This window comes from Sphingobacterium sp. UBA7253 (assembly GCF_002472745.1).
Taxonomy (GTDB): Bacteria; Bacteroidota; Bacteroidia; order Sphingobacteriales; family Sphingobacteriaceae; genus Sphingobacterium; species Sphingobacterium siyangense.
This window is the reverse complement of record NZ_DKSP01000056.1, coordinates 1-41,399: the sequence shown is the minus strand read 5'-3', so window position 1 is coordinate 41,399 and position 41,399 is coordinate 1. Positions and strand designations below refer to the sequence as shown.

Genomic DNA, 41,399 nt, shown 5'->3' with positions numbered 1-41,399 from the left:
GAAGATTTCACAGGCACTGTAGAAGTTAATGGCATCAATATTCAAGAAGATCCACTTGCAGTAAAAGCACTATTGGGATATGTTCCTGAGAACGCAGAATTATATGACGTCCTGACTCCCATGGAATACTTGGATTTTATAGGTAAACTCTATGGAATGGAAGATAATTTGATTTTAGAACGTTCCTTAAAACTGCTAACAGCCTTCGGTCTTGAATCTAATGCAAATAATAGGATGGATACCTTCTCCAAAGGAATGCGTCAAAAAGTACTTTTAATTTCAGGAATTATTCATAACCCACAAATCATCGTACTGGATGAACCATTGTCTGGACTCGATGCCAATGCTGTTATCTTTGTCAAAGAACTTATCTCATTACTTGCAAAAGAAGGGAAAACAATTTTCTATTGTTCACATATGATGGACGTTGTTGAAAAAGTATCTGATCGGATTTTACTGATAAATCAGGGCAGCATCATTGCGGATGGTACGATTGAGGAACTAAAAACAGATCCTAACGAATCATTGGAGCATATATTTGCTAAATTAACCAATACAGGCAACAGTGCATTAGACGCTTCCAATATCATTACAGCAATTCAATAACATGGAAAAATTTATCTTAAAATTTATCCTTCTTTTTCGTGGGGTTTGGAAAGGCTTGGGCATCAATTATGAACAGTTTAAGATCATCTTAGAAACCAAAGTAATCTTAGAGAACAGAAAGCCGATTAGCTTTAGGAAACGTAGCTCAGGGAAATCCTCTTCTTCGTCATCGATTTTACAATTCTTATTGTATCTCATCTTTGGCCTGATATTCATGGTAATTATTTTTTCGATTCCAGATAGGTACTTAGCCGTTTCGATTATGCTACTCAGTTTCATTAGCATGTTAAGCATTACGTTAGTATCCGATTTTTCACCCATATTATTAGATACCCGGGATCAGTATATCATTATGCCTAGACCAGTTAATGACAAGACTTTAGCTATTTCCCGAATAACTTTTATTGCAATCAAGCTTTTTAATCAAGTAATTGCGTTGACCTTACCTGTGCTTATTTATGTATTATTCAATTGGGATATCGTCTCCGTCTTTCTTTTATGCCTGCAGCTTATACTAAGCACTTTAATCGCGCTGATATTTGTCAATGGATTTTATCTGATTAGCATCAAATATCTCCCCATCCAAAAGTTTAAAGATGTAATTACTTATATACAGATCGGTCTCTCACTGGTTCTTTTTCTATCCTATTATGTTGGCCCAAATTTGATCCAATCTATTGTGGAATCTCATTTAACGATGGAACAGCTCAGATTTCTTTGGATATTCCCAAGTACCTGGATTGCATCATTCCAACCATTACTCTTTGGTAACCACAATGTACATTTAGTCATCTTATCAACACTGGGAATACTAACTCCCTTTGCTGGTATCTACGCTTGTACTAAGCTGTTTTCACGTGGATTTAATGCAAAAATAGCGGCACTAGCAAGTGCCGACAACCTCCCTAGTGAAACTTCACAATTAACCCGAGATAATCCCTCCAAATTACCGCTATATAAAAGGATCTCTTCGAGCGTTTGCTCATCCCCTGTTGAAGAGGCTGGATTTGGCATTGTATGGCTGATAAGTTCTAAAACGAGAGAATTTAAGCAACAGCTATACCCTTCGTTGGCTTATCTACCTATTTATTTTGTCTTTTTATTTCTACGTACAGGAGATGATCTCCCAATAGCTGGCAAAATCGCGAAACTTCGGGATTCAGGCTTGTATATCATTATGTTTTATCTTTCGTTATTGACCATATTAACCGTTTTCCAGCTTATCACGCAAAGTAATAAATATAAAGCGGCCTGGGTCTACCATGTGACGCCGATACAAAAACCGGGACAACTGATGACTGGAGTTCTCAAAGCATGTCTTATTAAATATGTTTTACCGTTCAACATACTGTTTCTTTCTATCTGTGTACCGCTATTTGGTCTCAGTTCTATTAATGATCTGCTATTATCTTCCGCAGTCGGCGGTATCGAAAGTATTCTGATTATGCTTTTTATTGTCAAAAACTATCCGTTTTCTAAGGCTAGTCAATCCAATTCAAAAGCTATAACTAATCTACTGATATTAGGTCTATTGGGAATTTTGGGATACTTACATAAAACAATTTTCCACTATGAAACTCTAATTTGGATCTTAGCCGGACTTGCATGGGTCGTATTCTTTTTTATGCTGAAGTACCTACAGAGAGAAGACTGGAAAGGCTTAGCTTACGACGACAATTGATTAAACAGATAAAAAAAGCTTCATTAAAGGAGCTTTTTTTATCTAATTCGTCAAAATCTAAGCACAAAATATCTTTGTGCTTTTCTTTTATTCGGTTATCTTTTATTTATCCGTCCTTTAAATCGGCTCATACCATCCATCAGAACTTCAACGATTATTCTTCCTGGAGGTAGATGGCTCAGATCATAGCTCAGGACAGCTTGTTGAATGGATTTGTATTCATGTTTTTGCCACAAAACGCCATCAACCATAAAAAGCACTGTCATCTCACTCTGTTTATTGGACAATACGCTCAGTTGCGTCTTATCCACAACCGACCTTGGATAAAGTGAGAAGGCATATTGCGTTGAAATTGTGTTCATCTCAAATCCACGTTTGGCATTGAAACTAAACATTTCGCCATTTCCACAATCGCTTTCAAAAGCATGAATAAGGTTTCCTTTCAGATCGAAAATCCGTAAATGACCATCACCATTTTCAGGTTGTGCCCAAAACTGCAGTCCGTTACCTGCTGTATCAACCAAAGAGAGTGAGTGATTTCCCTCATTAAGATGTAAAGTATCTCTATACATCGTTGCCGCAGCCAGTTGAGAGCCTGTCTTAAAAAAGACCGTATCCTGCCTTGCATTCATTAGAAATATACGATTATCCGCTGGTTTATTATTGGTCGTAAACTCCAAAATAAAATCAGTTGGAAATTTCTGCAGAGCTGTAAAGACGCTTTCCGCCTCATTGTCTGTGGGCCATGCATCCGGCTTTCCATTAGGCTTAAGAAGTGACACCGTGAATACATTCTCCCGATCTTTTTCCTGTATTTCTCCGGGTAGTATAACTTCTGCAACTTGATTAAAAGAAAGATTACCTTTCCAATGGAAAGTTTTGACAGGAAATCCTTTCGTGCCATAAACAATTTCTAGGGATCGAATCGGGTCAGCACCTAAATTTCTGAAAGAGATCCTTGGGCCAGCACTCGCCGGATTTAATCTAGAGAAACGCTGTTCATCACTTGGAACCATTATTGACTCGACTGCAACATCTACCTTTTGTTTAGGGACTGAATATTGAAACAAGTAAGCCGATATATTTTCGACAGCCTGTACATTGTCTGTCGCTGTATAGGGTTCCATCTGTAAGGCAACTTGATGAGTGCCAACTTTGGTAAATACATCAATAAAATCAGGCTGCTGTAAATCTCCAGGACACCAATATGCGCGGTCATGTACCCAGGTACCGCCTTGTGGATAAAGTGGATTACCTCCACATTTCTTCCACATATCACGTCTGTCTACAGTCTTTCCATCGAAGGTGAGTTCGCGCCATCGGCTACAGAATTCACTACAGCCACGCGGTTTATCCATACCATGCCCTGTATGCTGAATACGTATTCGGCTCAATGCAGATCCCGGACTCGAGGTATATGTTATTGGTCGTAGATTTTCTGCTATCTTTTCGTTGACATCCCCATATTTATATGCTTTATTCCACAGCACTGTTATTCCCAATGGGGTAACGACTGGTGGACCTGATAAAATTTCAAAATCTACAGTAAGTGCCCACCCTACAGTCTTGTCCTCAAAACCAGAATGAGTATAGACAATTTCCACGCTATCCCTTAAGAAAGGAGCAAAATCAGTTACATCGACCTGCCATTTCCAACTCCATCCTTTATTATAGATACTACCATATGGCGTAAGCATTCTTCCTAATTCATAATTTAGCACAGCTCCATTTTTTCCTCCTTTACGACGTAATACGATGTGATCCAAATAATCCCAATGCGCTGTGCGCAAACTATCTGGGCTCCCAAGGGTAACAAACATAGTAACCTTTCTTACAGGATCGTTTTCTTTCGGAAATACCCCCCAAGCTGGATAGGAATTCTCGCCTTTCTGTGCATCACATAGAATGGTTTTCCGTTGATGTGTAACGACATGGCCTATTGTGCCTTCTTGTGCAAAAACGTGATAGCAGATAAAAAAGTAGAATAGGGTTAGTATAGGTCTTATATTCATTATTTAAATATTATCCATGAAACAATACAAAGATAGATGTACTCTTGTCGGCGGTAAAAAAAGGTAATGCGATAAAAAGGAAATACATACAATCATAAAAAAAGCATCAATCTTAACAGACTGATGCTTTTGGTAGCGGGGAGCAGAATCGAACTGCCGACCTTTGGGTTATGAATCCAACGCTCTAACCATCTGAGCTACCCCGCCGTTTCGGTATGCAAATATACCACTTCGTATGTCAATTCAAAAGATTTTTTTATTTTTTTACCAATTCTGACCTATTTAAAACTCGCATTAAACGCAACAAACTCATTTTTAACTCAATAAATTTATCATTAAAAAATAGAAACAGTAGTTGAAAAAATTGATAGTCCTAAAAACAACATGTTTATCAAAAAACAGGGGCAACTTTTTACAAAAAAACTTGCAATAACAAAATAAATATGTATTATTACAAATAATAAGTTGATGCAGTAAAAAGCAATTTTGGAAGAGATTTGTAGCGGGGAGCAGAATCGAACTGCCGACCTTTGGGTTATGAATCCAACGCTCTAACCATCTGAGCTACCCCGCCATTTTGGGAATGCAAATATAGCTTATTTTTGATTTAAACAAACTAAAATTTAAAAAAACATTTTTATGGCAGATAAAATAAAATTCCAACTAGAATATATCATCAACTCTTCACCTAGAATTTTATTTCCGTATTTGCAAGAACCAAACGAATTGGCACAATGGTTTGCAGATGATGTAAACTATAAAGACACCGTTTATACTTTCATTTGGGATGATGAACCTCACCGAGCAAAAATTGTAGCATCGAGAGAAAATAAATCTGTACGCTTTAAATGGCTCGATGATGATCCCTATTATTTCGATCTGGAGATCGATCAAGACGAGCTAACAAATGATGTTGCTCTTAAAATAACAGATTACGCTAAAGAAGAAGACCTTGAAAATAGAAAGTTAATTTGGAAAAATTCAATAGTCTATCTTCAAAGTGTTATAGGTGCATAAAAAAGCCTATCTTTGCAATATATTTCCACTAAGAGCTCCAGCTGGAGCTCCTTAGTTGGAAGATGCCTTAATGTAAAGGCATCAATTTGCTTTGCGTCACGGATGAAAAAGGTTCATTTACTTATTCTTCAAGCTTTCATAAAACCATTTATTGTCACATTCTTTATTGTGATGTTTGTCTTATTGATGCTTTTCCTATTCAAGTACATTGATGATTTGATTGGAAAAGGATTTGAATGGTATACGATCATGGAGCTAATTGGATATCAATGCGTTGTTCAAATCCAAATGGCAATGCCTTTATCCATGCTCCTTTCCTCCATTATGACTTTCGGAAATCTGGGTGAAAGCTATGAATTAGTTGCGATCAAAGCTGCGGGCGTATCTTTACGTAAAGCGATGACCCCACTATTTATACTCGTTGCAATTTTCGCAACAAGTTCTTTTCTGTTCTCCGACTATATTCTCCCCGTAGTGAATCTAAAAATGGGTACGCTACTTACTGATGTACGTAATAAAAAGGCAGATTTCCTCATCAAACCCGGAATCTTTAACAACACCATCCCAGGTTACTCGATCCGCGCTAAAGGAAAAAATAAAGCGGGAACAATTCTCTATGACTTGATGATTTATGATCATCGTGGCGGTAACACAGCCAATAATGTACTTATGGCGAAAGAAGGGTATATCTATAACTCTCCTGACAACAATTATATGATCCTAAAACTTAAGGATGGTATCCGCTATGAGGAAGCACGGACTAAAAACTCCAAAACCTACGATCCACGTCAGCAATTTACGCGATTTAAGTTCAAGGAAACAGAGCAAAAGTTTGATATGGGAAGTTTTCAACAAGGTAAAACGGATGAAAATCTCTTCAAGAGCCACCACGCCATGTTAAACCTGAAACAGTTAGACATGTACATCGATTCCAACCATATTAAGATAGACAGTATGGGAAAAGCGATCGTCCGTACATTAGACACCCGATATAATATCTATTCGAAATATTTTAGTGCGAATCAACCTGGACAGCCAAAGGTCAAAGAAACTAAGATCAAACCTTTTAAAAATTTGCTTACCGATCTGGTTCCCCAAGAACAACGGGCACAGATCACCATGAATGCATTAAACCAATTGAATTATTTAAAGGAAGATCTGAATGGACGTACACTTGAGTTTAAAGATTACAAATCGAAAGATATACGCTATCGGATTGAATGGCATCGCAAGTTTACCCTAGCTGTCTCCTGTCTTTTACTATTTGCAATCGGAGCTCCACTAGGAGCCATTATCAGAAAAGGTGGACTTGGTCTTCCGGTCGTGATGGCCATCATTTTCTTTCTGATCTATCACATTATCTCCACAGTAGCAGAAAAAACAGCGAAAGATGGTGCCATATCATCAGCCGTAGGCATGTGGATGGCCATTATTGTCTTAACACCATTAGCCGCTTTTCTAACGTACAAGTCGACAACTGATTCTGCCTTATTTGATATTGATCAATATAAATTAAAAGTAGAAGCCGCTTGGAAGTGGATTAAGGAAAAGCTTGCAAAAAAGAATAAATTAAAAGAATCACATTAGATTGTGACAACGCTATTATAAATAAATTTAGATTCTACACTAACTTTGTACCAATTACAATATATCAATAAATGGATTTCAAATTAAACACGATCGAAGAAGCGATCGCTGATATACAGGCAGGAAAAGTAGTAATCGTCGTGGATGACGAAGATCGCGAAAATGAAGGAGACTTTGTCACTGCTGCCCGCAATGCAACTCCCGAAATCATCAACTTTATGGCGACTCACGGTCGTGGACTAGTATGTGCCCCAATTACTAAAGAAAGAGCAGATGCATTACACCTTGACTTAATGGTGGGACAGAATACAGCGGTATATGAAACGAACTTTACAGTTTCCATTGACTTACAGGGATATGGTTGTACAACCGGTATTTCTGCATCGGACCGTTCGAAAACAATTAAAGCAATGATCGATCCTAATATCCATTATGAAGAATTAGGTAGACCAGGACATATTTTCCCGCTCATAGCGAAAGATGGTGGTGTATTACGTCGTACAGGACACACTGAAGCTACAGTTGACCTCGCTCGATTAGCAGGATTTGAACCAGCAGGTGTATTGGTTGAGATTTTAAAAGAAGATGGTGAAATGGCCAGACTTCCGGAACTAATGGAAGTTGCTAAAAAATTTGATTTAAAGATCATTAGTATTGAAGATCTAATTGAATACCGTCTTAAGCACGACTCTTTAATCAATGAAGAAGTCACTGTTAATATGCCAACGCAATATGGTGATTTTAAAATGAAAGCCTTTACACAAAAAGACACTGGCGAACAACATTTAGCGCTTTACAAAGGCGAGTGGAATGAAGATGAACCTATTTTAGTACGGGTGCACAGCTCTTGTGTTACGGGTGATATTTTTGGTTCTTGCCGTTGTGACTGTGGCCCTCAATTGCACAAAGCAATGGAAATGATCCAGCAAGAGGGTAAAGGTGTTATTGTCTATATGAATCAAGAAGGTCGCGGTATTGGACTGATCAATAAGCTACATGCTTACAAATTACAAGAAAATGGTTTGGATACGGTAGACGCCAATGTACAGTTAGGGTTCAAGGCAGATTTAAGAGACTACGGTGTAGGAGCCCAGATTCTTAGAAACCTTGGTGTCACAAAAATGCGTCTTATGTCAAATAATCCGACAAAACGTGCTGGCCTAGTAGGTTATGGTCTTGAAATCATAGAAAATGTACCTATTGAAATAACGGCAAATCCCTTTAATGAAGAGTACTTAAAAACTAAAAGAGATCGTATGGGACATACAATCATGAAAAATCTATAAAAAGGAAGTAAAAAAGGCGGTGTTTCTATTGGAAACACCGCCTTTTTTAACATAGAGAATTAAACCCCAATGATGATAAAATCGCTTCCATTTATGATCTTGTTATGGCAGTACTTTCAATAAATAGAAGTAACTTTATAATATGGAACAACAAGGGAGATATATCATCTTTTTCGATGGTGATTGCTTGATCTGTAATCACTTTGTTCAACTATTATTAAGGATCGATCGCAGAAAGAAATTCTTATTTAGTTCCTTGCAGTCTGAATTTGCCCGGACGGCGCTAACAAATATTCCCAAAAATACTGATTCCATCGTTTTCCTATCTCCAGCTGGTACCTATCTCAAAAGTGAAGCTATTTTAAAGATTTGTAAGCAATTGGGCTTCCCTTACATTACATGTTATTTACTAAAGATTTTACCACTTTCGTGGAGAGATGCGCTTTATGATTATTTTGCTAAAAACCGCTATCGATGGTTTGGAAAAAATGAATTTTGTACGATACCTTCAAAATCTGAGCGAGAAAGATTCATTTGAACAAACAGTAATCTTATTGAAGTGAAGTTTAGTTCAGAAATCTTCTAATTATACTTGTGACAATTAAATTTACATCGATGAAAAATACACTTTTAATTGACAGTGCCTATATCAATGGGAAATTTATCAAGTCAAAACACACATTTGATGTGGTAAATCCTGCAACAGGAAAAGTTATTGCTTCGTTGCCAGATTTAAAAGTAGTTGACTGTACTAAAGCCATAATTGATGCTGACAAGGCATGGAAAAGCTGGAAAAACACAACGGTACTGGAACGTTGCAACATTGTCCGCAAATGGTACGATCTTATTCAACACTATAAAGACGATCTTGCGGAAATCATGACCCTAGAAAGCGGCAAACCGCTAAGCGAATCGAGGGTAGAGGTTGACTACGGTAGTTCTTTCGTAGAATGGTTTTCAGAAGAAGGAAAAAGAGCCTATGGTGAAACCATACCTACCCATAAAAAAGGAAGTAGAATGATAACGATTAGGCAAGGTGTAGGTGTCGTAGCCGCAATTACACCCTGGAATTTTCCTTTAGCGATGATCACCCGAAAGGTTGCTCCAGCTTTGGTGGCTGGTTGTACCGTTGTGCTAAAACCGGCCTCCCAAACCCCATTTTCTGCTATAGCATTGGCTAAACTGGCTGAAGATGCAGGGATTCCGAAGGGTGTTTTTAACGTAATTACAGGAAAAGATAGTGTTGGTATCGGCAAAGAACTAGCTACAAACGACCTGATAAGAAAACTATCTTTCACAGGCTCTACCGAAGTCGGAAAAACACTCATAGAACAATCAGCCTCTAACATTAAAAAAGTATCTATGGAGCTCGGTGGTAATGCTCCCTTTTTGGTTTTTAACGATGCGGATATTGATGCTGCTGTCGAAGGAGCGCTTGCCGGAAAATTTAGAAACTCAGGGCAAACTTGCGTTTCCATCAATAGATTTCTAATACAAGAAGATGTCTATGATGAGTTTTCATTGAAACTTAGCCATGCTGTCAGCAAATTGAAAGTTGGTAATGGACTTGACAAAGGCGTCCAGGTAGGTCCTTTAATCAATGCAAAAGGGCTAGAAAAAGTACAGCATCATGTACAAGACGCATTAAATCATGGTGCCGAATTGGCTACTGGAGGAAAGGTCATCAAAGATCTATTTTTCCAGCCAACTGTGCTGACCAACGTCCCGAAAGAAGCGCTTATATTCCGCGAGGAGACTTTTGGTCCAATTTGCGCCCTTTTCAGTTTCAAGACAGAAGAAGAAGGAATAGCAATGGCCAATACGACTGAATTTGGGCTAGCCTCCTATTTTTATAGTACAAATATAAATCGCTGTTTTCGTGTTGCTGAACAGCTAGAAGCTGGCATGGTAGGTATCAATACAGGCCTTATTTCAAATGCAGCAGCTCCTTTTGGTGGAGTAAAACAATCTGGTGTAGGTCGTGAAGGATCTAAATACGGTTTGGATGAATATATGGAATTAAAATATATCTGCTTTGGCGGTGAATAAAAAAGGAGCAAAATGCTCCTTTTATTTTTTCAAAAAATCCACTAGCTTTTCCCTTGTTGAACTGAACGATAAGGCGTCCCCTACTTTCTCATAATTCTGTTTATCCACACAGGTTGGATAAGCATATTTGGCAAAGGCCAGTTTATTATCATCTCGTATAAAAAGTTCCATTAAATCAACAATTTCACTAACACTTAGATGCATACTTTTTAATTCCTGAGCAGCTACAGCAAGTCTATCCTGATCGTTTTCCTTCTGATTTAATAGATCGTTCAATCGATTGGAATTCGTCTTATTCATTACTCCGGCATCAGACAGATCATTATCTTCATTTTCAGCATATCCTCCTTGATTCGCTACACCGTTACGATAAACCTTAGCGTCTTCTGACTGCCTATATTGATCATTATTATATCCCCCACGATTATTGTTTGGCAAATCATCACGATCTTCCGATTGTCTGTATCGCTCATTACCTTGTTCATTACTATATCCATCCCGGTTATTATACGGTAAATCCTCACGATAATTACCGTTGTTATACCGATCTACAGGATTCATGGATTCCAGGATAATCCCCCTATTTCCGCCTCTGCTACTGACAGAAAATACCACATTCATATACTGTCCATTTCTATTGACAAGTTGCACACCACTGCCATTCAATGTGCGTTGCTGTCTGTCAGCAAATACAATACGCAAATCATAACGACGACTCGTCAAATTGGATACCCTAATATCCGTGGAAGCCCTATTATTATACAAAACGTTGTTGATATAAAGAAAAAATGGGACATCTGTAGAATAGATGTTTAATGCCCCTCCAAAAGGTCTGTATCGCTGCGCAAACCCAGCCGTTGCGACAATAAGCAACGAGACCATAACCAAAATTTTCCTGTACATAATCCGATTCAATTTATAATCCTTCGACTACACAGAATAAAAAAGGATTAAGAAACCAAAGAATTTAACATTTTGTTATGCTTTCTTGTTCCGGTACTTCTTATAAAGTTTTACGGCCATCATTAAAGCAATGGATAAAATTAAGAGTCCCAAAACGCCAAATATCCAGTTCAGTGCCGATTTTAAGACAACAGTAAAAACAATAGCGAATAATAAAACTGTTGCGACTTCATTAAACAAACGGAGATTTGTTGAAGTTAATTTGGATTCTTGACGACTCAATTTGAACATAATCTTCTGGCAGGTAAAATGATAGATAATCATTCCCAGAACGAATGTCAGTTTTACATGCATCCACCCCATGGATAATAAACCAGGAGAATAGCATAACATAACTAGTGCAGAAAAGACAGTGATGTACATCGCAGGAGTAGTAATAACCCACCACAGTAATTTTTCCATCTTACTGAATTCTTTATGCAAAACATCAAACGCTTCTTGACTCTTGTCCTTAGCTTCTGTATGATATATAAAGAGTCGAGGCATATAAAACAGACCTGACATCCAACAAATCACAAAGATAATATGAACTGCTTTTGCATATAAATAGACCATAGTTACAAAAATAAGAAAAGTTAATAGCATTCAATACGTCCAAACATCAATTGCGCAAATCTTACATCCAATATACAAAAGTGCTATATCAACCGAAATAGATTAAATATAGGGCAAACAAAAACGACCTGCGAAAGGCAAGTCGTTTTTGTTTTTGAAGTAGATAGCAAACTAATAGCTAAATTCCTTTACAACCTCAATGGCATATTTTACATTATCAAAAGGAATATCTGGCATGATACCATGTCCCAAGTTAAAGATAAAACCATTTTCACCTCTCATGCGCTCAAATAATTCGATAATCTTCTTCTTGATAACAGGTTTATCTGCATACAAAACAAATGGATCCAAATTTCCTTGAACAGCAATACCCTGTGGCAGAGATTGTTTAATATTTTTTAAATCTGCATTCCAATCGATAGAAACAACATCAGGTTGCGCTTCGACCATCATTGGTGCAAAAACAGAAGATCCTTTACAAAAGGAAATGACAGGAATATCCTTACGGTTCAACTTAGCGATAATCTGCTTATTATAATAATGCGAAAAATCACGGTAATCATTCCAGGATAAAGCCAGGGCCCAGCTATCAAATAATTGAATTGCATTTACTCCAGCTGCGATCTGCATGTTAAGATATTCAACCGTTACATCTGCGATCTTTTGAAGGATCATATGTGCCAACTCAGGCTGATTATTCAACATCAACTTCGTTAACTTAAAATCTTTTGAAGATCCACCTTCAACCAAATAACTTAAAATTGTAAATGGTGCTCCCGCGAAACCAATCAAAGGGATACGGCTGTCAAGACGTTGTTGAATGACCTTGATTGCATCAGCAACATACTGTAATTTATCCAAACAGTTGGTAGACAAATCTTCAGCATCCTTTACAGAACGAACAGGATTAGAAAAACGAGGCCCTACACCTTGTTCAAAGGACAAATCCCCTCCCATGGCTTCAGCTGTAACTAAAATATCAGAAAATAAAATAGCTGCATCAATGCCTAACAAATCTACCGGAAGCATAGTGACATCCGCAGCAATTTCTGGTGTTTTGCACATCTCCAAAAAGGAATATTTATTCTTGATATCCCAATATTCCTTCATAAAGCGTCCAGCTTGACGCATCATCCACACAGGAGGTCTTTCCGTTTGCTGCGAAAATGCAGCTTTAATCAATAAGTCGTTTTGTAAAGTAGTACTCACTATAAATGTTTTGAAATTTCGTTTTCTATTTTTGTAATAATGCTGTTCTGTCTAGCCGTCAGATGTAACTTATTGGCAACATCTGTATAAGCTCTCGCTCTTTCATAATCCAACTTTCGCAGCGCTATATTTGCCAGATTAATCATCACCATACCCTTTTCATTATCTTTTTTCCAAGGCAGACGTGAAGCTAGCTGAAAATGATATTCGGCCTCATCGACACGTTCCTCTTTAAGCGCAATATTTCCCATCATAAATTCATAGAAATTACGTCTGCCTTTACGAAGTGCGTCCGGATTCTTTATCTCAGCTAGCAAATTTTTTGTCTTTTCATAATCTTGCCTATGAAAAGCCTGCGTTGCCAAAAAAACGGACCCTTCTCTAAAATGACTCCAAATCAAGTAGCCTATTCCGCCTGCTATCAGTACAGCAGTTTGATAATGCCCTTGGTATAAGCCATAGCCCAAAAATAATGCAGCAATAAAAATAACGGCTATTCTAGCCCTGATTGTCATCATCTCTTTCTACCTATGCGTTATTGTCGGTAAACTTATAACCAACACCTCTGATAGAATGGAAATAAATCGGATGCTTTTGATCTGGTTCGAAATATTTCCGGAAGGTTAAGATAAAATTGTCGATGGTACGTGTAGATGGGTAAACATCGTAATTCCATACGGTCTCCAATATTTGTTCCCGGGATACGGCCTCATTCCGTCGTTCAATCAACAGTTTCAACAGCATGGTTTCCTTCTTTGTCAACGAAGTGATCGTGCCATCTGCATGATGTAGCTCATACGAATTAAAATAGATCGTTTTATCACCAATTTGATAAGAATTTAGTTCTTTCAAATCGTCTGGTTTCATGCCACGACGCACCAAATTTCCAACACGAAGAATCAATTCTTCTAAGTTGAAAGGTTTTACCAGATAATCATCCGCCCCTTTCTTAAGACCCGTAATTCGATCCTCACTGCTATTTTTCGCAGTTAAAAACATGATAGGAACCTCAGTGTTTTGCAGTCGAATAGTTTCAGCCACTTGGAATCCATCAATTTCGGGAATCATCACATCCAAAACCACCAAGTTGAAACGTTCCTCCTTGAAGACTTTTAGTGCTTTTTTTCCATCAGTAGCCGTAGTAACACGGTAGCCTTCCATTTCGAGATTCAACTTGATAGCTTCTAACAAGTGTTCTTCATCTTCGACAAGTAATATTCTTTGTTTACTTTGCATTTCTTTCAAATGTTACTTCAAAAATACTCCCTTTAGGAGTGTTATCTTTAACTTTTATGGTCGCGTCGTGCTTCTGCAATACGGTTTTCACGATATATAACCCCAAACCTGTGCCTTTGGTTTTTCGTGTTGCCTCACTTCCCACGCGATAAAACTTATTAAAGATAAGTTTTTTCTCTTCATCACTGATACCGATACCATGGTCAGCAACAGAAAAAATTATTTTATTATTCTCCGTATATAATTTCACATCCACCATAGCACATGCCGGCGAATACTTAATTGCATTTTCTATCAGATTAGTAACCACATTACTAATCGCAAACTTATCTGCATGAATAATGATATCCGCTTCCAAATAAGGTTTCAAAACTTGTGAACTACAGGAATTCTTCTGAAGCCTATCTACAACCTGTTCTACCAAAGCAGTAAAATTAAAATCCTCCTTCGGCATACTGTAATTTCGGCTGTCCAACTTGGTTGTCATCAATACATTTTCCACCAGATCATCCAAACGCTCGATATCCTTCAGCGAGTTTCTCAAGAACGTTTGTTGTTGCTCTTTGTCAAGATCACGCCTCAAAATAGTTTGAATATACAATTTGACGGAAGCCAATGGCGATTTAAGTTCATGCGTAATAGCCAAAAGAAAGTTCTGCTGTTGTTGAAGCAGTTTCTGCTCCCTCTCAACCAGCCGCTTCAACCGCCATGCACCCCACAAGAAAATAATCAAGAAGAATATTCCCTCTCCTATGATCATGTTCTTTTTACTCGGATCAAAACGGATAAACATCACCCCCCACCATATCAGTTGCATAACCGCATAGAACAATAGAAAATAAAAGAGTAACAGCGCTTTCTTCATGTGACAAAAATAGGTATTCACCCATGTATTCGGAAATATCCGAAGGATTATGACACAAAGAAGAAAATTAACCGATTCGCAATAAGACTAAAATCACCAAACAGTCATATAAACCATCGGAGACCCGATATCGATAAAAGTGACTTTTAATTTCATCACTAGATAACCTAACTGACTTGGAATTTCAGGTTAATTTGTTTTAATTTTGCATATGTTTAATCACGAGAAAAAAGACATTTTCTTCGACCTAGATCATACCATATGGGATTTTGATAAAAATGCCGAAGAAAGTCTGCACGAGCTATATTTTAAATACAAGTTTGATCACTTGTTTAATCAAGAGTCATCCACTCGTTTTATAGAAACTTATACAGTTAACAATCATCGACTTTGGGGACTCTATCATCACGGAAAGATTTCAAAACCAGAACTCAGGAAAGCTCGCTTTGCAGATACCTTTACCGAGCTCGGTGTGGATCCAGAGTTGTTTCCTGAAGAATTCGAACTGGAGTATCTCGCTATCTGTCCAAAAAAAACAAACCTGTTTCCCCATGCACATGAAACCTTGGCTTATTTGGGTGACAGATACAATCTTCACCTGATATCTAATGGTTTTAAAGAGGCCTGTGAGACCAAACTGGAAAAGAGCAACCTAAACAAATACTTCAAACATATTTTTATTTCAGAAGTCATCGGTGTGAATAAACCGGATCCCCGAATATTTGAGTTTGCTATGACGACTGCTCAAGCGCAAGCCCAGCAATCACTGATGATCGGAGATAACCTTGACGCCGACATCCGTGGAGCCGTAAATGTAGGCATGGACGCCATTTTCTTTAACCCAAATGTTATTGAAAAACCAGACGATGTATCACATATGATTATCGACTTGAAAGAATTACAATCGATACTATAGAAAATAGAAAAAGCAGCTTAAAGCTACTTTTTCTATTTTAGAACCTTAACGGTAATATTCTTAAACCATACATCATTTCCATGATCCTGAAGACCGATAAGCCCCGATTTGCTATCGCCACCAACATGGCTCAACAATTCAAAAGCCAAAGGCCATTTTTCCTCACTGAATTTACTTTTTTGCAATAAATCAATCCAGGACTTATCCCATAATGTATATTCAACAACCTTTACACCATTTTGAAAATGCTCTACCTTGCCATTGTTTACTCTGATCTTAACTTTATTCCACTCGCCATACGGTTTACCATTCTGAGGCTTAGCAGGGATCATATCGTACAATGATGTCGATTTACGGTTTCCATCTACACCCATTTTAGCATCAGGATGGTTCTCATTGTCCAAAACCTGACATTCTGGAGACGAGATATAAATCGGTTGTCCTTCCACTTCCTTCGCTAAAAAGAAGATACCTGAATTTGCTCCTTTAGCAACTTTCCATTCCATCTCCAATTCGAAATTCTTGAAATCATGAGCAAAGACCAAGTCACCACCTTCTTCTTTACCAACATTGGCTTGACTATCAAATTTGATCGCTCCCTCATTAATTACCCATCTTTTTGGCACTACTGTCTTATCATATCCTCTCCAGCCTTCCATGGAAGTACCATCAAAAATAACATAGGCCCCAGCTTTATTCTTTTTAAATTTCTTGATATCTACACGGGGTAAATCTAAGATTTTGTAAGCAGGAACCTCTTTTTTTGCTTGCGCTACGGCAGTATTAAGATGTGCTGAAAAAGCAATCACCGATACCGCAAGAACTGTTTTTAATAACTTCATTCTTTTTAGTTTTAGGTTTGTTTTAAAATTAAATTTAAGCATTTGAGTGTATAAAGAGGAATATTTTTTAATATTCCTCTCCGCCACCCATTTCATTTGTATTCGACACTTTTTTCTTTGATTTGTTTAAATCTTGGCTACCAAACCGATAGGAAAGTGATAAGGTTACCATCCTCTTCATCCAACGGTGCTCAAAATCTGATATAAGTTGAGCAGTCTCCGTCACACCATTCATTTTTCGCGAATTAAATACATCTCTCACATTCAACATAATTGAAGCTTTCTTCTTGAACACATCTTTTTTTAAGGCTAGATCCATACCTTTCATGGCATTCATCTGCCCCTGAGCCATTACACGCGAAGAATTATACTCGCCTCTCATTTGAGCAGAAAACGTTGGTGTAAAACGATAATTAGCGGTCAGATTAGCATTATAAGCGAAATCCTTTCGTTCTTTAATATCGTAGTCCGGGTTTGCATTATACTGAATGTGGATCAAATTGAGATTAAATGTAAAGTCAAAATCCTTCGTTGCGTTGACTTTTGAAATAAACTCAAAACCCGAAAGATTACGACTGGTCATATTCTCCCATCTACTGTATGTTCTTCCATCCTCTATCTTGTAAACAAATGGCTGAATAACCTCACTTGCGTGATTGAAATAGGCAGAAGATATGAGGTTTACTTTACCAAAGGTTTTGGCAAAGCTCATTTCCAAACTGTGTACATCTTCCGGTTTCAGATTCGGATTTCCCTGACGATAATTCAAATCATCGGATACGTTTAAAAATGGGTTAACTTGCCAACCACGAGCCCGTTGAACACGGCGCGAGTAGCTAAATTGAACTTTATCCCCATTTTCACCAACATCGTAGGTTAAAAACAGTGTTGGATATAACCTGAAAAATTTCTGTTTAGCATTGGATTCCGTTTCCACTGCAGCTGGATCCTTGGAGAAATAGGTGGACTTGAGTTCAAATTGCTCTCCCCGGAGTCCAATTTGATAGCCAATTTTATCTGTTAATTTATTTTGATAATTCGCATAAATCGCATGGACAGTACTCGTAAAATCAAAATCGTTGCTGATTCTATAATCCGGCACATAATTACCTAAAGAATCGAGTGATCTGGAAAATTGTGTATCAAATGACTTTCTGATTTGAGACCTGTAGCCTGCCTCGAATTTGCTTACCTCGGAGAAAGGTAAAACATAATCCAATTGAAGATTGATATTCTTACCATCCTCAGACGTAACATTCTTCCGTGAGGTGGCCTTCCGCCCATCGGTGTAATTTTGAGAAAAATCATTTGTACCATCTTCCTTATCTCTCCCATAACTTGCATTCCCCGTCAACTCCTCTCCTTCTCGCTTAAATTGATGTCTAAAATCGGCGTTTAATTCATAACCAAGATCATCTTCAAATTGTGTTGAATTTCGAACACTCGTTCCTGTCATCTGCGATTGCTTAAAGAACTCGTAATTCAAGTCTTCTATTCGCTTGTTATCACGTATACTTAAATTACCCGAAAAACTCAATGAAGTACGGTCTGTCATATTATAATCAAACCCAGCTTTTACCGTATGGCTATTGCCCTTTCTTGACGATTCGGATTCGCTATAATTACGCGTGCTATCCCCAAAAAACCTGTTGTCCGTTTTCCCACTTCCCAACATGTTTCGTTTATTGAAGTTATAGGATCCGAAGTAATTGAATTTCCGATCACGATAATTCAATGTTATACCAGCCATATAATTATCATAAGAACCAGCGGATGTATTTATCGATCCGTTCAGCCCTGTTCGAATATTTTTCTTTAAAACGATATTGATAATCCCAGTTTGGCCCTCTGCATCATATTTAGAGGATGGATTTGTGATGACTTCAACTTTTTCAATTGAATTGGCAGGTAGACTCTGAAGCAAAGAAGTTACATCATTTCCTGCTAAGGCAGACTCCCGTCCGTCGATTAAAATCTTCACACTACTTGATCCACGCAAACTGACCGATCCATCCTGATCAACTTGCAAAGTGGGGACATTCGCAAGCACATCGGTCGCTGTTCCACCCGCGCTGACCAAACTCTCGCCAACATTGAAGGTTTTACGGTCTATACCAATTTGCATGGCAGGAGCTCTTCCTTCAATAACAACTTCGTTCAACATATTACCTGTAGATTTCAAAGCAATTCGACCTAAGTCCTTGCTTTTACTTCCTAAGACCTCTATACTATCAATGGTTTGTGTCTCGTAGCCAACATAAGTAATACGGACATTATATTTACCAGGTTTAATATCAGACAACAAAAGGAATCCTTGGGATACAGACTGTCCCCCCTTAACAAAGACGTTACTATAGGCGTCCAAGAGCGCGACACTAGCCGATGAAATAGGTTTAGAAGTTTCGCTATCGACTAAAATAGCTTTGATTTGACCTGTTTGAGCAAAAAGAACAACAGGTAAAAAGAATACAAATAAGAAAGATTTAAACGATTTAGCGTAAAAAAACATGCTTCAGCTTAGTTTATAAGTTATAGTGCAAAGAAAACTAAAACTTACAGACAAAATTGAAGCGTAACCATATTATTACGGTAACAAAAGAATAGCAAATTACTCCACAGAAACAGTCAATCCCTCGGCTTTCAGAATTTTACGATAGATCTCCATCTCCGTATAAGTACCCTCCAGTACAGCACATTTCCCCTCAGTATGTACTTTCCAGGCAATCTTCTCAGCTTGCTTCTCGGTATATTGTAAATGATAGATGAGACAATGAATCACATGTTCAAACGTATTGGTTTCATCATTCCACAAAATGAGGCGATTAGACTCTTTCACAGAGGCTAATATCTCTTCTAACGTAAAGGTTTCTTCAGCAGTTTGGGTACCCATGCTGCAAAAATAGAATATTTTTTTCTAAATTAACGATAATATAAAAGGGAAGAATACAATCAATTAGAGGAATTTATTATGTTACAGTCAAAAATTGCAGGAATTGGCTATTACGTCCCAAAAAACGTATATACCAATAATGACCTAACACGCTTTATGGATACCAGTGACGAATGGATTCAAGAACGAACTGGCATTAAAGAACGTAGATATGCAGACCGAATAGGCGAAACCACCACCACTATGGGGGTCGAAGCAGCTAAAATTGCCATCGAACGAGCCCATATTACACCTGAAGATGTCGACTTCATCATCTTTGCCACCTTATCGCCAGATTATTATTTCCCGGGCTGCGCCGTTCTACTGCAACGGGAAATGAAGATGAAGGAGATCGGGGCACTGGATATTAGAAACCAATGTTCTGGTTTTATATATGCGCTTTCTATTGCCGATCAATTTGTCAAAACAGGGATGTACAAAAATGTGCTAGTGGTTGGTTCGGAGAAACACTCTTTTGCGCTTGACTTTTCTACGAGAGGACGAGCCGTTTCCGTGATTTTCGGAGATGGTGCCGGAGCAGTAGTTGTGCAGCCTACAACCGAAAATGGCAAAGGAATCCTGAGCACGCACTTACATTCAGATGGAGCCGAAGCCGAAAAGCTAGCGATGTATTACCCCGGAGCTTCCAGTGGAATTTGGTTAGATAAAATGCCCAATTGGCCGGATCAGGAATTGGGCGGATTATTAATGACCAAAGAGATGCTCGAAGATGGAACTGCGTTTCCAAATATGGATGGCCAGGCCGTCTTCAAAAAAGCTGTTGTCAAATTTCCTGAGGTCATTCATGAAGCGCTGGCAAAAAATAATTTAAAAACCAGTGATATCGATTTATTGATTCCACACCAGGCCAATCTTCGCATTTCGCAATTTGTACAGAAAACTCTTGGATTAAGGGAAGATCAGGTATTCAACAATATTCAGAAATATGGGAATACCACTGCGGCTTCTGTACCGATAGCACTATGCGAGGCTTGGGAAGAAGGAAAGATTAAAGACGGTGATCTCGTATGTTTGGCAGCTTTTGGAGCAGGATTTACCTGGGGTTCAGCCTTAATTCGATGGTAGATAATAGCGTATATAGAAAAAGGGCTGATCATGTGTGATTAGCCCTTTTTCTATATATTTCGGAATAAAAAAATTATCCGTTTGATAATGCTGCTGCACCAGATACGATCTCCGTCAATTCTGTTGTAATTGCAGCTTGACGTGCCTGGTTGTAAGATAGCTTAAGTGATTTGATTAAGTCACCAGCATTCTCTGTAGCTTTATCCATTGCCGTCATACGTGCTCCATGTTCAGAGGCATTCGAATCTAAAACAGCTTTGTATAATTGAATCTTGATTGCTTTAGGAATCAACTCCTCGATAATCTTCTCTTTGGAAGGCTCGATGATATAATCCACCTCAGCTTCTATTTTTGCTTTATGCGTATGTTGCTTGTTTTCCTCCGCAGGTAATAATGGTAAAATCTGCTCTGCAGTCAACTCTTGAACTGCTGCATTTTTGAACTGATTATAGACCACTTCAACACGATCAAAATTACCTTCTTTGAATTGTTCCATGATAAATTCAGTCACCACAGATACAGAACCAAAATTTAAATCAGAAAACAAATCAGAGTGATTAGCTACCATATTGAAGTTACGTTTCGAGTAGAAGTCATAACCCTTTTTACCAATACCAATGATACTCAAATTACCCTTTGCATGTTGCTCGGCATATTTGTTAAAGATCAAGTTATTAGTCGCTTTGATAACATTTGCGTTGAATGCTCCAGCCAAACCTCTATTAGAAGAAACAACAACGATCAACACCTTATTTGGCTCGCGGTCTACTGTAAAAGGAGAGTTACTTCCCTCAACACTCGCAGAAACATCCGCCAAAATATCTCTTAGTTTATTCGCATATGGGCGCAATTGTAAGATAGCGTTAGTAGCGCGCTTCAATTTAGCAGCCGAAACCATTTTCATAGCTTTCGTGATCTGCTGTGTTGATGATACCGAGGTAATCCGGTTTCTTACTTCTTTTAAATTTGCCATATTTGTTTTAAGTATTAAGTACCTAGTATTGAGTATCGAGCCTTGTCGATAGACTCAATACCAAATACTCATTACTATTAATATTTTGATGCTAAATCCTTAGCTACTGTTTCTAATACTGCAGTTAATTCATCGGAGAACTTATTCGCTTTAAAAGCTGACAATACTTCTGGATGACGTTGTTCCAATTGAGTCAAGAATTCTTCTTCAAATTCTCTCACTTTATTTACAGGAACATTACGCAATAAACCTTTAGTTCCGATATAAATGATCGCCACTTGCTTCTCAACAGAAACCGGAGAGTATTGACCTTGTTTCAAGATCTCAACGTTACGAACACCTTTATCCAAGACAGATTTAGTAGCAGCATCTAGATCAGAACCGAATTTCGCAAAAGCTTCCAATTCACGGTACTGAGCTTGATCCAACTTTAATGTACCGGATACCTTTTTCATCGGTTTGATCTGCGCATTACCACCTACACGAGATACAGAGATACCTACGTTGATCGCTGGACGGATACCTGCGTTAAACAAGTTAGACTCCAAGAAGATCTGACCATCTGTAATTGAAATTACGTTGGTTGGGATATACGCTGAAACGTCACCAGCTTGGGTTTCAATGATCGGAAGCGCAGTTAATGAACCACCACCTTTCACCAAGTGTTTGATCGATTCAGGTAGATCATTCATATTGCGTGCGATATCATCTGAAGAGTTGATTTTCGCTGCACGCTCCAACAAACGGCTGTGTAGATAAAATACGTCACCTGGGTATGCTTCGCGGCCCGGTGGACGACGTAACAATAACGAAACCTCACGGTAAGCTACCGCTTGTTTAGACAAATCATCATAAACGATCAATGCTGGACGGCCTGTATCACGGAAAAACTCTCCGATAGCAGCACCTGCCATTGGCGCATAGAACTGAAGTGGAGCAGGATCAGCAGCAGATGCAGCAACAACTACTGTATAAGCCATAGCACCTCTTTCCTCCAATGTACGCACGATATTCGCAACTGTAGAATTTTTTTGACCTACGGCAACGTAGATACAAAATACAGGTTCTCCTGCATCATAGAATTCTTTTTGGTTCAAGATTGTATCGATACAAACAGCTGTTTTACCTGTTTGACGGTCACCAATAACCAACTCACGTTGACCACGACCAACTGGAATCATCGCATCGATCGCTTTGATACCTGTTTGTAATGGCTCAGTTACCGGTTGACGGTAGATAACACCTGGAGCTTTACGCTCGATAGGCATTTCATACAAATCTCCTTGAATAGGTCCTTTACCATCGATTGGTTGACCTAAAGTATTTACAACACGTCCCAACAAGCCTTCACCAACTTTGATGGATGCAATACGGTTGGTACGTTTAATAGTATCTCCTTCTTTGATCTCATCAGAAGGACCTAAAAGTACAACACCAACGTTGTCTTCTTCTAAGTTTAATACAATACCTTGTAATCCGTTATCAAATTCAACCAACTCACCGGACTGAACTTTAGTTAAGCCGTAAATACGAGCAATACCGTCACCCACAGCAAGTACGGTACCCACTTCCTCTAGTTCGGCTTCTGATTTAAAGCCCGACAATTGCTCTCTTAGAATTGCCGAAACTTCATCTGGTCTTACCTCTATCATTTTAATTATTATAAGGGGTTTTTTGATTTATTTTACTTCAAGTATCAGAACAAATTAATTATTCTGATTCAAATATCTTTCCAATTTATTCAACTTACCAGCAATACTTGCATCAATTTGGCGATCGCCGATATTGACTACAAATCCACCGATCAAACTATGATCAACTTTATTGATCAATATCACTTGAGCGTTGGTTTCTTTCGCAAGTACATCTTTCATCGCTGCCAAATTAGCTTCAGAAAGCGGCGCTGCAGATGTAACTGTAGCTTTCACAATTCCTTTTACCTCGTTGTACTCACGAATAAATTCTTGAGCAGTGGCATAAACAATCTCGCCACGACCTTTATTGATCATGATCTTAAAGAATGCCAAGATATTTGGATTGATCTTATCTTTAAATAGCGCATCCAATATGTTTTTCTTCTTGTCCAAAGGAACAATAGGATTGGCAAAAACAGCTTGCAATTCTGTACTGGATTTTAAAACAGCAATGAATGAATCCATATCCGCCTTGATTGTTTCCAGTGAGCCTTGCTCGCTAGCCAAGTCGATTAATGACTTAGCGTATCTTGATGCTACTTTAAATACTGACATAATTCTATTTCGTAATTTGAGTGACCGGATTAGTTCAATTTAACGTCATTAAGCAAATCTGCTACTAAAGCTTCTTGCTTTCCTTGGTCCTCAAATTCTTTGTTTAACACTTTACGAGCAATATCCAAAGACAAAGAAGAAACCTGAGACTTAACCTCTGCCAAAGCTTTGTTCTTTTGTTCGTTGATCTCGATTTTTGCTTGTGCAATCAATTTTGCACCTTCAGCCTGTGCCTGAGTTTTTGCCTCGGCTACAATCTTATCTTTAAGTTCTTTTGCTTCCTTAAGGATAACATCGCGTTCTGCGCGAGCTTCTTTTAGTAATTGTTCGTTCTCATTTGTTAAACGAGCCATTTCTAATTTAGCTTTTTCAGCAGCCTCCAAAGCACTTGCAATACCTTTTTCACGTTCGTCTAGGGCATCAACAATTGGTTTCCATGCGAATTTACCTAATAAAAAGATAATAACCACAAGGACGATGACCATCCAAAAAAACAAACCGTACGAAAACGAATGTATTAATTTATCCATTGTTATACTATATAATGATAATTCTTATTTTTTAAGATTCAGGAATAATATAACCTGCAACCAACCGTTGCAGGTTATACCATAAAACCGTTGTGACTATTTACCTAATAATAAAGCACCGAATGCTAAACCTTCAAGTAAGGCACCAATGATAATCATTGCAGTTTGGATTTTAGATGCTGCTTCTGGTTGACGAGCGATAGCTTCCATTGCAGAACCACCAATTTTACCTAAACCTAAACCTGCACCGATAACGATTAAACCGGCTCCAATTAAATTGTACATAATGTATGATTTGAATAATTAAAAAATTTACTAATTAATGATCGTGATGTTCTTCAACAGCCATACCGATAAATAAGGATGACAACATCGTAAAAATAAATGCTTGTAAGAATGCTACCAATAATTCGATAACCATCAAGAAGATTGTCAAGAACATGGAAACACCGATACTACCCACTACTGTCAATTGGTGTTGCAATAAATAAACAATTGCAATCAGTCCCATTACGACCGTGTGACCAGCTGTAATATTTGCAAACAAACGTACCATCAAAGAGAATGGTTTTGTAAACAATCCCAATACCTCAATTGGCGCTAAAACAAATTTAAATGGAACCGGAACTCCTGGCATCCAAAAAATATGCTTCCAGTAGTTTGCGTTTGCTTTGATATTCACAATTAAGAATGTAAAAAGAGCCAAACATAAAGTTACTGTAATGTTTCCTGTAACGTTAAACCCTAGTGGTGTCAAACCAACCAAGTTTAAAATCCAGATCAAAAAGAATACAGACAATAAATAAGGCATGAATTCCTTGTAACGATGACCAATGTTTGGAATAGCCATCTCATCACGTACATAGATAACCAAAGGCTCCAATACACGTCCAACACCTTTAGGTAAATTGTTAGCACCTTTTTTATATGTTTTAGCCAAACTAATAAATGCCCAAAACATTAAAAATGCAGCCAAAAACAAACCAACAACACTTTTAGTGATCGAAAAATCTAAAGGCATCGCTACAGATGGATGAAAATCGACAGCATCATGAATTTCATGAGAACCAATCACATAGGAAGTTTCAAATTCCTTTTTCTCTTCTTTTCCATCTTCATTTATAGTCATAACATAGCTACCATCAGCATTTTTACGATACTCATGACCAGTCAAATTACCAGTAGCATCAGTCTTATAAATTTTCCCGTGATACAATGCATAATATTGACCGCCAACCTCAGCAACTTTATTACCGTGATCGAATGCCGAAGCCATAAAAACTTTCAAGCCATTATCGATCAAAATTACCGGCAATGAAAAACCATAATGTTTACCTGTCTCTTCATCCGAAAAGAAGCTAAAATAATAATCATCTTGTAAGTGATGCTCAATATGGCTATTGATTTCCTCAGCCTGCGATTTTTCTCCGTGTGCATCCTCATTCGCCTTTGTTAAAAATGGCGCAACTGCAAACAGAATAACTGCTAAAAATTGAAGTGTTCTTTTAAGACTCACGATACTACTATTATGTTATTTAAAATTTTTTGCGAAAATACTATATATAAAGCACAAAAGCTACTTTAATATTACATTTTTTTGAAAAAACTATCGTTTTCTCCCTTAGGATTTGTTTAAAGCCTTGTAAGCAAATATAACATCGTAAAAAAGGAATAAAACGACAACGATCAAATAGTTATATTTTAAAATATCAGCCTGCGGTTTTGCCAACCCATTATGGATATAAACATAATTTAGGACAAACTTTAAAGTCAATAATCCCAAGAAAACAAAACCAACATATTGCGGAAATTTCTGCGAACAGTAACTTATCCCCACCATGATGATCACGGATAATATCAGTTGAAAAATATAAATTTCATACAATGGAAAATGTAGATCTTCCAGGGAATGTATACCATCAAAAGACTTTAACAAAAAGAAATGAACGGCAAAAATTAATACCGCAACAAAAAATAAAATAAGGGCCTGCTTTATATATACTATCATCTATCGTTTAATCGATTCACTTGTCTAATGACTTGATATAGAGAAATTCCAATCCCTCCAAGAGTACAGATCTTCATCCATAGTTGGTTCTCAGCATGAAACTTACCGTCCAGCCAATCCCCTAATAAATAAAATGCGTAAATGGTAAAAACCATCTGGGTTGAAATAGTCGTCAGCACAAGCCACTTGTTAGGATCTTTCTTGTTTTCCATAAGCAATCTTAAGGTTATCAATGGGCTTTCAACAAACTATATCACACAATTTGTTACAAATATACGCTATAAATTTTTATTGCCTACAATCCCAAAACTTTTTGTCCAATTTTAATATCCGGATAATCAATATCTGCCCCCAAAAGCATTTTAAGTTCCGAAGAAGACTTATCCGGATTTGCACGAATAACACCAAGAATACGATCCAACTTATCCTGCTCGATCAACTCTGTTGCTTCCACTTCCGTACCAACAAAGTTAATTAAATGTCCATATATCGTACCAGCGACCATCCCGCGCTTAACAGCTATATCAGCAATACTCATCCCATCCATTTCTAAGGAAATCTCCTTTGTATCCAACTTCTTAGGTCCTTCTTCATCTGCACTTTGTGCAGCCAATTCGTCTTTTTCTTTGGTCTTCACACTGGCAGCAACATCGAGCATCGCTGTTTGAAAATCTTCCCGTTTTGAAAGCGTTTCAGCAATAAGCAGACAATGCTGCAACTGCTCGCGTTTTCGCTTGTAATCAAGCAATAGTGCTTTTAACTCATCAATATATTTCTTCGTACGTTTTCGTATCTGATACTCTTCAATATGTTTGGTTAAGGCCTCAATCAGATCTACATCCATTTTCGGTAAAAACCAATTGACCGCAGCAGTAGAACGTTCACAAATTACATCATAGTCGATCGCGTTTTTATCCCGCAACAAATCATACAATACAACAATAAACTTATGTGCAACTTTCTCCTGGGTCTGAAGGTGCTTGACCAATTGTTGAAAGAATAGTACTGCTTGTTCCTTTCCATCAATATTACGCTCTTCAAGTGATTTCAGCAGCTCCGAAGTCTCGGCCAATAGACCGTCCCAACGGAAACCATGCATTAAAATCTGGCCAAGATAATTCCGCTGGCATTGCTCCAAAATCTCATTTACATCAACCTGTCCCTGAGCACGCTGCGCAAATTCGACAACTTGGTAATCTGTACGGATAGCATAAGAAGGGATGATCGATTTTAATACAAGCCCATCTAAACTCGTTAAACGGCTCAATGCAACGTACACCTGTCCCGCGGCAAAAGAGGTCCCTGCGTCGATGATTGCTTTTTGAAAAGTTAAGCCCTGGCTTTTATGAATGGTGATAGCCCAGGCCAGTCGAAGTGGAAATTGCGAAAATGTACCCAATATCTCCTCCTTAATCTGATCTTGCCCCTTGTCGTAATTATACCGAATATTCTCCCAAGTCTCTCTTTTTACCGTTACAGATTCCGACCCATCAGGAAATGTAACTGTTACTGTGCCCTGTACCGTATCGATGTCCTTTACCGTACCGATCTTTCCATTGTAATATTTACGTTCATCTCCCGAATCGTTTCGAATAAACATCACCTGCGCCCCTATTTTTAAAGACAACGTTTCTTCAGCAGGGTAGGACCCCTGCGCAAAATCATCTTTGACAACAGCCTTAAGATTTAACATTTTACCTGATAATGAGGCCAACTTGGCTCCGTTTATTTCATCAGCATTTCGATTATGGGAGGTCAATGTAATATACTGCTCCTCTTCATTTGGAACAAAGTCCTGCTGATAGTAACCATTTAAGGTCGTGAGCATGTCACTGGTACATTGATTGTTTCGTATGGCATTTAATATGGAAATAAAACCCTCATCTTGCTGACGATAGATTTTATTAAGCTCTAACATCACCAACGGATTATCCCTTAAAATTTTAGCGTTAAAGAAGAAAACAGAAGAATAATGATCCCGTAAAACATTCCATTCGGCGTCTTTCACTACTGGTGGCAACTGATACAAATCTCCGATAAACAATACTTGTAAACCACCAAAAGGCCGCATATCGCGACGAACAGATTGCAGGATCACATTAATCGCATCCAATGTATCTGCCCGGACCATTGAAACCTCATCAATCACCAAAAGCTCAAGTTCCTGCAAGATAGCCCTGCGCTGCTTGGTCAATTTAATCGTACTGAATAAACGTGATTTATTGTAAATATGACTATCCTGCTCGTCCCAACGTAATTCATAATCTTCTATAAAGGTTCCAAATGGAAGCCAAAATAAAGAATGTAAAGTGGTTCCGCCCGCATTCATCGCTGCGACGCCCGTGGGTGCCGTAATAGCCATCTTCTTGTAGCTATGCTCACGAATATACTTCAAGAACGTCGTTTTTCCTGTACCAGCCTTTCCTGTTATAAATATGTTTTGGTTCGTTTGGTTAACAAAAGCAACAGCCTGCATAAATGCAGTATTTTCCCGATCGACTTGAAAGTTTGACATATCCTGAAATTAGATTGATCACAAAATTAGCAATTTCATTTTTAACTTCACGCGACATATTATAGCTAGGGATATCCAAAACAGCTCCATTATAACGTATTTAGATAAAGCTAAAACGGTTAACTTAAAATATTAATGGATTTTTTTTATATTTAGCAACTGAATTAACGAATAACAAATTTTTAGAATTTTTAATATGGCTATAGATAAAATCGCATTGTTTGAAAAAGTACAGGAAATGCTGACATCCAAAGGTTTTCGTATTGATAAATCAGATGCTGCACGCCCTTGGGGAGGATTTTTCGTTATCGACGAATCCCAAGCACAAGAATTTGCCGATGAGTACTTCGGCGGAATGGATGTACAAGAATTAAGAATCTCAGGGAAATTAAGTCCAAAAATTTTAATTGTTGCACCAGAGAAAAGACTTTCATGGCAATATCACCACCGTCGTGCCGAAATCTGGCGTGTTATCCAAGGTAACGTAGGCGTTATGGTTTCTGACACAGATGAAGAATCGGTTGTTTCAACATTGAAAGAAGGCGAAACGATTAGATTGCGTCAAGGGCAACGTCACCGTTTAATTGGATTGGATGGCTTCGGTATTTTAGCCGAGATCTGGCAGCACACAGATGCCAACAATCCTTCTGATGAAGACGATATTGTTCGCGTACAAGATGATTTTGGCAGATAATAGTCCCACAAGACCGTTACCGCCCAAACAAAGATTCCCAATCAACAATTGGGAATCTTTGTTTTTACCCCAAACATAAAGCGCCATAGCAGCCGATTCACTCTCCCTAATTTGCATTTCATCGCTTTTATCCAAGCTCCTCCACCCCATGTCCATTTCAGGTGTTCCATAACGCAATTCATTAGAAGAGAATATTAATTTTTATTATTTTAGTAGAGATATAATCAACTATGACATGATGAGCAACGACGATACTAAAAGAGGATCCAGTATATTAAACAGTCTGAAGAAATTAATTTTTGAGGACGATCAGCCGCAGCAAACTCCGCCGGCACAAGCCCCACCGGCTCCGACCACTAATGCCGCTCCTGAAAGACCGCAGGTACCACCGGCATATTCATCGCCGACGGTCCAGGCTCCAACTGGAAAAACACCGCCCCCAATCCCTATAACAGCCAATGACGGAACAACCGACCTCAAAGAAATGAAATTAAAGGTCTATGCCATTCTTGAAAAACTCAACGAACAGGGTGTAGATTTTTTCGAAGTATGGAATGCTGCTGCCGCAATGGGAAAAGTAGAGGAAAACACATTAAAAGCAGCCTATACTTCACTGAAATTTGTAGACAGGTCGTTAACCAAGGATAAACTGGTAGCAACTGGCACAAATTATGCTAATAAACTGAAAGAAACCATTGCCAAAGAATCGGAACAAAAACAGGCTGAAAAGAAAAAGACTGAACAAGACCGAACCATGGAGATTGCAAATCTGAACACTGAAATCAAAACAATAACGGATAATATCGCCAAATTGCAAGATGACCTACAGAAAAAACAACTCGCTTTGGGTCAAATTAATGAAAAGTACGAACCAAGAATTAAAGATATCGAACAAAAAATAAACATCGGCAACGCGGCCGTTGATGAAGTGGTCACCGAAATCAACACTGCATTGCATATGATTAATCAATCAATAACATAAAAATAAATCAATGGAAAGAAAAGATCAGTATGTTAATATTCCCGCTGAGATAAAAACGCAACTTCCGATATTTCAAGTACTGGGCGATCATCTGCCTGCACAATTAAAATCACCAGAAGCGAAGAAGACAGCTTCGTCGATCTTCTTTTGGGCACTTTTACTTGGTGGAGCCTTTGCTTTTTTCAAGTACTTACCGATTATGCTGGAATATGCCGGAAAAAGTATACTTTTTGTGATATTCAGTATAATCCTGATTACCTTATTATTGCTAGCCCCAAAGATCATTGCACTATTGCACCGATTGGGAACCGTCCTACTTTTTAAAGGTGAAAAATCCATCATTAGAAATAACCCTATCGAAACCTTACAACTGTTATCAAGAGATGCAAAAGACACCCTGAAACGCGTGAAGGAAAAAATCAGCAATGTAGACGGTGTCCGCATCGACATGATTCAAAGCGGTGAAACTGCTCAAAAAACAGCCGAAGAGAAGTACACCTATGCGAAACGTTTCACCGCTGAAGCGGCTAATCTCGACGAGAAATCAAAGGAGGAAACGAGCAAAAATAATGCAGAGAAGGCAAATGCTTATGCAAGAGATGCCAAAGAAACACGTACCAAAGCATTTCTATTGGGAAAAGAAGGTGAATCTGAAGAGCAAAATGCGCGCAGTTATGTCCAATATGCCAATCAATTTGCAAAAGTATTGGAAGTCCTAAAAGATAATGAAAGCGCAGCGCGTATCTATGTCAGCACCTTGGATAGCAGCATTTCCATTATTTCCAAGAAGCTAGAAGCCACTCAAAAGATGAAAAATGCCACCGATGGCCTAGCCGATGTGTTCAATATCAAAGATGGTTGGGCATTTCAAGAGGCCATGAATGCAGCAACAGGTGCCATCAGTCAAAATATTGCCTCTATCCGATCGAATCTTGATTTCTTGGATCAAAACAACAACATCACCGTGGGTGGCACGCCTACTCAAGGTGAACTGGAAGAGTTTATCCGCAAAGTTGACGAACGTAATCTAAATGTATTAAACGTAACGCAAATGGCCGATGCCAGCTATGAACTCAAACCCGAAGAAAAAGTAGATAAAGGATTTACATTACTCGATTAATATTAACTAAAATCAAACTTATTATACGAACATTATGGAAGAAAAATCAACATGGGCAAGATTAAGATGGCCAATCAAAGCAATTATCATCGCCTTACCTATTCTCGCAATCGGTTATTGGGCCATTCAATCGGGCAAATTTGATGCTAATTCGACAGTCCAAACAACAGATTCAACAAGCAATAATGGTCATGCGGCCGCACCTTCATCAGGCTCAGAAACGACTCGTTCATTCAACTATCAACCCGAAAAACCAGTCGACGGCGAATACAAGGGTGTCGTTGAAGTGGGCGCTTCGGGTTTCAATTCCTTTGTCGTCAATATGGACAAAGAAAATCGCTGGGAGATCATTTCCAAAGACTTTGGAAAGTCATTTGCCTACGAAGGATTGGCAAATACGGAAGACATCCGTAAAGGATTAAAAGATTATATAGGCATGATGCTCGACAAAGGCGTCAAATCCAAAAACATACATTTCGTCATTAGCTCCGGAGCTCAAAAAGAACCTAAAACTTCAGTTATCAGTGCTGAACTAAGAAAAATGGGCTTTGTGGTCAACTTGGTTACAGCGGAGCAAGAAGGAAAATTAGCGTTAAAATCTGTCCTACCGAAAGCTTACGAAGATAATTCATTTGTTGTTGACATTGGCTCCGGTAACACCAAAATTTCCTGGATTGACGGTGACACAAAATCGGTAGAAGCACCCGGTGCAAAATATTATGAAAAAGACCTTAAAGATGACGCTGTCTATACAGAAGTAAAAAAATTAGGCGAGAAAATTCCTTCAAATAAAAGAGAGGTTTGTTTTATTATAGGCGGGGTTCCTTTTGAACTAGCATCACAGACACGCCAAGGTGAAGAGCGTTTTACGGTTTTGAACGATCCAGCATCTTACAAAACAGATAAAGTAAAAACAAAGAGCGGTGTCAACATCTATAAAGCAATTAAAGATGCAACCAATTGCGACACCTTCGTATTTGATTGGGATGCCAATTTCACGATCGGATTCCTACTTTCACTAAACAAATAGTCAAGACGATTAGCATAAAAAAAGCGCTTTTCTCAATAAAAGAGAACAGCGCTTTTTTTTTGCAACCTTTTTTGTTATCCCATAAAACTCAAGAGATATAAAACAATAATGATCGCCAATACTAAAAAAGCGATTTTCCAAAAGCTATAAGGTCGTTGTCCATAAACTTTACCGTTAAATGCATTGACCATGATCTGATAACTCTTTCCTTTATACTGATATGCAGATAACCATACAGGTAAAAGAATATACTTCAATTTAATGGATTTAAAATCGCTATCAATAGAATCAATATCCTGTGTATCACCACCGATGTCATCCTCAACCTGACGTTCGATTTCCCGATCCATAATAGCCCGGGCAGTTTCCGCCGCTTTTACATGATCCACACTAAAAGTTTCAGCGATAAAGCCACTTAAATATTGCTCATTGAAAGGTTTTAGATAGCCCAAATTCCAAGGTCCGATTTTATCAGAGAACTTTTCGGGAAGAGATGTTGATCCCGAAATGACAATATCCTTAAATTGACTATAGATACTACCTGAAGCTGGATACCAATTTGTTCGTCTTTCTTCGTATTCTTCCGTCTCACCATCCGAATTGCGTCTTGTACGCGTCAAATAATAATACTCTCCACGTGACCCGACGTAATCAGAATGTACATCTGCATCATAGGACCAAAATGGTATATACACTCCTTTTAAACGATCATTTCTTGAATTAAAAATTCGCTTAAAGTCATTCGGAGCGAACCATATCTTACCGGCCCATTGTGTCAATAGCCCAAAAGCATTTTTGTAATCAACGGAAAAGGGAACAAGACCATGTGGCTTCACAATACGCTTTTGCTGATGGTCAATTACCAAAGGTGAAGCACAAAAAGCACATAAATCTGCCGTAACATGAGGATTCAAACGCGAGTTTGCGCCACAGTTACTACAATGCACAACTTCAGCCAAATAGCTATAGCGCTCATCAGCGACCCCTTCCATTGCTTGTCCAAAGACTTTATAATCTGTTGATTCAATATGGCCATTTTCCGCTATCGGGTCCGCTATTTCATTTCTAGTTCCACAATAAGAACATTCTAAATAGGAAGTACCAGGCTGATAAGTCAAGATAGCACCACAGCCCTGGCATTTTAACCCCTGCTCTATTTCGGAGGTTTTTTCTTCAAAACTCATAAAACTCGGTCGTGCGTTTTATCCTAAATTCCTGGTATAGGTGGCGGATTCTGCGAGAACAAGTCCTTTAATTCGCCTACCTTTTCAGCCTCAATCCAGTTTTCAAGGCCCTCTTTCCAAACCAAGGTGGCAAGTGTCATCGTCCCGTCTTTTATCAGACCGCGCAGCTGTTCCGGATCAAATGGCCCTTCCTGTTTACCTTTAATGGCCAGGTAATAAGCTACCGTTTTGGGCAATGGAGGCGGTCCTACAGGCCCTGAAGATGCAGCAGCAGATCCCGTACCAGTAGGATTATTCCCATCAAAGCTGTTTTGCTGAAATACATTGCCCATTTGACCAACCATTCCTGCTCCCAGTCCGGCACCAAATCCAGCACCTACGATCCCCCCACTATTGGGATTCTCAGCAGCTTTCTCCATGGAATTAGCGGCTTGAAACTGGGCATATGCCCCTAGATTACCAACGACTCCCATACTGCTTCGCTTATCAAGGGCTTTTTCCACCTCTTCTGGGAATGAAATATTTTCGATTAAGAATTTCGTTAAGCTCAAACCCAACTCATCAAAATCAACCCCAATTTTTTGTTGTATCAAAGCCGAAACTTCATCATAATTGGATGCGAGGTCTAAGGCTGGTATCTTCGACTCAGCAATAGCATCCATCCCACGCGATACCGCAATATTTCGAAGCTGCTCTGTGATATCTTCAACAGTAAAAACAGGCGTCGTCGCAACCAGCTGTTTCATAAAAACAGTAACGTCCTTCACCTGAAAAGAGAAATTACCGAAAGCCCGAAGTCGAATTGGTCCAAATTCAGGATCCCGCAGCATAATAGGATTTTTGGTTCCCCATTTCTGATTGACAAATTGTCGAAGGTTGACAAAATAGACATCGGCTTTGAATGGGCTATTGAACCCATATTTCCAGCCTCTGATGGTTGTCATGATCGGCATATTCTGTGTTGTCAATTCATAGCGACCAGGCTGAAAGACATCCGCAACCACGCCTTCATTCAAAAATACCGCAGCCTGTCCTTCCCGCACAGTCAACTGCGCACCCATTTTTATTTCATTCTGATACCGTGGAAACTTCCACACAATCGTATCTGTGCTATTATCGACCCATTCGATAATATCGACAAACTCATTCCTGATTTTATCAAATAATCCCATAAATTATTCTCGTTACAATTACTTACACTAAATGTAAACATTTCCCATCAAACCAGCAATTTTCTCCGGCGGCACGCAAACTATCGATATCTAAAAAATTTAGCCTTTTAAACTACTTATCGTAGTTTATTTTTTTTACTTTTGTTAGCTAAGTTCTACATTAATTTATGAGTACATATAACGAAGACAGCATTAGGTCCCTGGATTGGAAAGAGCATATTCGCCTTCGTCCGGGAATGTACATTGGAAAATTAGGGGACGGTTCGGCCTATGATGATGGTATCTATGTTTTATTGAAAGAGGTCGTTGACAACTCGATTGATGAGTTTGTTATGGGCGCTGGTAAAATTATTGATATCACGGTAAACGAAAATAAAGTTTCCGTACGCGATTATGGACGTGGTATTCCAATTGGTTCTGTGGTTGATGTTGTTTCTAAAATCAATACAGGTGGTAAATATGATAGTAAGGCTTTCCAAAAGTCAGTTGGTTTAAATGGTGTCGGTACAAAAGCCGTAAATGCTTTGTCCAGTCAGTTTACCGTACAGTCTTATCGTCAAAATATAACACGCATCGCCCAATTCTCCAAAGGGGAATTAGTCAACGATGAACAAAAAGATACCACGCAACGAAATGGTACAGCCGTAACATTTTACCCCGACGATTCTATTTTCCGGAATTATAAATATAGGCCTGAATTTGTTGAAAACATGATCTGGAACTATGTTTTTCTAAACTCAGGTCTTACGATCAACTTTAATGGGCAAAAGTTTATTTCTGAGCACGGACTAAAAGATCTATTGGAACGGAATATTGATGCTGAATCCATGCGCTATCCGATTATTCACTTACGGGGGGATGATATTGAAATCGCGATGACTCACGGCCAGCAGTACGGAGAAGAATATTATTCTTTTGTCAACGGTCAGCATACCACGCAAGGTGGAACACACCAGGCTGCCTTCCGTGAAGCGCTTGTCAAAACAATCCGAGAGTTCTACAAAAAAGAATTTGACGCATCGGATATTCGTTCATCAATCATCGGCGCCATCGCGATCAAAGTCCAGGAACCTGTTTTTGAATCACAGACGAAAACAAAGCTAGGATCTCAAAGTGTAGGCCCGGAAGGTCCTACTGTAAGAGGATTTATCAATGACTTTGTCAAAAAAGCATTGGATGATTACCTACATAAAAATCCGGCTACGGCAGATGCTCTTCAAAAACGTATTCTACAGTCTGAACGTGAACGTAAGGATATCGCCGGGATCAAAAAACTCGCCAACGAAAGAGCGAAGAAAGCCTCTTTGCACAATCGTAAACTACGTGACTGTAAAGTGCACTTCAGCGATAAAAATGAACGTAACCAAGAAACAACTTTGTTTATCACTGAAGGAGATTCGGCATCTGGTTCAATTACCAAATCGCGCGATGTGCAGACTCAAGCAGTTTTCAGTCTAAAAGGAAAACCGTTAAATTCCTACGGTATGTCCAAAAAGATTGTTTATGAAAACGAGGAATTTAACCTCTTACAACATGCACTTAATATTGAAGACGGTCTCGACGGGTTACGCTACAACAATATCGTAATCGCTACCGATGCCGACGTCGATGGAATGCACATCCGTCTGTTATTATTGACATTTTTCTTGCAGTTTTTTCCAGACCTTGTCAAGGCTGGCCACGTTTCCATCTTACAGACACCACTTTTCCGTGTCCGCAACAAGAAGGAAACGATCTATTGCTATTCCGATGAAGAACGACAAAAAGCAATCGCAAAATTAGGCGCTAAACCTGAAATTACCCGATTCAAAGGTTTAGGTGAGATATCACCTTCCGAATTTGGATTATTTATCGGAAAAGATATCCGACTTGACCCGGTTATCTTGTCCAAAGACAATAAAATTCAACAGTTATTAGAATATTACATGGGCAAAAACACACCAGACCGACAAAAGCATATTGTCGAAAATCTACGTGTTGAAGTTGACCTTGAAGAAGAACTAACAAAAAAAGCGGGTTAAAATAACCCGCTTTTTTAGCAACCTACAACCACCTTTCATGCACAACCAAACTTTAATTCTGATCCAATGTCAAGATGCCGTTGGATTAGTCGCCAACATTTCAAATACGCTAGCAAAATATCAACTCAATATTGTCACCATGCGTGAATATGTGGATGAAGAAGCCAACAAATTTTTCGTGCGTGTCGTGTGTAACGGTATCGTACCTGAGCAGAAACAGCTTTCCGACTCTCTTGCCGAAGTACTTCCCCCATCCGCTCAGATACAGATAAACCCCAATAACCGCAAAAAAATCGTCGTCCTCGTGACCAAGGAGCATCACTGCCTCGCCGATATCTTGGTACGACAACACTTCGAAACATGGGGAGCGGAGGTGCAGGCAGTAATTGGCAACTATGAATCACTACGCTCCTTTACGGAAAAGTTCGATATTCCATTTCATTGTATCTCACATGAAAACCTGACAAAGGAAACATTCGAAAAACAACTGATCGCACAAATCCAAAACTATAATTTCGATTATATTATTTTAGCGAAGTTCATGCGGATCTTGTCCCCTCAGTTTGTCAATACCTTTGAAAATAAACTGGTCAACATACACCATTCATTTCTCCCCGCTTTTATTGGTGCCAACCCGTACAAGCAGGCTCATGCAAGAGGAGTTAAGATCATCGGCGCCACAGCGCATTTCGTTACCGACCAACTCGATGAGGGCCCCATCATCGTACAGGATATACGACATGTCAACCACACCTATACTGTAAAAGATATGGTAACTGCCGGAAAAGAAATAGAAAAGGCTGTTTTGAGCCGAGCAATTCGTCTCCTTAGCGAAGATCGTGTGATGCGCAACGACTACAAGACAATTGTATTTGAATAGTGATTACAATCATTTCCCGATAAAACAATCGTTACTTTTTTTCAGCGTTATTCTCCATTATTTCGTAAAAGAAATATTTAAGAATGACGCATACTTTTCATATCCCCGTATTAGGCTTAGCTTTCTCCATCGACTCCGCACTTAAGGTCGCACAATACGGCATCTCCTCCGTAATGTCTATTGTTGACGATGAACTAATTGAGCGCATGCGCCGCTATTACTGCGGACAATATCAAATCTCCTATCATCCGATCGCTAAAACAGAAGAAGATTACCGAGCAAAAAGAATTACGGCCTATCTCAATCTTGTACAGTTTGTGGTCAATAGGCAAATCGAGGCCTTAAAGCGTCAACCTTTTACCGAAAATTCCGAACTTACCAAATATTTTCAGCTTCTACCCGATTCACACCCTTCAAAACCAATTTATCATGCGATGGAAATTGAAAGCAATCGCGCGATTAAAACCGAGCTGCAAGATCTATTGATCAATTACCTCAAAGCGGGAGACATCGATGTTAATATTATGTCCAAAGTCGATAAAATGAATTACCAGGATGGTAACCTATTGAATCAACGTTATTCGGATGCTTCAGCAGCCTTACGTGGTTTTGCAAATTCCACACTGCATTCCTCTCTTATTCTTTCCGCAGGGATGAATCCACACCTATACGCTTACCTCGCTAAATTACCGGCTTTCTTCCCAAATAGTGAAGGTCTATTTGACAAAAAAGTCGTTTTGAAAGTAAGTGACTTTCGATCGGCGCTCATCCAGGCAAAATATCTCGCTAAGCGTGGTGTATGGGTATCTGAATTCAGAATAGAATCCGGTTTGAACTGCGGTGGTCATGCCTTCGCAACCGATGGTTTTCTTCTGGGGCCAATCCTTCAAGAGTTTAAAGAGAAAAAAGAAAGTCTGAAAACCGAACTTTTCGAGATATACCACGAATATTGGACTTCCCAAAAGCGCTCATTAACAACTCCCCCCATCATCAAATATACAGTTCAAGGAGGTGTGGGAACTGCTTCAGAACATCAGTTCTTGTTAAATTATTATGAATTCGATGCCGTAGGATGGGGATCCCCATTTCTGATGGTTCCCGAAGCAACCACGGTAGATCAAGAAACCTTAAAAGCATTGGAAACGGCCAAGCAAGAAGACTTCTACTGTAGTGGGGCATCTCCCTTGGGAATTCCCTTTAACAATTTCAGAAAAAGTGGCGCGGAGTACCTACGATTGGAACGTATAAAAAAAGGGCGCCCCGGTAGCCCTTGTAAAAAAGAATACCTTATTTCGAACACAGAGTTTAGTGATAAACCGATCTGCACCGCATCACGCGTCTATCAACATCAAAAGATCCAGGAACTCCAAAAACAAAACCTGTCCGCTGCAGAATACGATAAAGCCTTCGACGCCATTACAGAGAAAACCTGTCTTTGTGAAGGGCTCGCAGCACCCGCCTATCTCAAGTACAATATCCAGAAGAGCAAAGAACAGACCGCTGTATCCATCTGCCCAGGCCCAAATCTTGTCTGGTTCAAAAAACAATATTCTTTGCGGGAAATGATCGACCACATCTATGGCCGTATTTCGGTTTTTGAAAATGACAACAGACCTTTTATTTTAATTAACGAACTCAATCTTTATATCGATCATATTCAAAAATATGTCGCAGACAATAAAAATATCATGAACGATAAAAAGATAAAATATGTAGCCAAATTCAAAGCACAATTACAAGCTGGAATAACCTATTACAACGAACTTACCCAACACTTATCGCTCATTCCACAAAACATCAGCGCAGCGATCCCAAGACAGCTTGAACTTGCATCACTACGTTTAAAAGACATACATATTTAACTCCCTGATATAGCTTAAAAACAAACACGGGGCGCTTAAATAAGCACCCCGTGTTGTTATCAAAGAATCTTTTGACAAGTCTTACTCCGCTATTTTGCGAAATTTACCAAATACGCCAAGTGGAAGTTTTGGTCCTGCAGTTGCTTGTAAAAACAACTCCCCTATTTCTAAGTTTTCCACTTTTGGAAAAGCCGTCTTAATTAAATTTTCAACAATAACAGAAGAAAAGCCTAATGAATACGTATTTAAAATCAAGAAATGTTCTTTAGGATCCAATAGTTGAACGACCTCAGTCATCATTTCCATAATGTGATCTTCCAATTTCCATTTCTCTCCCTTCGGCCCATGTCCGTATGCCGGTGGGTCCAAAATAATCCCATTATACGTATTACCTCTTTTCAGCTCACGTTTTACAAACTTCAAAGCATCTTCAACCACCCAACGAATGTTATCCAAATTGGAAATTTCCATATTTTCATTAGCCCAGGTAACAACCTGTTTAATCGAATCTACGTGCGTTGTATCCGCGCCGGCAGCCTTTGCTATTAAAGAAGCTCCACCAGTGTATGCAAAAAGATTTAGAACCTTCGGTTTCTCCGTCTTAAATGAACGAACAGATTCCGAAATATAATCCCAATTTACAGCCTGCTCCGGAAATATCCCGACGTGTTTAAAAGATGTCAAGCCCAATCTAAATTTGATTGCCACGTCGTTATTTTTATATTCGATGTGCCAACGGTCCTGAACCTTCGGATTTTTCTTCAACCATTCTCCAGAAGTAGCCGAACGACCTTTGAATTTGATATGGTAACGCTTGTTCCACTCCGCATCACTTAATGCCTTAGGCCATACAGCCTGAGGTTCTGGTCTGATTAAAATTAAATCACCGAAACGTTCCAGTTTTTCAAAATCACCACAGTCAATGAGTTCATAGTCCTTCCAATGCTGTGGGGTCAATAGTTGTATATTTGTTGCTGCCAAAATCAAAATTTTCCGACAAAACTAAGCTAAATTTCAATATAAAAGAAATCTGCACGATGCTAACGCAGATCAAACACCTAAAATTAAGCGCAATAAAACCCTCTTCTCACATGTTATTGCCCCATTGAAGCTTTAGCACTTTTCATTAATGGACTTGCAAAAACAAAGTTGTTCAATTCTTCCACATCCGATCGCATCATATCCTTATTGGAACCTTCCCAGAATTTTTGTCCCTTATAGAGAAACAAAATATACTCACCGATTCCCATCACAGAATTCATATCATGTGTAACAACGACTGTCGTACATTTCAATTCTTGCGTAATTTTTAGCACCAATTCGTCAATAACAATCGAAGT

38 protein-coding genes, 2 tRNA genes and 1 pseudogene are annotated in these 41,399 nt (G+C 38.8%); 16 read left to right on the top strand and 25 right to left on the bottom strand.

The features are described from left to right. Both B2X72_RS05220 and B2X72_RS05215 read left to right on the top strand, forming a co-directional pair. Nucleotides 1-606, top strand: a 606-nt coding sequence (locus B2X72_RS05220; protein ID WP_286848471.1) for an ABC transporter ATP-binding protein, incomplete at its 5' end; no start/stop codon positions are given. 1 nt (nucleotide 607) lies between these two features. After that, nucleotides 608-2,287, top strand: coding sequence for a hypothetical protein (locus B2X72_RS05215; protein WP_286848470.1), 1,680 nt, complete (start codon nucleotides 608-610; stop codon nucleotides 2,285-2,287). 95 nt (nucleotides 2,288-2,382) lie between these two features. Here B2X72_RS05215 and B2X72_RS05210 read toward each other — a convergent pair whose 3' ends face one another. From B2X72_RS05210 to B2X72_RS05200, 3 genes are all read right to left on the bottom strand, one after another. Further along, nucleotides 2,383-4,299, bottom strand: coding sequence for a peptide-N-glycosidase F-related protein (locus B2X72_RS05210; RefSeq protein WP_286848469.1), 1,917 nt, complete (start codon nucleotides 4,297-4,299; stop codon nucleotides 2,383-2,385). 130 nt (nucleotides 4,300-4,429) lie between these two features. Next, nucleotides 4,430-4,506: transfer RNA gene (locus B2X72_RS05205), tRNA-Met, on the bottom strand. A gap of 293 nt (nucleotides 4,507-4,799) precedes the next feature. Next, nucleotides 4,800-4,873, bottom strand: a tRNA-Met gene (locus tag B2X72_RS05200). A 65-nt stretch (nucleotides 4,874-4,938) separates the two neighbouring features. On the opposite strand from B2X72_RS05200, the gene B2X72_RS05195 reads away from it, so the two are divergent. The 5 genes from B2X72_RS05195 (at nucleotide 4,939) to B2X72_RS05180 (ending at nucleotide 10,238) form a co-directional block, all read left to right on the top strand. Next, nucleotides 4,939-5,316 carry an START-like domain-containing protein gene (locus tag B2X72_RS05195; protein ID WP_046671984.1) on the top strand — a complete coding sequence of 126 codons (378 nt, stop codon included), beginning with the start codon at nucleotides 4,939-4,941 and terminating at the stop codon, nucleotides 5,314-5,316. A 102-nt stretch (nucleotides 5,317-5,418) separates the two neighbouring features. Then, nucleotides 5,419-6,903, top strand: a complete 1,485-nt coding sequence (locus B2X72_RS05190; RefSeq protein WP_145327958.1) for an LptF/LptG family permease — start codon at nucleotides 5,419-5,421, stop codon at nucleotides 6,901-6,903. Between the two features lie 71 nt (nucleotides 6,904-6,974). Beyond that, entirely contained in the window at nucleotides 6,975-8,189 is a 1,215-nt protein-coding gene (locus B2X72_RS05185; protein WP_145327957.1) for a bifunctional 3,4-dihydroxy-2-butanone-4-phosphate synthase/GTP cyclohydrolase II, read from the top strand. A gap of 142 nt (nucleotides 8,190-8,331) precedes the next feature. Next, entirely contained in the window at nucleotides 8,332-8,727 is a 396-nt protein-coding gene (locus tag B2X72_RS26605; RefSeq protein WP_075994159.1) for a thiol-disulfide oxidoreductase DCC family protein, read from the top strand. Nucleotides 8,728-8,804: 77 nt separating this feature from the next. Then, the gene (locus B2X72_RS05180) at nucleotides 8,805-10,238 is read left to right on the top strand and encodes an NAD-dependent succinate-semialdehyde dehydrogenase (RefSeq protein ID WP_145327956.1); all 1,434 of its coding nucleotides are present in this window, start codon (nucleotides 8,805-8,807) and stop codon (nucleotides 10,236-10,238) included. A 21-nt stretch (nucleotides 10,239-10,259) separates the two neighbouring features. Here the strand turns inward: B2X72_RS05180 and B2X72_RS05175 are convergent, their stop codons facing one another. From B2X72_RS05175 to B2X72_RS05150, 6 genes are all read right to left on the bottom strand, one after another. Then, complete coding sequence (locus tag B2X72_RS05175; protein ID WP_145327955.1) at nucleotides 10,260-11,141, bottom strand: DUF4476 domain-containing protein; 882 nt, start codon at nucleotides 11,139-11,141, stop codon at nucleotides 10,260-10,262. Between the two features lie 75 nt (nucleotides 11,142-11,216). Continuing rightward, the gene (locus B2X72_RS05170) at nucleotides 11,217-11,756 is read right to left on the bottom strand and encodes a CopD family protein (protein WP_075994977.1); all 540 of its coding nucleotides are present in this window, start codon (nucleotides 11,754-11,756) and stop codon (nucleotides 11,217-11,219) included. A gap of 171 nt (nucleotides 11,757-11,927) precedes the next feature. Further along, nucleotides 11,928-12,965: a uroporphyrinogen decarboxylase gene (hemE, locus tag B2X72_RS05165; RefSeq protein ID WP_088162929.1), complete on the bottom strand. Its 1,038-nt coding sequence runs from the start codon at nucleotides 12,963-12,965 to the stop codon at nucleotides 11,928-11,930. Then, the gene (locus B2X72_RS05160) at nucleotides 12,965-13,483 is read right to left on the bottom strand and encodes a hypothetical protein (RefSeq protein WP_231585185.1); all 519 of its coding nucleotides are present in this window, start codon (nucleotides 13,481-13,483) and stop codon (nucleotides 12,965-12,967) included. The genes hemE and B2X72_RS05160 overlap by 1 nt, the downstream gene beginning before the upstream one ends. A gap of 10 nt (nucleotides 13,484-13,493) precedes the next feature. Then, nucleotides 13,494-14,201, bottom strand: a complete 708-nt coding sequence (locus B2X72_RS05155) for a response regulator transcription factor (RefSeq protein ID WP_070563139.1) — start codon at nucleotides 14,199-14,201, stop codon at nucleotides 13,494-13,496. After that, nucleotides 14,191-15,066 carry a sensor histidine kinase gene (locus B2X72_RS05150; RefSeq protein WP_088162930.1) on the bottom strand — a complete coding sequence of 292 codons (876 nt, stop codon included), beginning with the start codon at nucleotides 15,064-15,066 and terminating at the stop codon, nucleotides 14,191-14,193. Before B2X72_RS05150 ends, B2X72_RS05155 begins: the two co-directional genes overlap by 11 nt. 211 nt (nucleotides 15,067-15,277) lie before the next feature. On the opposite strand from B2X72_RS05150, the gene B2X72_RS05145 reads away from it, so the two are divergent. Then, nucleotides 15,278-15,982: a YjjG family noncanonical pyrimidine nucleotidase gene (locus B2X72_RS05145; protein WP_075994164.1), complete on the top strand. Its 705-nt coding sequence runs from the start codon at nucleotides 15,278-15,280 to the stop codon at nucleotides 15,980-15,982. A 32-nt stretch (nucleotides 15,983-16,014) separates the two neighbouring features. Here the strand turns inward: B2X72_RS05145 and B2X72_RS05140 are convergent, their stop codons facing one another. The 3 genes from B2X72_RS05140 to B2X72_RS05130 all read right to left on the bottom strand — a co-directional run bounded on the left by B2X72_RS05140 (nucleotide 16,015) and on the right by B2X72_RS05130 (nucleotide 19,714). Further along, complete coding sequence (locus B2X72_RS05140; protein ID WP_083663849.1) at nucleotides 16,015-16,824, bottom strand: 3-keto-disaccharide hydrolase; 810 nt, start codon at nucleotides 16,822-16,824, stop codon at nucleotides 16,015-16,017. Between the two features lie 67 nt (nucleotides 16,825-16,891). Next, entirely contained in the window at nucleotides 16,892-19,333 is a 2,442-nt protein-coding gene (locus B2X72_RS05135) for a TonB-dependent receptor domain-containing protein (RefSeq protein WP_286848467.1), read from the bottom strand. Between the two features lie 99 nt (nucleotides 19,334-19,432). Then, nucleotides 19,433-19,714: an ATP-dependent Clp protease adaptor ClpS gene (locus B2X72_RS05130; RefSeq protein WP_046671971.1), complete on the bottom strand. Its 282-nt coding sequence runs from the start codon at nucleotides 19,712-19,714 to the stop codon at nucleotides 19,433-19,435. A 78-nt stretch (nucleotides 19,715-19,792) separates the two neighbouring features. On the opposite strand from B2X72_RS05130, the gene B2X72_RS05125 reads away from it, so the two are divergent. Continuing rightward, nucleotides 19,793-20,839 carry a 3-oxoacyl-ACP synthase III family protein gene (locus B2X72_RS05125; RefSeq protein WP_088162933.1) on the top strand — a complete coding sequence of 349 codons (1,047 nt, stop codon included), beginning with the start codon at nucleotides 19,793-19,795 and terminating at the stop codon, nucleotides 20,837-20,839. A 73-nt stretch (nucleotides 20,840-20,912) separates the two neighbouring features. Here B2X72_RS05125 and atpG read toward each other — a convergent pair whose 3' ends face one another. From atpG to B2X72_RS05085, 9 genes are all read right to left on the bottom strand, one after another. Beyond that, a complete protein-coding gene (gene atpG, locus B2X72_RS05120; RefSeq protein ID WP_120333225.1) occupies nucleotides 20,913-21,812 on the bottom strand; it encodes an ATP synthase F1 subunit gamma in 900 nt (299 codons plus the stop codon). A gap of 77 nt (nucleotides 21,813-21,889) precedes the next feature. Beyond that, the gene (gene atpA, locus B2X72_RS05115) at nucleotides 21,890-23,464 is read right to left on the bottom strand and encodes a F0F1 ATP synthase subunit alpha (protein ID WP_075994168.1); all 1,575 of its coding nucleotides are present in this window, start codon (nucleotides 23,462-23,464) and stop codon (nucleotides 21,890-21,892) included. A gap of 54 nt (nucleotides 23,465-23,518) precedes the next feature. Then, nucleotides 23,519-24,061: an ATP synthase F1 subunit delta gene (gene atpH / locus B2X72_RS05110; RefSeq protein ID WP_075994169.1), complete on the bottom strand. Its 543-nt coding sequence runs from the start codon at nucleotides 24,059-24,061 to the stop codon at nucleotides 23,519-23,521. Nucleotides 24,062-24,090: 29 nt separating this feature from the next. After that, the gene (locus B2X72_RS05105; protein WP_046671966.1) at nucleotides 24,091-24,591 is read right to left on the bottom strand and encodes a F0F1 ATP synthase subunit B; all 501 of its coding nucleotides are present in this window, start codon (nucleotides 24,589-24,591) and stop codon (nucleotides 24,091-24,093) included. Nucleotides 24,592-24,687: 96 nt separating this feature from the next. Further along, nucleotides 24,688-24,876, bottom strand: a complete 189-nt coding sequence (atpE, locus tag B2X72_RS05100; protein WP_021188666.1) for an ATP synthase F0 subunit C — start codon at nucleotides 24,874-24,876, stop codon at nucleotides 24,688-24,690. 34 nt (nucleotides 24,877-24,910) lie between these two features. Next, on the bottom strand, nucleotides 24,911-26,107 hold the full coding sequence (gene atpB, locus B2X72_RS05095) for a F0F1 ATP synthase subunit A (RefSeq protein WP_248932536.1): 1,197 nt from the start codon (nucleotides 26,105-26,107) through the stop codon (nucleotides 24,911-24,913). Nucleotides 26,108-26,212: 105 nt separating this feature from the next. Further along, nucleotides 26,213-26,599, bottom strand: coding sequence for a hypothetical protein (locus tag B2X72_RS05090; protein ID WP_075994171.1), 387 nt, complete (start codon nucleotides 26,597-26,599; stop codon nucleotides 26,213-26,215). Further along, nucleotides 26,596-26,811, bottom strand: a complete 216-nt coding sequence (locus B2X72_RS26600; protein ID WP_075994172.1) for an AtpZ/AtpI family protein — start codon at nucleotides 26,809-26,811, stop codon at nucleotides 26,596-26,598. The genes B2X72_RS05090 and B2X72_RS26600 overlap by 4 nt, the downstream gene beginning before the upstream one ends. Before the next feature lie 83 nt (nucleotides 26,812-26,894). Further along, complete coding sequence (locus tag B2X72_RS05085; RefSeq protein WP_286848464.1) at nucleotides 26,895-29,114, bottom strand: helix-turn-helix domain-containing protein; 2,220 nt, start codon at nucleotides 29,112-29,114, stop codon at nucleotides 26,895-26,897. 196 nt (nucleotides 29,115-29,310) lie between these two features. Here B2X72_RS05085 and B2X72_RS05080 point away from each other — a divergent pair, with 196 nt between their 5' ends. From B2X72_RS05080 to B2X72_RS05065, 4 genes are all read left to right on the top strand, one after another. Beyond that, nucleotides 29,311-29,808, top strand: coding sequence for a cupin domain-containing protein (locus B2X72_RS05080; RefSeq protein ID WP_046671961.1), 498 nt, complete (start codon nucleotides 29,311-29,313; stop codon nucleotides 29,806-29,808). 235 nt (nucleotides 29,809-30,043) lie between these two features. Continuing rightward, nucleotides 30,044-30,790, top strand: coding sequence for a hypothetical protein (locus B2X72_RS05075; protein WP_145327950.1), 747 nt, complete (start codon nucleotides 30,044-30,046; stop codon nucleotides 30,788-30,790). 10 nt (nucleotides 30,791-30,800) lie between these two features. Beyond that, nucleotides 30,801-31,910: a hypothetical protein gene (locus B2X72_RS05070; RefSeq protein WP_088162938.1), complete on the top strand. Its 1,110-nt coding sequence runs from the start codon at nucleotides 30,801-30,803 to the stop codon at nucleotides 31,908-31,910. Between the two features lie 34 nt (nucleotides 31,911-31,944). After that, nucleotides 31,945-32,940 (top strand): hypothetical protein, encoded by a 996-nt coding sequence (locus B2X72_RS05065; RefSeq protein WP_145327949.1) that lies wholly within the window; start codon nucleotides 31,945-31,947, stop codon nucleotides 32,938-32,940. A 74-nt stretch (nucleotides 32,941-33,014) separates the two neighbouring features. On the opposite strand, the gene B2X72_RS05060 is transcribed toward B2X72_RS05065, so the two are convergent. Beyond that, nucleotides 33,015-34,124, bottom strand: a complete 1,110-nt coding sequence (locus tag B2X72_RS05060; RefSeq protein WP_145327948.1) for a zinc finger domain-containing protein — start codon at nucleotides 34,122-34,124, stop codon at nucleotides 33,015-33,017. 23 nt (nucleotides 34,125-34,147) lie between these two features. Further along, entirely contained in the window at nucleotides 34,148-35,296 is a 1,149-nt protein-coding gene (locus B2X72_RS05055; RefSeq protein WP_286848462.1) for an SPFH domain-containing protein, read from the bottom strand. A 167-nt stretch (nucleotides 35,297-35,463) separates the two neighbouring features. Between B2X72_RS05055 and B2X72_RS05050 the strand changes: the two genes are divergently transcribed. The 3 genes from B2X72_RS05050 (at nucleotide 35,464) to B2X72_RS05040 (ending at nucleotide 40,059) form a co-directional block, all read left to right on the top strand. After that, nucleotides 35,464-37,317 carry a DNA topoisomerase IV subunit B gene (locus B2X72_RS05050; RefSeq protein WP_075994179.1) on the top strand — a complete coding sequence of 618 codons (1,854 nt, stop codon included), beginning with the start codon at nucleotides 35,464-35,466 and terminating at the stop codon, nucleotides 37,315-37,317. Between the two features lie 37 nt (nucleotides 37,318-37,354). Beyond that, nucleotides 37,355-38,197, top strand: a complete 843-nt coding sequence (purU, locus tag B2X72_RS05045; protein WP_145327945.1) for a formyltetrahydrofolate deformylase — start codon at nucleotides 37,355-37,357, stop codon at nucleotides 38,195-38,197. An 83-nt stretch (nucleotides 38,198-38,280) separates the two neighbouring features. After that, nucleotides 38,281-40,059 (top strand): hypothetical protein, encoded by a 1,779-nt coding sequence (locus tag B2X72_RS05040; RefSeq protein WP_145327944.1) that lies wholly within the window; start codon nucleotides 38,281-38,283, stop codon nucleotides 40,057-40,059. Nucleotides 40,060-40,140: 81 nt separating this feature from the next. Here B2X72_RS05040 and B2X72_RS05035 read toward each other — a convergent pair whose 3' ends face one another. Together B2X72_RS05035 and B2X72_RS05030 are read right to left on the bottom strand one after the other, a co-directional pair. Beyond that, nucleotides 40,141-41,046, bottom strand: a complete 906-nt coding sequence (locus tag B2X72_RS05035; protein WP_145327943.1) for a class I SAM-dependent methyltransferase — start codon at nucleotides 41,044-41,046, stop codon at nucleotides 40,141-40,143. 107 nt (nucleotides 41,047-41,153) lie between these two features. Beyond that, nucleotides 41,154-41,399, bottom strand: a pseudogene (locus tag B2X72_RS05030) (ABC transporter ATP-binding protein); the annotation flags it as partial.

Coding starts and splice junctions, on each gene's coding strand:
- B2X72_RS05215 (WP_286848470.1), top strand. CDS start 608: ATGGAAAAATTTATCTTAAAATTTATCCTTCTTTTTCGTGGGGTTTGG.
- B2X72_RS05210 (WP_286848469.1), bottom strand. CDS start 4,299: ATGAATATAAGACCTATACTAACCCTATTCTACTTTTTTATCTGCTAT.
- B2X72_RS05195 (WP_046671984.1), top strand. CDS start 4,939: ATGGCAGATAAAATAAAATTCCAACTAGAATATATCATCAACTCTTCA.
- B2X72_RS05190 (WP_145327958.1), top strand. CDS start 5,419: ATGAAAAAGGTTCATTTACTTATTCTTCAAGCTTTCATAAAACCATTT.
- B2X72_RS05185 (WP_145327957.1), top strand. CDS start 6,975: ATGGATTTCAAATTAAACACGATCGAAGAAGCGATCGCTGATATACAG.
- B2X72_RS26605 (WP_075994159.1), top strand. CDS start 8,332: ATGGAACAACAAGGGAGATATATCATCTTTTTCGATGGTGATTGCTTG.
- B2X72_RS05180 (WP_145327956.1), top strand. CDS start 8,805: ATGAAAAATACACTTTTAATTGACAGTGCCTATATCAATGGGAAATTT.
- B2X72_RS05175 (WP_145327955.1), bottom strand. CDS start 11,141: ATGTACAGGAAAATTTTGGTTATGGTCTCGTTGCTTATTGTCGCAACG.
- B2X72_RS05170 (WP_075994977.1), bottom strand. CDS start 11,756: ATGGTCTATTTATATGCAAAAGCAGTTCATATTATCTTTGTGATTTGT.
- B2X72_RS05160 (WP_231585185.1), bottom strand. CDS start 13,483: ATGATGACAATCAGGGCTAGAATAGCCGTTATTTTTATTGCTGCATTA.
- B2X72_RS05155 (WP_070563139.1), bottom strand. CDS start 14,201: ATGCAAAGTAAACAAAGAATATTACTTGTCGAAGATGAAGAACACTTG.
- B2X72_RS05150 (WP_088162930.1), bottom strand. CDS start 15,066: ATGAAGAAAGCGCTGTTACTCTTTTATTTTCTATTGTTCTATGCGGTT.
- B2X72_RS05145 (WP_075994164.1), top strand. CDS start 15,278: ATGTTTAATCACGAGAAAAAAGACATTTTCTTCGACCTAGATCATACC.
- B2X72_RS05140 (WP_083663849.1), bottom strand. CDS start 16,824: ATGAAGTTATTAAAAACAGTTCTTGCGGTATCGGTGATTGCTTTTTCA.
- B2X72_RS05135 (WP_286848467.1), bottom strand. CDS start 19,333: ATGTTTTTTTACGCTAAATCGTTTAAATCTTTCTTATTTGTATTCTTT.
- B2X72_RS05130 (WP_046671971.1), bottom strand. CDS start 19,714: ATGGGTACCCAAACTGCTGAAGAAACCTTTACGTTAGAAGAGATATTA.
- B2X72_RS05125 (WP_088162933.1), top strand. CDS start 19,793: ATGTTACAGTCAAAAATTGCAGGAATTGGCTATTACGTCCCAAAAAAC.
- atpG (WP_120333225.1), bottom strand. CDS start 21,812: ATGGCAAATTTAAAAGAAGTAAGAAACCGGATTACCTCGGTATCATCA.
- atpA (WP_075994168.1), bottom strand. CDS start 23,464: ATGATAGAGGTAAGACCAGATGAAGTTTCGGCAATTCTAAGAGAGCAA.
- atpH (WP_075994169.1), bottom strand. CDS start 24,061: ATGTCAGTATTTAAAGTAGCATCAAGATACGCTAAGTCATTAATCGAC.
- B2X72_RS05105 (WP_046671966.1), bottom strand. CDS start 24,591: ATGGATAAATTAATACATTCGTTTTCGTACGGTTTGTTTTTTTGGATG.
- atpE (WP_021188666.1), bottom strand. CDS start 24,876: ATGTACAATTTAATTGGAGCCGGTTTAATCGTTATCGGTGCAGGTTTA.
- B2X72_RS05090 (WP_075994171.1), bottom strand. CDS start 26,599: ATGATAGTATATATAAAGCAGGCCCTTATTTTATTTTTTGTTGCGGTA.
- B2X72_RS26600 (WP_075994172.1), bottom strand. CDS start 26,811: ATGGAAAACAAGAAAGATCCTAACAAGTGGCTTGTGCTGACGACTATT.
- B2X72_RS05085 (WP_286848464.1), bottom strand. CDS start 29,114: ATGTCAAACTTTCAAGTCGATCGGGAAAATACTGCATTTATGCAGGCT.
- B2X72_RS05080 (WP_046671961.1), top strand. CDS start 29,311: ATGGCTATAGATAAAATCGCATTGTTTGAAAAAGTACAGGAAATGCTG.
- B2X72_RS05075 (WP_145327950.1), top strand. CDS start 30,044: ATGATGAGCAACGACGATACTAAAAGAGGATCCAGTATATTAAACAGT.
- B2X72_RS05070 (WP_088162938.1), top strand. CDS start 30,801: ATGGAAAGAAAAGATCAGTATGTTAATATTCCCGCTGAGATAAAAACG.
- B2X72_RS05065 (WP_145327949.1), top strand. CDS start 31,945: ATGGAAGAAAAATCAACATGGGCAAGATTAAGATGGCCAATCAAAGCA.
- B2X72_RS05060 (WP_145327948.1), bottom strand. CDS start 34,124: ATGAGTTTTGAAGAAAAAACCTCCGAAATAGAGCAGGGGTTAAAATGC.
- B2X72_RS05055 (WP_286848462.1), bottom strand. CDS start 35,296: ATGGGATTATTTGATAAAATCAGGAATGAGTTTGTCGATATTATCGAA.
- B2X72_RS05050 (WP_075994179.1), top strand. CDS start 35,464: ATGAGTACATATAACGAAGACAGCATTAGGTCCCTGGATTGGAAAGAG.
- purU (WP_145327945.1), top strand. CDS start 37,355: ATGCACAACCAAACTTTAATTCTGATCCAATGTCAAGATGCCGTTGGA.
- B2X72_RS05040 (WP_145327944.1), top strand. CDS start 38,281: ATGACGCATACTTTTCATATCCCCGTATTAGGCTTAGCTTTCTCCATC.